Origin of the sequence: Devosia sp. YIM 151766, assembly GCF_030285925.1 — a bacterium.
Taxonomy (GTDB): domain Bacteria; phylum Pseudomonadota; class Alphaproteobacteria; order Rhizobiales; family Devosiaceae; genus Devosia.
Genome location: NZ_CP127251.1, coordinates 2,832,672 through 2,889,622, shown reverse-complemented (window position 1 = coordinate 2,889,622; position 56,951 = coordinate 2,832,672). Strand labels below are relative to the sequence as shown.

The window sequence follows — 56,951 nt, the reverse complement described above, 5'->3', positions numbered from 1 at the left end:
GGAAATCGTGCGCTTCGAGGACGAGGCCACCACGATCACCGCAGTGGCCTCGAACCAGCTCGACCTGGTGGCGCAGGCCCAGACCCTGCTCGACGTGATCAATGAGCGCAACCCGGCCAAGGAGCTGGAGCCCAAGATCGCGCTACGCGATTTCCGCGTCGGGGTGGGGCTGCGCAAGGAAGACCAGGACCTGCGCGACTATGTCGATGGCTGGGTGGTCGAGAACCTTCAGAACGGCAAGCTCGGGGAAATCTACGAGCGCTACCAGGGCACCGAATTGCCCGCCGACATTCTGGCCAACCTTCACTAACCGCCGAAAGGGCAGGAGGGGCAAATGAACTATTCATTCAATTTTGCAGCGGTGCTCGCGCACTGGCCCCTGCTGCTCGAAGGCATCTGGGTGACCCTGCGCCTGACGGCGATCACTACCGTGCTGGGCGTTCTCATCGGGGCCGTCTGCGGTGTGATCCGCACCGGCGGCCCCAAATGGGCGCAGATGCTGGTGACGGCCTATGTGGAATTCATCCGCAATACGCCGCTGTTGATCCAGGCCTATTTCCTGATCTTCGGCATTGCCAGCATCGGCATCCGCCTACCGATCTTCGTGGGCGCGGCCATCGCGCTCACCATCAATATCGGCGCCTATACAACCGAGATCGTGCGGGCCGGCATCGAGTCGATCAATAAGGGGCAGCTCGAAGCGGCCGAATGCCAGGGCCTGACCAAGTTGCAGACCTATCTGCATATCATCATCCGCCCGGCGCTGGAGCGGGTCTATCCGGCGCTGACCAGCCAATATGTACTGCTCATGCTGGCATCGAGCATCCTGTCGGCGGTGGGGGTGGAAGAGCTGTTCGGCATCTCCAACCGCATCCAGAGTGCGACCTTCCGCAATTTCGAGATTTTCGTGGTGTTGGGCGTCATTTACCTGGGGCTGTCGGTGCTGGTGCGCGGCGTCTTCTTCCTGTTCGGCCAGCTTATCTTTCCCCGGCGGCGCAAGCTGGGAACGCCTCTTTAGGGGATCGCGCATCATGAACATCATCTTCATTCAATCGCTGTTGTGGGGGCTGTGGAACACGGTGTTTCTCAGCTTACTGACCTTCCTTATCGGCGGAGCGATGGGGTTCGTGGTGGCGCTGTCGCGCATCTCCTCGGCCAGGGGCGTGCGCTGGGCCGCCTCGGGCTATATCCAGATCGTGCAGGGCATTCCCCTGCTGGTCTTGATGGGGCTGTGCTTTTACGGGCCCGACATTCTGGGCTGGCCCTCGGCCACGCCGCTCTGGGCCGCCACCGCGGGCATGTCGATCTATACCAGCGCATATCTGGGTGAAATCTGGCGCGGATGCTTTGAGGCCGTGCCAAGGCCGCAATGGGAAGCGGCGGAATGCGCGGGCTTGAGCAAATGGCAGCGCATGCGCGCCGTCATCCTGCCCCAGGCCATGCGCATCGCCATTCCGCCCACGGTCGGCTTCATGGTGCAGATCGTCAAGAACACCTCGATCGCCTCGCTGATCGTTGGTTATGCCGAACTCTCCTACAACGCCAAGATCATCAACAATTCCACCTTCCAGCCCTTCATCTATTTCGGGCTGGCCGCAATTCTCTATTTCGCCGTCTGCTACCCGCTTTCGGTTCAGAGCCGCATTCTGGAAAGGAAGTTCAATGTCGCCAATCGTTGATATGGTGGAGGTGCATAAAAGCTATGGCCGGGTAGAGGTGCTCAAGGGTGTGACCTTCTCGGTGGACAAGGGCGAAGTAGCCGCCATTATCGGCCAGAGCGGCTCGGGCAAGAGCACGGCGCTGCGCTGCATGGACCGGCTCGAAACCATTCAGGCCGGCACGCTGGAAGTGTGCGGGCACCGGCTCGATACGCCCAATCTCGATCTGCGGGCGCTGCGGCGCGATGTCGGCATCGTGTTCCAGAGCTACAATCTTTATCCGCATCTGACTGTGGAGCAGAACGTGACGCTGGCGCTGCGGCTGGTGCGCCGCATCGGCCGGGCAGAGGCGCGCGAGAGGGCCGCCAATGTGCTGCGCAAGGTCGGGATGCTGGACAAGCTCGCCGCCTATCCCGAGCAATTGTCCGGCGGCCAGCAGCAGCGCGTCGCCATCGCCCGGGGCCTCGCCATGGAGCCCAAGCTGATGCTGTTCGACGAGGTAACCTCGGCGCTCGACCCGCAACTGACGGGGGAAGTGCTGCGGGTGATGGAAGAGCTCGCCGCCGAGGGCATGACCATGGTTCTGGTGACCCACGAAATGTCCTTCGCCCGCCGGGTCGCCGACAAGGTGATCTATATGCGCGACGGGCGCGTCCACGAGATGGGCACCTCCGACATCCTGCGCACGCCCCAGACCAAGGAACTGGGCGAGTTCATTTCCGAAGCCACGGACGCCTAAGGACGAGACCGATGTATTTCGCCATCATTGCCCGCGATAACACCGCGCCGGGCACGCTGGACAAGCGTCTGGCCAACCGCGAGGCGCACCTGGAAAAGATCCATGCCATGAAAGCCGAGGGCACCATCGTCGACGGCGGCGCCATGCTCGATGAGGCGGACAATATGGTGGGCTCCATCGTGCTTTGCGAATTTCCCGACCGGTCGGGGCTTGACGCCTATCTGGCCGAAGAAGTCTATGCGAGCCAGCAGGTCTGGGGCGACATCGAGATTGTGCCCTTCCACCGTGTTGCCTGGAAGAGCTGAACCTGACCGGGCGGCATAAAAACCGTCACCGGCGGACTGGGTCGGCTCGGATGGCGTTGAGGACACCAACCCATCCAACATGTCCGAAGTTGTGAGGGCTATGCCCGCGCCACTGCCGATGAAACCAAGCAGGCCGTCGCCGCTGCCACGGCGGCGTTCCCCGCATGGTCGCGCTCGGCTGAGCCGCGAAGAGGGGAAGACCCTGTCTGAAGGTATCGGCGACCTGACCCGCGCCGCGCGGATCAATGCCGCGTTATGTTTTCAAGATTTTGGCTGGGGCGAGCTGACTGTCGTTATTTCGACGCCGGTAGCTTTGTGAAAATAAACCGTCACGTATTGGCCGTTTATCTGGACGTTCTCCAGGGTGAAGTGGTCGAGGCCGATATTGATCGGATTTGCGGTGACTTGGCCATCTTCTGCGATGTCGAGGCCGACGACCTGGCGGATGATGATGTCGATCAGGTAGGAATGGTTATAATCGGGTTCGTCGCTGATCGGCTCGCCGGTCATGCTATCATAATGCTCAACGAGATAGGGCGTCTGGCGATCACATTGAGGTCCATGCAGCATCGCATATTTCCAGAAGAAGTGGGCATATAGCTCGTCGTAGGCGTGGCCGTTTTGCTGCGAAATCTTGCCTAATCCATCGATGGCGATGCTGTTGGTATAGGGCCAGGTCGGGCCGTCCCACATGCAGCCGTTACGGCCCTTGAGGAAGCGGCCTTTCCAGCTGCCGCCGGGCTGGAAGACCGGGCATTCGGGGGAGACGGAGGGCAGGGGGGCGGGGGTATCGAAATGGCGGGGGCCCAAGGCGTCGAGCAGACCGGGCAGATGGGTCTCGTCGGTGATCTCGGCCCAATAGGGATAGAAGCCCACAACGTTGCGGACCATGGCCTTTTCGTCGGTCTGGTGATGCAGGTCGTAGAAGAAGCCCGTCTCCGCATCCCATTGTTTGGACAGCACATTCTCGGCAATGGCGTCAGCCAAAGCGTCGAAGCTTGTTGCTTCCGCATCGCCAGCGAGGCGGCAGAGGCCGGCGACGCCGCGGGCGTTGAGATATTGGTAGATGGCGCGATCGACGCGCTTGAGGGGGGTGTAGGTGGCGGGGTCGAGCGGGTCGTCCGGGTAGTCATGGAAATACCAGTAACTGGGCTGGTATTCCTTGCCGGTCAGTTGGTGACGCTGCTGGATGGGGAGGTTGTCGCCGCCGGTGGCCAGGAATTCGGATTCGCCCAAAACCTGCTTTTTTAACACGGTGATAGCATCGCGAAGTGCGTCGCTCAGACCTTGTGTCAGGGCATATTGGTAGCTGGCCCAGCCCATGAAATTGGCATAGGGGTGGATGGTTTTGGTGAGGGTGCGAGCGTCAAACTGGCCATCGGGGCGCTGGGTGGCAGCGAGCAGAGGGAAGACGCCGGTGCCGAGGCCCTGATCGTGGTGCCAACGCGCCTCGATCAGATGCATGGGCGTCGAGAGCGGTATGAGCTTGCTGAACTCCCAACCCTCTGGGTTCCATGGGGTTTTCGTCATTTTGTGGGAGCGCCCTTCATAGAAGAAGGTGCCGTCGAGTGGACCGCGACCGGGGCGGGCGAGGTTGTGGCGCAGCAGGAACCAGCGATAGGCATAGAGCCGGTCAAGGACCGGGCTGCTGCTGGTCAACCGGGGTATGGCGTCGAAAAAGGATTGGTAATCGTCCACCTGTTTTGCGACCAGCGTGCTTGCGGGCTGCTTGATCAAATCGGCAATATTGCCGATCATTTGCGCCAAAGTGTCCTGATCGGTAAGACCGACGGCGGCGGCGACGACGAAATCGACGGATTCTCCGGGCAAAAGAGTGAGGCCGGACCAGAGTTCGGGGTGGCTCGTGCCGATAACGGCCCGCAGGGTAAAGTCATGGGCATCGATGCGGCGCTCACCGATGGCGGTGTCGCCGTGGAGATCGACCCAATCAGGGTCGATGCATAGTTTCAGCATGGTCGGCGCGGTGCCGCCATTGTGCCAGCGCTGGGTCGAAACGGCCTGGTCTTCCCAGGTGACGTAGCGGCGCTCTTCGAGGCTCAGGGTGCCGAACTGGCTGCGCGTCGTGAGATGGCTGGGACGCCACTCGACCTCGGAGGGAAGGGGCGGCTGCGGGCGATCGTGGTTGATGCCGAAAAGCAGCGGGATATTGATTTTGTGGATGAAGTCGATCGCGCCGGAAAAGCCGGGACGATCGTTGAGCATTTCGGCCCAGAGGCGCGCGCCAGTCGGGCCCAGCAGCAAGCTGCCCGGCCGGGTGCGCAGGCCGCGGCGACCGGTGCGCAGCAGTTCGTCAATGCGCATCATGCCGGATGGTCCAGATCGATGCGGTCAAGCACGTTCTTGAGCTGGCTGGCCTGCTCGTCGGTGAGCGAGACGAGCGGCGGGCGCATGCGGCGCCAGCCGGGGGCATTGTAGCGCCGCGCCACCATGGCCTTGATGGTGGGGATTTGGGCAAAGCTGTTGCTGGCTTCGCGCAGGGCGACGATTCGGGCCTGCGCGGCTTGCACTTCGTCGGCCGCGCTGGCGTCGGAATGGTTCTCGAAGACCATGCGGAGCTGGCTGGCTGCGAGATTGGATGTCGCGGTGATACAGCCCGAACCGCCTTGCTGCATCAGCGGCAGCAGGAAAGGATCGGCGCCGGCGAGAATGGCAAGCTGCGGGAAGGTTTTGGCCAGGCTGACCATGTGGTCGAGCTGGCCGCCGGAATCTTTGACACCGGCAATCGTGTCCGGATAGCGCTCACAGAGCCGGACGATGAGATCGTGGCTAAGCGGAACCTGCGAGATGGGGGGAATGTGGTAGAGCACGATGCGAAGGCGATCGTCGGCGACGGCGTCGATTACCTGGCAATAGGCATCGAACAGGCCCTGATCACTGACGCCCTTGTAGTAGAAGGGGGGCAGCATGACGACCTTAGTGACGCCGAGCGAGAGGGCATGGCGCGTCAGGGCGATGGTTTCGGGCAGGGCGCAGAGGCCGGTGCCGGGCAGGAGCGCGTCGGGCGCAATGCCGGATTTGACAACGGCCTCGAGCATGGCGCGGCGTTCATCCTGAGAGAAGGAATTGGCTTCGCCGGTCGAACCGAGCATGGCAATGCCGTGGCAGCCATCGTCGAGGAGTTGACGACAATGGGCCGCGAGGGCGGCGTGGTCGGGCGTCAGATCGGTATTGAGCGGCGTGGCGGCGGCGCTGAAAACACCTTGAATGCTCATTTGGCAATGTCCTGATTGGCAGCAAGTTTGCGGGCATAAGCGATGGCGGCCAGCATGTTGACATGCTTGGCCTTGCCGGTACCGGCGAGATCGAAAGCCGTCCCGTGATCGACCGAGGTGCGGTCGATGGGCAGGCCGAGCGAAACGTTGACCGCGGTGTCAAAGGCCACGAGCTTGATCGGGATATGGCCCTGATCGTGATATTGGGCGACGACGAGATCGAAGTCGCCCGAATAGGCGCGATAGTAGAGCGTGTCGGCCGAGATCGGGCCGGCGACGTCGATGCCTTCGGCTTGGGCCATTTTGACGGCCGGCGCGACCTGCAGATCATCTTCGCGGCCGAAAAGGCCGTTCTCGCCGCAATGGGGATTGATGCCGGCCACGGCGATGCGCGGATTTGCATAGCCCATACGCTTGAGATGGGCATGGCCGGTGCGGATGGTCTCGAGAATGCGCTCTGGCGTAGCACGACCGATGGCGTCGCGCAGCGAGACATGGGTCGAGACGTGAATGACTTTGAGCTTTTCGGAGGCCAGCAGCATGAACGAGGCGCGTGAGCCGGTGAGATGGGCCAGCATGCCAGTATGGCCGTCATAGTGATGTCCGGCCAGATTCAGCGCTTCTTTGTTGATGGGCGCTGTCACGATTCCGGCGACCGCTCCAGACTGAGCGAGGTCGACGGCGCGAGCGATAAAGCGATAACTGGCTTCGCCACCGACAGAATCAAGCTTGCCGAAAGGCAGGGGCATGCCTGGCACGTCCACATGGTCGAGCCGCAGGATGTCGCCGCCAGTCGTTTCGCCGGAAAGACGAAGCTTGACGCCGGTGGTCGCGATGGCGCGTTCCAGCGTTTCGGCAGAGCCGACGACGACGAGTTGTTCGCGGTCGGCGGCCGACAATTCGGCCGCTGCCTTGACGATGACTTCAGCGCCCACGCCGGCCGGATCACCCATGGTGATGGCAATGGGTCTGGTGGCAGAAAGCGCCATTGGACAGTCTCCTCGTCGACGCCTCAGGCGCCCTTGACCCATTCGGGTCGGAACCGCACGAACTTGATGGCCTTGCGGAAATAGGTGAAGGCGACATTGATGCGCCCGTCGGCATCGCCTGTCACTGTGGGATAGGACAGTTCTCGCGCGCGGCGGTCGGGTTTGTCGAGGTTGAGGTCGGGCGGCGAGTTCGGCGCTAGTTCGATATCGCGAATATGCGGCCAGGTGCGCCCCTCATCGGAAGAAAGGGCAATGGAGAGCGGGGTGCGCGGCACACCCCAGATCGGCTTGCCCTGGGCTTCGGCTCGCACGGCGTCGGTGGCCGCAATATTGTTGAACACGAGGGCCAGGGTGCCATCGGCCAGCTTATGGCACTGGATGGACGAATTGTTGTTGGGCAGATCGGTCGGCGCCGGTGCGGTCCAGGTGCGGCCCTTATCGGCAGAGGTCGAGGCCAGGATATTGTCGGCGTAGCGGCTGCGATAGAGCGCCAGCAATGTGCCGTCCTGGCGCTCGATGATGTTCATATGCACGGCGCCCTTACTGTCGGGCACGGCATGCTCGGTCCAGGTGGCGCCGCCATCCGTCGTGATCTTTACGGCGCTTACGTCGTTCTGGCCGTGCCATTCTTCGCCGGGCGTCGGCAGGCAATGAAAAATGGGCAAAATCCACTCGCCGCTCGATAGCGCGACAATGCCCTGGCGAATGAAAGTGCCGGGTTCGTCGAACAGGACCTCGATCGGCTCCCAGGTCAGCCCGCCATCGCGGGAAATGCGGCGGCGCACGATTGCTGTGTCCTGCCCGCCATAGAGCTGGGCGGTGTAGAGCAGCCATAGATCGCCTGATGGGGTCTCGAAGAGGATCGGGTTTTGTTCGGACCGTCCGGGATCGTCCGAAATCTTGATTTCCGGTGTCCAGGTGTCCGAGCCGGCTGGCAGACGCGAGAAGTAGATGGAGACATCCGGCTTGCCCTCTTCGGTGCCGGCAAACCAGGTGCAGCCAAGATCGCCATTGCCGAGCGCCAGAAGGAAGGAGGCATGCGACTGGGCGACGTGAACGGGGAGAAAGGCCTCCTCCCGTGCCAGATCATTGGGCAGGGGACGGATTTGTCCGTCCAGCTTCAGTTCGTCAATCGCCATTTCTTCCTCCGCCATCAAACTTGTAAAGTCATTATCACGTTACCCCTGCACCTGGGAAGTCGAATTTTTCCAGCAAATCCAGCTATATATGATGGTAGTGGCGACATGTGTGGCGGATATAGAAATACATGTTGACATGCAAGAGTGCTGTGACATTATCGCGCTCCATTGCCGCTGAGAGCCGAAATGGATAGCGGCGCATAAGGGAGGGAATCCTATGCTCGATCAATCGACTGCCAGTCGTCGTCCGTCGCGCCGCGATGTGCTCAGGGGTGGTGCCGGCCTGGCGATCAGCGTGTCCTTGTTTGGCATGCTGGCCGGGAAGGCGGCGGCGCAGGAACAGGTTTTCAAGATTATCCATCCGTCGTTCGACATGAACTGGTCGCCCTATCGAGGCGGGGGTGCAGCGCTGCGCTGGCACTCGCTGTGGTGGGCTTCGCCGATGTATTTCGACGACAAGGGTGAAGTGCAGCCCTATGTATTCACCAGCTGGGAGCCCAATGAGGACTGGACGGTCTGGACCTTCAAACTCGATCCCAATGCGGTTTTCTCGGACGGCTCCAAGATCACCCCCGAGGATGTGAAGGGTTCGTGGGAAATGTGCTCGATGCCGCTGAGCGCCAGCCAGCGTGTGCCGCTGGTGCTGGCCGGTGTGCAGGGTTATGCCGAATTGTCGGCAGGCGAGGGCACTGAACTGCCGGGCGTCACGGTCATCGACGAAGGCACGATCGAGGTGACGCTGGTTGCGCCCGATCCGATCTTTTACATGCGCCTCGCCAATCATCTGGTGCCGATTTCCAAAGTGTCGCAGTCGCGCGACGAAGACGGCAACCAGGTGCCGGACTGGTATACGCCCGAGGGCGGGGTCATCAGTTCGGGTCCGTTCAAGCTGGTCGAAATGAACCTCGATGATGGCTTTGTCGCCTGGGAGCCCAACGAGAATTTCTTCGGCCCTGCCGTCAAGCTCAGCCGTATCGAGTTGCGCGTGATCGAGGATTCGGTGACGGCAACGACGCTGCTCAAGCAGGGCGAGTATCACGCCCATACGGCGCTGGTGACCCCCACTATCGTGGACGATCTGGGCGTCGAGTTCAGCCAGGGCACCGAAATCCCGAACGGGCAGCACTTCTATTTCAATTCCAAGACCGCGCCGTTTGACGACGTCAATGTGCGCAAGGCGCTGATCTTGTCGGTCGATCGCGCCGAGATGATGCGTGCCTCCTTCCCCAAAGGCCCGCACGAGCAGGCCGAGCAGATCCTGGTCGGGGTCAAGGGTGCCGATCCCGACTGGGAGCCCTATCCCTACGATCCCGAAGCGGCCAGGGCCGCGCTGGCTGCCTCGAAATACGGCTCGCCCGACCAATTGCCGCGCATCATCTTTGCCGGCATCATTGCCCCAGCCGAGCAGGCGGCGGCGCAATTCGCCATCGAGCAATGGCGTCAGAACCTGGGCATTACCGCGATCGAGCTCAAGCCGACACTGGACGGCTTTGCCCCATCGGACGTGCATATCGTACGTGACGATGCCGGCTCGCGCGTGCCCGACGCCACCGAGTTCCTGCGCACGGCCATCCACTCGACCGGCAGCGTCGCCATCAACAAGATGAACGGGTACAACAATCCCGAAGTCGACCGTCTGCTCGATGAAGCCCGGCCGCTGCCGATCGATGATCCGAAACGTGACGAGCTGGCACAGGAAGCCCAGCGCGTCTTTCGCGAGGATTATCAATTGCTGCCCTGGTATATCGAAGCCATGTCCCGCTGGGCGCTACCCAATGTCGCCGGCATGGAAAAGAACCTCGATTGGCAGGTCTTTGCTCCCTGGAACATCGAAATCCAGTAGTCGCGAACGACAGGCTGGGGTCGCGCCACGGTGCGGCCCCGCTTAGGCGAGGACAATCATGCTTTTCTATGCCATCAAGCGCTTGCTGCTGTGGATTCCATCCGTGCTGCTGGTGTTGCTCGCCGTTTATGCGCTGGCCTTTTATGGTGCCGGCGATCCGATCAAGCTGATTTTCCTGCGCGAGCCGGGCGGCGTTGCCTTCGATCCCAACCGGCTGGCGGCGATCCGCGAAGCGGCGGGGCTCGACCGGCCCTTCCTGCTGCAATTTGCCGATTATGTGTGGAATGTGCTGCAGGGCAATTTCGGCAATTCGCTGACCTCGGGGCGCTCGGTGGGCCGCACCATCGCGGCGGCGGCGCCGGTCTCGATCACGCTGGGGGCGCTGGCCATTGTGCTCACCGCCGTAGTCGCGATCCCGCTCGGCGTTATTGCCGGGCTGCGCCAGAATACGGCGCTCGACTATACTATTCTGGGCTCGGCGCTGTTTCTTTATGCCATCCCGTCCTATGTCGCCGGCCCCATCCTCATGGTGCTGCTGATCCTCATCTTGCCGAGTGGGTCCGTACCCTATGGCTGGGGCGGATTGTTCGACGTGCGGGTGATCCTGCCATTGCTGGTGCTGTCCTTCCACCCAATCGCGTTGATCGTGCGCCAGACACGCTCGGCGGTTATTGAGGTGCTGAGCGAGGATTTCGTGCGCACCGCACGGGCCAAGGGCCTGCGGCCGGGGCGGATCGTGCGGCGCCATATCCTGCGCCCGATCCTGACGCCGGTGCTGACCCAATTGGGGCTGATCATGATTACGCTGGTCAATGGCGCCGTGTTCGTCGAGCTGGTGTTTGGATTGCCCGGACTCGGGCGTCTCGCGATCCAGTCACTGATGAATTCCGACTATCCGGTCATCCTTGCCGTGACGTTGATCGCTTCGGCGCTGGTGATGGTGTCTAACCTAATAGTCGACCTGGCCTATCCGCTGCTCGATCCGCGTGCTGCCGAGAAGAGGTGAGCCATGTCCACGAAAACTGAACCCTCCGGCCTGATCAAACCCACTGAACCGCCTGTCGGTCTGTGGACCGATGCCTGGGCGCGGCTGCGCGCCAACCGCATCGCCATGGTGGGGCTGGGCGCCATCGTGCTGCTGATCCTGATTGCCGTGTTCGGGCCGCTGGTGTCGCCCTATGACTTCCTGACGCAGAATCTTGACGGACGTAACCTGCCGCCCTCGCCGGCCCATTGGCTGGGCACCGACGAGCTGGGCCGCGATGTGGCGAGCCGCGTGATGTATGGCACGCGCACCGCGTTTTTCGTGGCCATTGTCGTCACCGTCATTTCGGTGCTGATCGGCGCCGCCCTGGGTGCGGTCGCCGGCTATGCCGGGGGCAAGGTGGACGCCACGATCATGTGGTTTACCGATGTCTTCATGTCGGTGCCCAACCTGCTGCTGGTGATCGTCATCAACACATCGATGAAGCCGCAGCTGGGACGCTGGATGGACAGCATGTATATGGCCACCGGCAATGTGATATTCCGCAATACGGTGATTGCCGACTTCATCATGGTGTTCGGCACCATCGCGCTGGTTATGTGGCCGCCCTATGCCCGCACGGTGCGTGCGCAAATCCTTAGCGTGCGCAGCCAGCCATATGTGCTTGCCGCGCGTTCGCTGGGCCTGCCGACGCACCAGATCATCCTGCGCTACTTAATTCCCAATTCCATCGGGCCGCTGATCGTGGCGGTCAGCGCCGGGCTGGGTGGAGCCATGGTGCTCGAAAGCGCCTTCAGTTTCCTTGGCGTCGGGGTGCAGCCGCCGACCCCGAGCTGGGGTCTGATGATCTCCGATGGCCTGCGCACCTGGCAGCAATATCCGCATTTGCTGGCCGCACCGGCCATCGCCCTCGCCATTGCCTCGGTTGCCTTCAGCTTCATTGGCGATGGCCTCAACGACGCGCTCAATCCGAAAGGCGCCAAATAATGTCCTCGGCCCTGCAAGCCTCCGCCCCCGCATCGGCTAGCCCGCTGCTGCGGCCCCTGACATTCGTGCAGCCCGGGCGGATCGAATATGGCGCGGGCAAAGCGCGCCGCCTTGCCGACTTGGTGCCCGGTTGGGCGGAGCGCCGCGTATTGGTGGTGGCCGATGCCTTCAATGCCGGCCGTGCCGATCTGCTTGGGCTGCCGCCTCAGCACCAGATCTTTTCGCAGGTGCGGCCCGAACCCGATCTGCCGAATCTGGACCTGCTGATCGATCAGGCACGGGGCTTTGCGCCCGACGTCATCTTGGGCTTTGGCGGCGGTAGCGCGATGGACTTGGCCAAGCTGGCGGCGGTGCTGTGCCGGAGCGCCCAGGATTTTCGCGATATTGTGGGTGTTGACAAAGCGGAGCCACGAACATGCCTGCTCGTGTCCATCCCGACCACGGCGGGCACCGGCAGCGAAGTTGGCGCGCGGGCGCTGGTAATGGATCCGGCAAGCAAGGCCAAGCTGGCGGCCGATAGTCATCACATGGTGGCGGATATCGCCATTGTCGATCCAGAAATGACCACATCGCTTCCTCCGGCCGTGACGGCGGCGACGGGGATCGATGCTCTGGCCCATTGCGTCGAGGCCTTTACCAGCCGCCGGGCGCATCCGCTGGTCGATATCTATGCCCGGGAGGGCATCGGCCTCGTCGGGCGCTATCTGGCGCGGGCGGTGGCCGATGGCAGCGATGTCGAGGCGCGGGCCGGGTTGGCCATGGCAGCCCTTTATGGCGGTTTTTGCCTCGGGCCGGTCAATACCACGGCTGGTCATGCCCTATCCTATCCGCTCGGTACGCGGTTTCAGGTGCCACACGGCCTCGCCAATGCAGTGATTTTTCCTCATACCCTGGCCTTCAATGCGCCTGTGCGGGCAGAGAAAAGCCAAGTGGTTTCAGAATTGCTTGGGTTCAAGGGGCAGGATTTGCGCGCCGAAAGTTATGATTATTGTACGGCGCTTGGGCTTGAAATGCAGATGAGCAAGATGGGCGTTGCCGCGCACGACCTGCAGTCAATGGCCGAGGAAGCCCACGCCATCCGACGCCTGCTCGACCACAATCCGCGCGACATGAGCGTGACCGATATTGTCGAAATTTATCGGGCGGCGCTCTAGGCAAAGGTTAGAGTGAGAGGTCGAGGACCCGATCCTCGAACAGGCGGTTGCGCGAGCCTTCGAGATGCTGGCGCATATGCTGGCGGGCGGTTTCGGCGTCGCCGTCGCGGATGCATTCATAGATGTGCCGGTGCTCTTCGAGCACTTTTTCGAGGCCGCGGCCGGGGCCCATCAGGGCCAGGCCATGCAGCTTCATGCCAACGGCGATATGGCTGCGCAGCGCCTGCATGGCGGAGCTGTAATAATGGTTGTTGGAGGCGCCGGCGACCGCCATGTGAAAGGCGAAGTCGGCGTCCTCGCGGTGGCGCTGCTGGTCGGTGGCGGAACTGAGCAGATCCACTACCTTGCCGATGCTCTCGATAGCTGCCTCGTTGCGGCGCTTGGCGGCGTAGAAGGCGGCTTCAGGCTCGATGGTAAGACGAAACTCATAGCAGCGCTGGATATCGGCGATAGTCTCGACCGGCGGAAAACCCAGCGAGCGCGGCTCGCTGCGCAGGCGCACAAAACTGCCGGCGCCCTGGCGCGAATAGATCATGCCTTCCTGGCGCAGACGCTCGAGCGCTTCGCGGATGATCGGGCGTGATACGTCGAATTGGTCCGACAGCTCTTTCTCGCTCGGCAGCTTCTGGTCAGACGCGTATTCGCCGTTCGAAATCCGGGTCTGCAGCAATTGATAGACGCGATCAGCAAAAAGCGTGCGGTGGCGCGGTTCATCGTCAAAAGTGCTGCTGGTTTGTGTCATGCCGGTATTCCCACCCTGTTGGGATCGATGCCAGGACTGGCTCGTCGAGCGCTTTGTGCAATGTGGCACAGATCATCGGATGTGCCGAAGCCGCCTGATTTCGTCAATATCGTCAATGTTTGTCCTGCCAGCTCGATGCGGGACAATGCAATGCCGGGCAGGGTCTCGCCGACCAGTTCGAGCTCGAGAACGCCCAGAGCGTTGAGCACGGTTTGCGCCGTTTCGCCGCCACAGAGCAGAGCGCTGGCGAAGCGGCCCGATTGCAAGAGATTAGCTATCGACAGACCGAATTGCGCCAGCACGGCGCCGTGTTGCGGGTCGTCAGGATCGCTGGAAGCGCGAATGAGTGTGCGTTCGGCCGTACCGACGGTGGAGACAAGGCCGTCCAAGCTGACGATCTGGTGGGCGATGTCGCCGAGGCGGTCGATCTGTGCGCGCGTGACCGGATCGTGCGAGCCGATGGCAAAGAGCAATGGCAGGGTGGCAGTCAGCAATTGAGCTGGTGGAACTGGTGACAATGCGGCGGCCAGGCCTTCGCCAAGGCCGCTGGCTCCAACCAATAAGGCCTGGTCCATATGCCGGCCTGCGAGATGTTCCATATCGAGGTTTGTGGTGCCATTGCCTATTGTCGCATCGAGACCGGCGTCGAGCTTGTCGGCGACGTCTATCGGCGCGGCCACCCCCTTGCCGACGATCATTCCAGCCTGCACGAAGCGTCCCTGTGCCGGTATGGCCGGGGCAACCAGCACCCGGGGGCGCCGAAAAACCTCCTGGCAGGCGCCGGTTTCGGCCGAGACATGGCCCTTGAGGCGCGAGTCGATCTTTTTGAAGACGATGCCGGGTCGGGAGCCAGCGAGTTCACTGGCAACATGGCGCACGATGCGGCTTGCCGCTTCGGCATCAAGTTCACGGCTTGCGGTGTTGACGCAGATGACGTCGCCGCCGCGGTCGAGGGCGTCGGCGAGACCGCTTGGGCTGACGGCAACGCGACAGCGGAGGCCGCGACGCGCGAAGGGCGCACAGACATCGAGCGCGCCGGTCAGGTCGTCAGCGATGATGGCCACGCGCGGGGACTTCACTATGGCACCTTTCTGTCTCAACATACTTGCTTGTAAGCGCGTCTGTGAACATGTCAATTTCTTTCGCACATGGCGCAGAATGAAACGAGTAGAATTGGCAATTAACATATTGATAATTTAGGGATATGTCAGAAAAATCCACCAAATCTGACTTGTAAATGCCAACTTGACAATTGGCTCCAGCGTGGCTCTATATGCGTCGCTGGCCTGGGTGCAGCCCGGCCAAAGCTTGCTGGCCGGCAATCGGCATCCGCGGGAGGAGCAACAGCATGAACGCACCGGTTCTCGCCATTTCCGGCCTGAAAACTGCATTCCGTACCCGCGGGGAATGGGTCGAAGTCGTGCATGGCATCGATTTTTCAGTCGGCGCGCGCGAAACGGTTGCTCTGGTTGGCGAGTCGGGGTCCGGCAAGAGCGTTACCGCCATGTCCATCATGCAATTGCATAATCCGGCGCTGACGCGAATCGAAGGCAGTATCAAACTGGCTGGCCGCGAATTGCTGGGCCTTTCAGACGGGCAGATGAACGCCGTGCGTGGCAAGCAGATCGGCATGATCTTCCAGGAGCCCATGACGAGCCTCAATCCGGTAATGCCCGTGGGTGAGCAGATCGTTGAGGCCCTTTTGGCTCATCGCGAGATCACGCGCGCTGCGGCCAAGGCAGAAGCGATCAGGCAACTCGACCGGGTGCGGATTCCCGACGCGGCGCGGCGCTTTGGCGAACATGCGCATCAGTTTTCCGGCGGCATGCGACAGCGCGTGATGATTGCCATGGCGCTGGCCTGTGGCCCAGAATTGCTGATCGCCGATGAGCCGACCACGGCGCTTGACGTGACGATCCAAGCTCAGATCCTCGAATTGATCAAGCAGTTGCAGGCCGAGGAAGACATGTCGGTGCTGTTCATTACCCATGACATGGGTGTGGTGGCCGAGATTGCCGATCGGACCGTGGTGATGCGACACGGCGCAATCATCGAGGATCGGCTGACGGCGGACGTCTTTGCGGCGCCCGAACAGCCCTATACCAAGGCCCTGCTCTCCGCCGTGCCCAAGCTCGGATCCATGCAGAACGAACCGCGCCCGCGCCGCTTTGCCATTGCCGACGCCAAGACGGGCAAGCTGGGCGAGGCGGCCGCCAGCGTCGATACGGTCGATCACGACGGCGCGCCGGTTCTCGAAGTCAGTAAGCTCTCGACGCATTTTTCCATCCGCTCGGGCATCTGGAGCCGCGTGTCCGGTCGGGTCCATGCGGTGGAGAACATTTCATTCTCGCTGCAGCGCGGGGAAACCCTTTCGCTGGTGGGGGAATCGGGATGTGGCAAATCCACCACCGGCCTTTCCATCCTGCGGCTCGTGTCGCCTGTCGCCGGTTCGGTCAAGCTCGAGGGCGAAGAAATTGCCGGGCTGGACGAAGCCGATATGCGGTCGCGCCGCCAGCGCATGCAGATGATTTTTCAGGATCCCTTTGCCAGCCTCAATCCGCGCATGACAGTGGGCGCCGCCATTGCCGAGCCGATGCTGCTGCACAAGCTGACCTCTGCGGTCGAGGCACCGGCGCGCGTTTCAGCGCTGCTGGAGAGAGTTGGTTTGTCGCCGGCCATGGCCAGCCGCTATCCGCACCAGCTTTCGGGTGGCCAGCGCCAGCGCATCTGTATCGCCCGGGCCCTTGCGGTGGAGCCCAGTGTGATCGTGGCCGACGAAAGCGTTTCTGCGCTCGACGTTTCGGTCAAGGCGCAGGTGGTGAACCTGTTGCTCGAACTGCAGGAAAGCCTGCGCCTCTCCTATCTATTCATTTCGCATGACATGGCTGTGGTTGAGCGCGTCAGCCACCGGGTCGCGGTGATGTATCTAGGCGAGATCGTCGAGATCGGCACGCGCGCCGATATCTTTGCCAATCCGCAGCACCCCTATACGCGCAAGCTGCTTTCCGCCGTGCCGGTGGCCGATCCTGCCCAGCGCCACCGCATGCGCAGCCTCAGCAATGAAGATATCCGCAGCCCCATCCGCCCCGCCGATTATGTGCCGCCAGTGCGCAATTACACCGAAGTCGGTGCTGGCCATTTCGTGATGGCGGATTGAGATTATCATCAGGGATGAATGAGCGGCTTCCTGTCCGCAATCCAGACGCTCGCGCTCCCTATCGGCGTCGATGCGTCCTTCGGAAATCGACTCTATGCTCCGAGGATGCCGTCACCGGCTAGCTGCTCATTTTGCACGTAAAGTGCTCTCTCGGATGATGACCTCCGGTTCAATCTGAGTAACACGTGGCGCTGGCAATAAGCCGGAAACGCCAATCAGTTCCATGAGGCGCTCAACCGCCAGATCGGTCAAGATGTCGACGGGATAGTTGACGGTCGACAGTGGCACGCCTGCATGCTCGGCATATTCGATATTGTCGAAGCCGATAATGGCGATTTCATTAGGTACCAGCACGTTGTTCTTGATGCACCAGCGCAAGGCGCCCAGCGCCAGCGAATCGTTGGCCGCGAACAGAGCGGTCGGCCTTTCCTTGCGCGACATCAGCTCGCCCATGGCGAGAAATCCTCGCACCACGGAATGTCCACGCGGATCCACCGCCAATTCCGGCTCGAATATGATACCGGCCTCGCTTAGGGCCTGTTGATAACCTTCGCGTTTTTCCAGATTGCCGGCCGGGTTCGCCGTATCGATAAGGCCAATGCGGCGATGCCCGCTATCGATGAGATGTCGCGTCGCTTTGTAGGCGCCGATACGCTCGTCAACGCCAACGGCATCCACGCCTGCATCAGGATCGCCCACTAGCAACACGACGGGCTGGTTTGCCTGACGCAATTGGCGGAGATGATCGAGCCGGCGATGTCCCGTGGGGTAGATCAAAATACCGTCCACCTGCCGGGAGCGAACAAGTTCGAGGACCTTGTGCTCCTCGTCGAAATTGTTGTTGGAGGTTGCGAACAGGGTGGCATAGCCGCGTTCAGCAAGGGCCAGTTCTATCGCCTGGGCAGTCCGAGTGAGCGTGGGATTGGTGATGTCGGTAAGTACGAGGCCGATGGTCTTGGTTTCGCGGCTGACCAGCGACTTGGCGATGAAATTCGGCAAATAATTGAGGGTTTCCGCCGCCTCGCGAATGAGACGGCGGGTTTCGAGCGGAATGCGCGGGCTGTCGCGGAGCGCCAGGGAGACGGTATTGGTCGAGAAGCCGGTGCGGTCGGCGATGTCCTTTAGACGAACGGTGACTTTGCTCATTTTCAACCCCTGCAGCCGCATCGCTGATTTGGTCAGCATTGGTGACTTAGTATGAACGATAATACGGATTTAACGGCCTAGGCTAGTCCCAGGCCGGGCCCCAGTCGGGATTGATGCGCCTGCCATTGCGGTCCAGCATCTCGATGCGCGCCATCTCCTCTTTGGACAGCTCGACCTTTTGGCTGGCAAAATTTTCACGGATACGATCGGGCTTGCTTGAGGTAGGGATCGATGCGTAGCCCTTGCTCCGTTCGAAAGCCAAGGCGACCTGCGCGACGGTGGCGCCATGGCTTGCGGCGATCTGCTCAAGCACCAGGTCGCCAGCCAGCGTCCCATGAGCGATGGGCAGGTAGCAAGTGACCAGGATGTCCTCTCGCTGGCAATAGTCAGCTAGTTTCCGGTTCTGCAAATAGGGATGCAGTTCGAACTGGTTGGTGGCCAATCGCCCTTTTCCGACCAGGCGTTGGGCCTCCTCGATCAGGCCGATGGTGAAGTTCGAGACGCCAATAAGCCTTGTCAGCCCTGCTTCCTTCGCTTCGACCAATTGTCCGAGATATTGAGCAAGGGGAACGGATCCGTTTGGTGCCGGCCAATGCAACAAAGTCAGGTCGACCTGGTCGAGCTGCAATTGATCAAGGCTCTGGCGCAGCGAAGGCAGGAGGGCGCCTTCTCCGTAATTTTCGGTAGAGATCTTGGTAGTGACGAAGACCTCCTGCCGGTCGAGGCCGGAACGGGATACCGCCTGCCCCACTTCCCTTTCGGTGTCATAGGTCTGGGCCGTATCGAGATGACGGTAGCCGGTTTCGAGTGCTGCAAGAATCGCCTCGACGCCTTCCGGGCCGTTGCGGCCATAGGTGCCGAAGCCGAGCCGTGGAATGTTTTTGTCGATCACCCTGTCCTCCCGAGATTGCTGTGCCTGTGTGCCGGCATTTGCAGAAAGTGTGTTGACGTTCCGATTATTATCAACTTAGATTAACGATAATACAGACGCAAGGCACAGGAACTTGTGCGCCGAGCACGCCATCGGAGCGGCAGAGCTGCCCGAATGGGAGGAGAAGATGAAGTCGTTGCGCTGGAGCCGCCTGTCGCCGCAGGCTGCCCTCATCCCCGCCGTTGCCGTCACGCTAGTGGCTTTCGTTGGGTCCATCATCTGGACCATCTATCTCAGCTTCACGCGCAGTCGCCGCCTGCCCGAATACGATGTCAATTGGAGCGAGTGGGGCCGGCAATATAGCCGCCTAATGGAAGACGGCGCCTGGAAGATTGCGCTCAACAACCTGATCGTGCTTGGACTGGGCAGCGCACTGGCCATCGTCTTCGGCTTCGTGCTGGCGGCAATGATCGATCGGGAGAAGCGCGGCGAAAGCTTTTTTCGCACCGTTTTCCTTTATCCGCTCGCCATTTCGCTGATCGTCACGGGCGCCGCCTGGCGCTGGCTGTTCAACCCTGAGATGGGTATCGAGAATTTTCTCCACGGCATCGGCCTCACGGGCGTGAGCTTCAGCTGGCTCGCCAGCGCCGAAACCGCGATGTACGGCATCATTCTCGCCTCGGTCTGGCAGAGCTCGGGCTTCTACATGGCGCTGATGCTGGCGGGGCTCAAAGGCATCAATTCCGAGATCTGGAGCGCTGCCAAGCTGGACGGCGTGCCGCTCTGGCGGCTGTATGGCGAAATCATCATTCCGATGATGAAGTTCACCTTCATCACCTGCGCCATCCTGCTCTCGCTTGGCGTGATCAAATCCTATGATCTCGTCGTGGCGATGACCAATGGTGGCCCGGGCCAATCGACCTTCGTGCCAGCCTATTTCACCATCAATGCACTGACCGCCAAGGGCAATCTCGGCTTCGCTTCGGCCGCTGCCGTCATGATGCTGGTGATCACCGCCCTTGTCTTTCTGCCGCTCGTCCTGATCACCGCCTGGCAGCAACGGCGCCGTTCGGAGGCCACGAAATGACCGACCTGACCCTTGTCCAAAAAGCCGTTGGCGGCGAGGTGGCCGTGCGCAGCGCGCCCCACTTTCCCCGCCGAAAGAAGCGCGTCACCGGGCGTTCCGTCGCGGTACTGGTTTTCCTCACCATCTGCGCGCTGTTCTTTGCGGTGCCGCTCTATGTGGTCGTGGTCACCTCGTTCAAGACCATGGACCAGATCCGGGACGGACAGATCTTCTCGCTGCCGACAAGCTTTACGCTGGAAGCCTGGGACTATGCCTGGAACAAGGCGTGCTCGGGCATTAATTGCAACGGGCTCAAGGTCGGGTTCTGGAACTCGGTGGCCATCCTCATTCCTTCGCTGATCCTGTCCATAGGGCTCAGCATGGTCACCGGTTATGCCTTGGCCTTATGGAATGTGCGCTGGGCGGGACCGTTTCTGTTTCTCCTTTTCATCTGCGCCTTCGTGCCCTTCCAGATCATCATGTTTCCGCTGATCTCGATGACGTCGAGCATGAAAGTCTATGGCACGCTCTGGGGCGTGGCGCTGATCCATGCCGTGTTGGCGATGCCGGTTCTGACGCTGATCTTCCGCAATTTCTACAAGGACATTCCGCAGGAGATCATGAGTGCCGCGGTGATGGATTCCGGCTCCTTCTGGCGCATCTTCGGCGAAATCATCCTGCCGATGTCGGGCAATATCCTGATCGTCGTCCTGATCCTGCAGATCACCTCGATCTGGAACGACTACCTGATCGGGGTGACCTTTGGCGGCTTCAACGGTCAGCCGATGACGGTGAACCTCGCCAATCTCGTCACCATCTCGACCGGCACCGTCGCCTACAACCAGAACATGGCGGCAGCGCTGCTCACCGCCATTCCTCCGCTCGTCATCTACTTCCTGGTCGGCAAGCTCTTCGTACAGGGCATCACCGCCGGCGCCATCAAGGGCTGATCGACCCATGCCACGCGTCAGTTTCGAACACATCACCAAGACTTACGGAAACCTGTCGGTGCTCAACGACCTCAATCTCGCGGTCGATGACGGCGACTTCCTGGTCCTGCTCGGCCCCTCCGGCTGCGGTAAAACCACGCTGCTGAATCTTTTGGCAGGGCTGCTCGACGTCACCGACGGACGCATCATGATCGGCGATCGCGATGTGACCGACCTTGATCCGAAAGATCGTGGCCTGGCCATGGTGTTCCAGTCCTATGCGCTTTACCCAACCAAGACGGTGCGCGGAAATCTGCGCTTCGGCCTGGTGTCATCGAAATTGCCGGGCGAGGAAATCGATCGCCGCGTGGCCTGGGCCGCGAAATTGCTGCAGATCGAGCCGCTGCTGGATCGCAAGCCGGCCCAATTGTCGGGCGGCCAGCGGCAACGCGTCGCCATAGGTCGGGCATTGGTCAAGAATGTCAGCGTGTTCCTGTTCGACGAACCGCTCAGCAATCTCGATGCCAAGCTGCGCACGGAGATGCGGCTCGAGATCAAGAAGCTTCATGACGAGCTCAACCCGACCATCGTCTATGTGACCCATGACCAGATCGAAGCCATGACCATGGCGACCAAGATCGCAGTCATGAACGGCGGGGTGATCCAGCAATTCGGGACGCCGGATGAAATCTACGAGCGGCCGGCCAATCTCTTCGTGGCTGGTTTTATCGGCTCGCCGGCGATGAATTTGCGCAAGTCGCGGCTCGCGGTTTCCGGCGACAAGATAGAGGTGGTCTTTGTCTCGGGCGGCCGGATGGATGTATCCGATTATCCGTTCATGGCTCCGCCACAGGATGGAGCCGAGGTGATCGCCGGCCTCCGCCCGGAACATTTCCTGCCGCCGGGCGCCCCCGCCGGGCCGGTGGCCGCGACCTTCGACGTGCCGGTCCAGTATGCGGAGCGCACCGGACCGGACGCCAGCGCCTATCTCGATTTCGAGAACGACCTGCTCGCCATCCGCGTGGAACCGGCAATTGCCGCCGGCATGCGGCCGGGTCAGGTCGTTTTCGTGAGCTTTGCGAGGGGCAAAGCCAACCTGTTCGATGCCCGGACCGGGCATCGAATGTAGCCAACGTCAAGGGAGAGAGACATGCTTAGAAAGACACTTGCCATCACCATTGCCGGCATGATGCTCGGCACCGCTGCCGGATCGACCAATGCCGCCGATCTCGTGATCTATCACAACTGGTCTTCGGCGGCGGAAGTGGCAGCGCTCAACGTGTTGCGGGCGGGCCTTGAAGAAAAGGGCCATACCTGGACCGACATCGCGATCCCGCACAATACCGGTTCCAACGTCAACCTCATGAGCCTGATCACCGGCGGGCAGCCGCCCAATGTCTTCCTTGAAGCTAATCCAGGCGTTTACCGCGACATTGCCGGCCTCGGCATGGGTTTCCCGATGACCCAGTGGTACGAGGAAAACGGCATCCTGGAAAACCTGCCGGCCTCGGTGCAGGCTTCGATCCGCGTTGACGGCGAGATCGTCAAGGTGCCGACCGCGCTCCATATCGACGGCATGGTCTATTACAACATGGAAGTGGCGGAAGCCGCAGGGGTCGACCCGGCATCGTGGACTTCGCTCGAGGAGATGTTCGCTGACTTCGAGAAGGTGCGCGAAGCAGGCTATGTGCCGCTTGCTGTGGGTAGCCAGCCATTCCAGGTCGGTTACCTGCTTCATGCGCTGACCGCCGCCATTGCCGGACCTGAAATCTATAGCCGCATCTATGGCGAGAACCCCGATCCGGAAGCGCTGGATGACCCGGCATTCCGTCAGACGCTAGAAACCCTGCGCCTCTTCGCCAACGAGGCGGGTCCCGAGGCCCAGAACCGTCCCTGGAACGAAACCACCGCGCAGGTGATCACCGGGCGCGCCCTGATGCAGATTCATGGCGATTGGATGAAGGGCGAATGGTTTGCCGCCGATAAGGTCGCGGGCACCGATTTCGGCTGTATCGAAATCCCCAACGCCAAGGCCGTGGTCGCAACTGTGGATGCCTGGGGCCTGCTTGGCGGCGTCTCGGACGACATCGCGGCAGCCGAACTCGACTATGCGTCGGTGGTGCTGGATCCGCAGATTCAGGGCGAATTCTCCGCTGCCAAGGGCTCGACGCCAGTCCGGCTCGACGCGCCTGCCGGCTCGCTCGATGCGTGCTCGACCGAGGTGCTCAATATCCTCTCCGATCCGGCACGCCAGGTGCAGAACCCGCACAACACCGCCGATGCCGATTGGCAGAACTCAATCTGGGAGGTGGTGTTCAATTACTGGTCCGATCCGTCGATGACCATCGATGATGCCATCGCCCAGATGAAGGACAATTACGACACCATCCTCGGCTAACCCGTCCCCCCTGCCCAGCAGCCTCTCCTTTTCCTTCGGAGGCTGCTGGGTTCCTCCCCAAATTGGATTGACGAAAATGGACAAGCGCCTGCTTGATGAAGACGAAGTGATGCAGATCTGCTTCGTTACCGACGATGTGGACAAATCGGCGCAGTGGTTTGCCGATCTGACCGGCAAGCCCATGCCCTCGCTGGGCAAGGCCGCCTCGCCCGAAGAGGCCAAGGCCATCTATAACGGAATGCCAGCATCGGTCGGCTGCAAGATCCGTATGTTCAAGTTCGGCAATATCGACGTCGAATTTCTCGAGCCCGGCCCGGAAAAGAGCGCCTGGCGGGATTTGCTCGAACAAAAAGGGCCCGGCTGCCATCACATCGCGTTCCGCACGCGAAACCTCACCAATCGCAATGCCTATCTCGAGGGCAAAGGCCACAAGCTGTTGCAGCGCGGCGAGTTCGACGGCTCGCATGGCCGCTACGCCTATTACGACACAGTCGAAAAGTTGGGCGTCATGGTGGAACTTCTCGAGTTCGACAAGGACAAGGAGGCGCAGCCGAGCGCCGGCTAATCCTCATTGCCAAGCTCCGGCTACTGGCCGGAGCATCCCCTATACCTTTGCCGAGGTTCCATGGCCTATCCGATTGCTTATCAACTCTACTCCTCCCGCAATTTTCCTCCGCTGTTCGACCAGTTTCCAAAGCTCAAGGCCATGGGGTATGACGGGATCGAGCCGTGGCTGCCGGCCTACGAGAAAAACCCGTCAGAGTTTCGCCGTGCTCTCGACGATGCAGGGCTAAAATGCTTCGGCTTTCATATGCCATTGGCGGGCCTCGTCAACGAGCCGCAGCGCTATATCGAAATCGCGCAAACACTTGGCGCTACTTATCTAATCCCGCCCTATGTGGCGGCCGAAGAACGTCGGCCGACGGCCCAGTATTGGCGTGAGCTGGGCGAAAAGCTTGCGACGGGCGCCGAGGCCGCCGCGAAGCATGGGCTGGCGGTGGCCTGGCACAATCATGATTTTGAGTTCGTGCCCCTCGATGACGGCACGCGTCCGATCGATCATATCTTCGAAGCCGGGGGCGAGGGCGTCAAATTCGAGATCGATTGCGGCTGGATCGTGCGAGCCGGAGCCGATCCCGCGGCAGAACTGAAGCGCTTTGCCGACCGTATCGTTGCCATCCAGACCAAGGACACTGCCCCGCTGGGAACGAAGGACGATGACGGCTGGAGAGCGACAGGCGACGGCATCATCGATTGGGCGGCGCTGGTTCCCCTGTTCCGCCAGACCAAGGCCGACCATATCGTCACCGAACACGACAATCCAAGTGACTGGAGCCAATTCGCCAGCCGCTCGATCGCCCATATTAAAGCCTTGGGACTTTAGCGGTGCGCCTGCGCTTGGGAGCCTCAGCGATGAGCAGCGCGGAAACAAGGCGGGCAATGTTGGCTGGATACCTGATTTTCCCGCGAAAAAGCATTCGGAACGAACAAGGAGCAACATCGTGAACACCGAGATTTTCTGGTCGAAGCCTGTCGGTTTCGTTCCAAATAGCCGCTTCCCGCTTCTGGTTCATCGCAATGCGGTGCCGGGCGGCGAGGATGCCTTGATCAAGCGGTTCCGCAGCAATGGCTGGCTCAATAACTGGCGTTATCCCGGCGTCTATACCTATGCCCATTTTCATTCGACCACGCATGAATGCCTTGGCTGCGCAAAGGGCTGGATGGAGGTCGATCTGTTTGGTCAAGGCGGCGTCAGAGTGCGCGTCGAGGCCGGCGACGTGATTGTTCTACCCGCCGGCGTGTCGCATGAAATGGTCGGCAATTCCGACGACGTGATGATGGTGGGGGGGTATCCTGACGGGCGGGACTGGGACAATGTCCAGGATGCCGGCCTGACCGAGACGATGTTCCGTGCGGCCGCCAAGCGCATCATGATGTTGCCCATTCCGGCCCGCGATCCCGCCACCGGCGAGCCGATGTACGAATGGATCGAGGCGCCGTCATCGGTGGATGCCGGGCTCAACGATTTCCGCGACAATCTTGACGACGACGCCAACTAGGTCGCCGCACCGCCATTCCGAGGTCCCCATGAGCTTTTCGTTTCCGCGCCGTGGACGTTCACTTTCGACCGGGCAGCAATCGCAGCTCGAAATCATCAACCTGGCCGGGGAAAGGCGTATCGTCTTTTTGACCGACGAGGTCATCGAGGCGCCGAACTGGAGTGGAGACGGAAAGTGGCTGGTGTTCAACGCTGGTGGCCAGATCTTCAAGATCAGCCCGAATGGCGGCACACCGGAGCATATCGATACCGGTCATCTGGACGATCTCAACAACGACCACGTGCTCTCTCCCGACGGCAAGACGATCTATGTGAGCTCCGATGACGGCCACCTCTACGCGGTGCCTTTTCAAGGGGGTGGGGCATGGCGGGTGTCGAACGAGCACCAGACCCCGCACCATTACTACCTCCACGGCATTTCGCCCGATGGATTGACGCTCTCCTATGTCGCCGTGGAGCAGCCGGACGAAGAGCGGATGGTCAACATCTTCACACTTCCTGCTGCCGGCGGCCCCGACACGCGGCTGACTGGTTTTTCGGTGCCCAATGACGGGCCGGAATATTCAGCGGACGGACGATGGATCTACTTCAACTCGGAACTGGCTGCTTCGCAGCCTGGCCATGCGCAGATATTTCGCATGAGGATCGACGGAACCGGTGTCGAACAGCTGACCTTCGACGCCAGGGTCAACTGGTTTCCGCATTGCTCTCCAGATGGCAAGCTGATCGCCTATCTGAGCTATCCGGAAGGCACGATAGGCCATCCGCCGGACCGGGATGTGATCTTGCGCCTGATGTCGCCGAACGGAGAGGACCAGCGCGACCTTACCGCCCTTTTCGGCGGACAAGGCACGATCAACGTCAACTCGTGGTCGCCCGACAGCAGCGAACTCGCCTTTGTTTCTTACCCTAAGGCATGAGCAGCAAGCGGCGCGCATCCAGGTAGCGGCAATAGTCGAAAAGCGGCCATCTCCGTATTTGGGCTCCTGGCCCTAGCCGCTTATTATCATTTCGATGGCGCTTTCGAGTTCCTGCGACGCTCCGACAATGGCGTGCTCTGCTGCTTCCATCTCGGTCTGCTGCGCAGTCGCGGTATTCCGGAGCGAGGCGATATTGCTCATCACGGCGGAGGGGGCGGGTCCTCCTTCATTTGTCCGGCGCTCCACAAAGGCCTGCACGTCGACGGCTGCGGCAATGTCGAAGCTGCCGAGGTCCGAGGCGGCAATCTCCGCTTCCGCGAGCGCCGTTTCCAACAAGGCGAGGTCCACCTGGCGGGGCGACAGGCGCCGCTCGGTCGCAAGCCGGACCAGGATCGAAACCACGCGATGGGCTTCGCGCCAGTTCAAGCCCAGATGTCGCACCAATGCACTGGCGATATCGGTGGCCTGGCTCCAGCTATTTTCCGTAAGCTGCCTGGCGCGTTGTGCATCGATTTTGGTATGGGCGATGAGATCGGCCATCTGGGGCAGGCGGGTAGCGACCTTGCCGATCAGCGCCCATACCGCATTTTCGGCGGTTTTTCTGGCATGCACCGACTGACCCGTGGTCCCCGCCTCGATATTGCCGACCAGCAGCAAGGTGGCGCTGGCCTCGGCGCCCAAGGCGCGCAATTCATGCAGAAAGCTCGGATTTTTCTTCTGCGACATGATTGAACTGGTGTCGCAGAAGCGGTCGGGAATCAGGGCCAGGCCGGCCTCCTGGGTGGTCCAGAACAGCAAATCCTCGGCCAGTCGGCCCATATTCGCGCAGAGCAAGGAAATGATCGACACATATTCGGCAAACACGTCATTGCTCAAGGTGGCGTCCATTGTGTTGACGAGGATGCCGTCAAAGCCGAGCAAGGCCGCGACGCGGGCCCGGTCGATGGGGAAATCGGTGCCGGTGGCCACAGCGGCGCCGGCGGGCGACAAGTTCAGCCGGTCAAATCCGTCCAGCAGCCGCTGCGTGTCGCGTTGAAACACATTGGCCCACATCATCAGCCAATGGGCATAGGTGGTGGGCTGGGCGTGTTGGCCATGGGTATAGGCGGGGATTATGCAATCGAGATAATCGGGCGCCGCCCTCAAGACGGCCAATTGCACCGCGATCAATTGCCTGGTCATGGACAATATGGCCGCCCGAAGGACAATTCTTCTGCTCACGCCAGCCAGATCGGCCGAGCTTCTGCCCAGATGGATAAAGCCGCCAAGCTTGGCGCCGAGCCGCTCGGTCAGGTAATATTCGCCCGAATGCAGCGCGCCGCCAATGCGCAGCCTCGCCGCGACGGCGCCTTCCTCCGTCTCCATATCGCGGAGCGCCCCAAGCATGAGCGCGCCATCGCGCCGCCCCAGCAACCCGGTTTCCACCAGCATGACGAGATGGGCTTTGTCGAAGGCGTGGACGGCTGCCAGCTTGGTCTCGACGGTCCGGGAATCGTAGCGGTCCAGTCCGCCGACCATCGGCTCCGTCAGGCGACCTTTGGCGGCACGTATGATGGCGGCGGTCTTTTCGGTCATGGTTCTACTTCCGGGGCGAGTTGGGATGGGCGGGGCAGGCCAGGGATCACAGGCCCCGCAGGTGTTTGATCAGCGAGGTGCGGACCTGCTCGGGCAATGCGTTCTTGCGCCAGGCCAGGAGCAGGGCCTGGGTATATTCGTCCGGTATCGGCATTTGCCAGAAATCATAGGGCAGATGACCGACGACCGACCTTTGCAGCACGGTGACATAGCCATAGTCGGAAACCAGGCGGACGATCACCGGTATGGAATCGGATTCGAGGATGTCGAGATTATAGAAGTCGTCCTGGCCCACGACATCGGCCATGAACCGGTCGCATACCTGCCTCAGGCCGCTCTTTTTGCTGAGCAGGGCTATTTTGCGGCTGCGGAACAAGGCGCCGAAATCGGCCAGAGGCTGTTCAAGATTGCTGCCGACCACGCAAAGCTTGGATTCGGAGAGAACCTCCTTCTCATATTCCAGCGGAATATTGAGGTGATCGAGCAGGACGGCGTCGAAGCGGCGCGACTTGAGGCCGAGCATCAGTTCATCGGCGGTCAGGCCGATGATGGACAAGGGCTGGCGCGGCCGTTCGTCCGCCCATCGCGCCGACAGCCGCGCAAGCATTTCGGCCACGAAACTCTCATGGCCAAGCGGCATGATCGTGCCGAGACTCCAGGTGGATACCGCCCGCCGAAAATGCTCCGCCGCCGCAAATGAAAGCTTGTCCCAAGCGTCGAGAATGCGGCCGGCTATGGCCAGGACGATGGCGCCATTCTCGGTGCTGACCACGCCGTGCCGGCTTCGCTTGAAGATTTCCAGCCCCAGATTGCGCTCGACATCGCCGATTTGCCGCGTCAATTGGGGCTGGCCGATGGCAATGACCTTGGCCGCCTTGCGGATGCTGCCGCGATGGGCCACGACGATGATCCGGCGCAGGGCTTCGACGCCGATAGGCAGGACCGCTCCGCCCGGCGTGGCCAGGCTGCATAATCGGCGCGCCTCGGCATCGATCAGCGCCAGCGCCGGCGCCCGGCGCTCCGCTTCCAGGGTAAGAGAAAGGGCGCGGCCCTCACGCCGCACCATGGGTATGCCGACGGCATTCTCGAACCGCACCAGGGCGGCACTGACCGTCGATGGCGATTTGTCGATGAGCCGGCCGGCATGGCGAATGGACCCTGTCTCGAAAAAGGCGTGCACCATGATGAGCGTGAGCAGGTCCATGCGCGATAACCGTTATTCCCTGGCCGCCGGCCAGTATTCGCCCCGTTCCGACCAGGAATAGGGCACGCTGCGGTCGGGCGCGAGCGGGATGTCGACCTTTGATCCGCTCGGATAGCTGTCACGATGACGGTCCCGGTCCCGCAATCTGAACGCCATGTCGCCGGGCAGGACCGCATAGGGATCGTGCTTGCCCAATTCGGCCGCGGCATGGGCCGGCCAGTTCGGATCCCATATGGCGCCCCGGGCAATGGCGATCAGATCGGCTTCGCCGGCCTGTAGAATGACCTCGGCCCGCTGGGGGCTGGTGATCAGCCCCACGGCAAGGGTCGGCATGCCGGCCTGCTCCCGCAGGGTCTTCGCATAGGCGACCTGGAATTCGGGGACGCGGGGCACCGGCGGGAAGGGGCCATCGCCATTCATGCCGCCGGACGAGCAATCGATGAGGTCGACGCCGAGATCGCGTAGCGCGGCGGCGAGGGCGATACTGTCCTCGATAAACCATTGGCCGCCCCGGCCATCGACTACCGACATGCGGAAGAACAACGGCTTGTCCGCCGGCCAGACAGAGCGGACGGCTTCGGCGACCTCCAGAACGAACCGCATGCGCCCGGCGCGGTCGCCGCCATAGGCGTCGGTTCTCTTATTGGCGAGCGGGGAGAGAAACTGGTGCAGCAGATAGCCGTGGCCACCGTGGATTTCACAAATGTCGAAGCCGGAATCGACGGCCCTGAGCGTGGCCTGCTTCCAGGTGGCCAGCATCTCTCCGATCTCGGCGCGCGAGAGCTCATGGGGAACGGCAGCATCGGAGGACCAGGCGATAGGGCTCGGAGCCACGCCCTGCCAGGGAGGCAGGCCCGCCTTGGCGTCCTCCTCGGTCAGGGGTTTCCATCCCAATTCCGCGCCGTGACACGATGCCTGGCGGCCGGCATGGCCCAATTGGATAGCCGGAACCGCGCCCTGAGCTTTGATGAAGTCGGTGATTCGGCGATAGGCCGTCACGTGCTCGTCATTGTAGAGGCCGGCGCAGGCATGGGTTTTCCGGCCCCGCTCCTCTATCGCCGTTTCTTCGGTGAACACCACGCCGGCCCCGCCGACCGCGAACTTTCCCAGATGGACGAGGTGCCAGTCCGTGGGTCCGCCATCTATCGAGCGGTATTGGCACATCGGGGCGACGACGATACGGTTCTTGAGGCGAACCGAACGCATGTTCAGCGGGGTAAACAGCAGAGGCACTGCGGGATCGGCGCCCGTCTGGCTAGGGTTATGCATTGTCCAGCTTTCCGGCTTTGAGGGCGTCATAGATGCGGTCGATGGCGGTGCCAGGCCGCAAATCGGGCGCTGCCGACAGCAGGTCCCGGAGCGCCTGGTGGAGCTTTTCCGATCCGCGTCCCAGAGGCAGTTCCGGCTGGTCGTCCCGCCTGGCCCTGATCAGGCTGTCGGCGACGACCAGCTCGACCGCCAGCATGCGCAGGATATTGTCCATGGCCTCGATGGCACGGCGTATACCGGTGGGCGCGTGATTGCCGACATCCTCGATATCGCCCGCCGAGGGTTGAACCTGGGTGGAGAGCGGCTGGAGAGCGGCCGCAATCTGCGCCTGCAGGACATTGGCGATCTTGGAGAAGCCGAAGGCGCTCGCCGTCGGCTGCCGCGCCAGCATGTCGATCTTGGTGAAATGCGGGTTGATCAGCCGATTGGCGCGCTGCATGGAGGCATTGGACAGATGCGCGAAGGCGACGAGCATGGACTGCGCATCGAGCACCCAGGGCAGGGGGTCGAAATAGGCGGTGGGGATCGCGCCGCCCGCGAGCTGTTCGTCGCCGCTGCCGAAATAAGGCCGCAACTGCTCCGAGACGTCCTCCGGGGAGCAGGCCATAATGCTGGGATTGTCTTCGATGCTGTTGATTTGCACCGACAGGGTCTGTTCCAGCCGGTCGATGCTCTCGGTGCAGACGGCATGCATCAGGGGCGCCGTGCGGAAACTCAGAGGGTCCTGCAGATAGCGCTCCTCGGATGGCCGCCACAAATAGCTGCCCTCGAGCATGTCGCGGAACTGCGCCAGAATCCCGGCATAATGCCTGAACGGCCGGTCGGCAGCCGCCACGTCGAGCAATGGGGCGACATTGCCATTCAAGGCCTCAAGGCTGAGCGCATAGGTGAGGTTGGCTGCCGCCAGCACCTTTTTCGCCGCTGCAACCAGCAGGCAGGCCTGGCCGGCCGAAAGCGCATTGGACGACATGATCGCCATCGCGTCGCGGCCGATAGGATGCAGAAGGGGCAGGCCCGCCCTGCTCAAGGCCTCGGCGGCGGGAAGGATCGTGCCGTCCTCGGTCTCGATCTGTCCCACACCCATCATCGCCGCGCCGACATAGGAGAGACTGGACAGATCGCCCACGCCCACCGACCCGGTGCCGGGCACGATCGGCGACAGCCCTCTATTCACCATTTCCAGCAGCAGGTCGAGCGCTTCGGCGCCGATGCCCGAGCCGCCGGCCAGCAGCGTATTGAGCCTGACGATCATGGCCGCGCGGACATCCATGCGGGCAACGGGCTCGCCGATCGCCCGGCAATGGGACAGCAGCAGATTGCGATTGAATTGCAGGCTCCGCTCCCCGTCGTCGAGGGCGGTGAATTCGCGATAATCGTTTACCCTGATCTGGCGGGCCATGCCCACGCCGCGGTTCACGCCATAGATCGGCACATCGGCGCGCACCGCCCATGCCAGCGCCCGCCGCGAGCGATCCGCCCTGTCCATGCCCTCCTGGCTGGCCAATATCTTGCAGGAGGCGGTCGCCGCCATGGCGACATCGCCGGGGCTCAGCGCCCCCGTGCCCAGCACGATGTGTCTATCAGGGTTCAACATGACGATCCGATTGTTTCGCGGAGCTCTTCAGCCATGAAGAGCCCCGCGCATTTGAGCGGCAATGCCGGTTAGGCCTGGGTGAAATAGGCGTATTGGCAATCCACGCCGTTTGGCAGAATCATCGGCTTGAGCCAAGTCTGGTGCGCATAGGCGACGACGTCGCTGGTCAGCCAGATAAAGGCCGCCGATTCGTCCATCAGCTGCTGCATCTCGACCAGTTTCGCCGAGCGGGAGTCGAGATCGAAATCCTGGCTGATGCTGTTGTAGAGCTCCTCGAATTCGGGGCTGTTCCAACGGCTCCAGTTCCAGTCGCCGACCTGGTTGGGCAGGAACCAGCGGGTATTGGCCACTGGCGCGACGGAGGTGTTGAAGCTGGTGATGTAGAGCTCCATGTTCTCGCCGGATTCTTCCTTGCCAGCCGACCAGAAGCTGCCGCCCTCCCGCTGGTCGATCTCAACGTCGATACCGACGTTCGCAAGCTGCGCCTGGACGATGAGGGCCATGGTCTGGAAGACCGGCTCGTTCAGAATGGTCAGCTTGAGCGACAGGCGATCCGACACGCCGGCTTCGGCGAGCAGGTCCTGGGCTTGCTGGGCATCCTGGTTATAGACGGGCGCTTCGTCCCAATGGCCGGCGAGGCCGGCGGGAAGCAAGGTGTTGAGGCGCGGCGCCTGGCCCTGATAGGCCCCCTGCAGCACCTCGTCGACATCCACCGCCGCGCGGATGGCTTGTCGGACCTTGAGGTCGGCGAGCTTGGGCGCTTCCACATTGAGACCGAGCCAGATGAATTTCTGTGTCGGAATGGTGCTGACCGCGACACGGCCCGAGCGCTCGAGTTCCGGAACGGTGGTCAGCGGGACCTGGGTGAAGTCGATTTCACCGGCCTCGACCGCGAGCTGGGCGGTCTTGACGTTCGATATGAACCTGACGGTAAAGGATTCAAATTCCCCCGGGCTGTCCAGGAAAAGCGGATTGCGCTTGAGCACGACGCCATCCTGGCCGCTGAAGGAAACGACTTCATAGCGGCCCGAGCCGACCGGATTGCGTCCGAACTGGGCGCCGAATTCCTCCACTGCCTTGCGCGGCACGATGGCACCGGAGGCATGCGGCAATGCCGATTGCCAGATATTGGGCGCCGGCTGCTTGAACATGATGCTGCCCGAATATTTGTCGTGCACCACCACCTCGTCGAGATCGGCCCAGTCCTGCCGATAGCTCGAGACCCGCCCCTCGGCGTCCGGAAAGGCGAAGCGCTCCAGCGAGAACTTCACGTCGTCGGCGGTCATTTCACCATAGCCGCCGGTGAACATGATGCCCTGCTTGAGGGTGAAGGTGATTTCGAGATCCGACTTTTGCTCGATGGCCTCGGCGGCGTCCAATTGCCAGCCATAGGCGCCGACATTGTAGTCGATGAGGCGCTGATAGACCGCCCTGATGACATTGGAATCGGTCAGGCTGGTCCGGAATGCCGGATCGAGATTTTCCACGTCGCGGTCGACCCGCGCGATGTAGGACTGATGCTCCTGAGAAAAGGTCGGCACGATGCCCAGGGGAGCGAGCGCCGAAAAGGCGGCCGCCCCTCCGACAAACTGCCTGCGTGAAAGCTTCGGATTCATTGGTTTCTCCTGTCCTTGCTCTGGCTGTCCGCTGGCCTTTCCCGAACCTATCGGGGGGTGGTCAGCGAAAAAGGGAAATGGCACCGGACCGAATGCTCCGGATCGAGCGGCTCCAATTGAGGCGGGCGCTCGGAACAGACGGGCTGGGCGACCGGGCAGCGCGACGCGAAGCGGCACCCTTTCGGTAGGTTGACATTGCTCGGTATTTCGCCGCGCAAGAGGATCGGCGGCGCCGTCGCGTCCGGGCTCAGCATCGGATTGGCGGAGAACAGCGCCGCGGTATAGGGATGGGCGGGCCGCGAGAACAGCCGGCGCGTGGGCGCGTCCTCCACCACCTGACCCAGATACATGATGACGGTGCGGTTGGTCACGCGCCGGACCACGTGCAGGTTGTGACTGACCATCATGAAGGTCAGGTCCAGCGAGGCGCGCAATTCCTGGAGCAGATTGAGCATTTCGCCCTGCACCGAGACGTCGAGACCGGCGGTCGGCTCGTCCGCAACCAGCAATTCGGGTTCCAGCAGCAAGGCCCGGGCCACGCCGACGCGCCTTGCCTGCCCGCCCGAGAGCTGGTGTGGATATCGATCCAGAAGTGTGGGGGTGAGCTTCAGCCGCTCGAGCAGCAGTCCCAACCTGGTGTCGAACGCCGCCCGATCCATGCTGAATATCTTGGCGGATTCGGTCAAAAGCGCCCTGACGGTCATGCGCGGCGACAGCGCGGCGACTGCATCCTGCATCAAGAACTGCGCGCGCTTGCGGAAGTCGCGGGGAATCCGGCTCGAAGCCAGGTCCTGGCCCAGGACCCGCACCCGGCCAGCGGTTGGCCTGGTCAAGCCGACGACCAGCCGGCTGAGCGTGGTTTTGCCCGATCCAGACTCGCCGACGACGCCCACATTGTCGCCCTGCCTGAGCCGCAAGGAAACGTCGTCGAGCGCGTGGACCCGCCGGTTGAACAGCACGGATGCGCCTTCGATGCTCACGACATCATCGGCCATCGCGAAGCTCCTCGGCGCGAATGCAGCGCGTGAAATGGCCCGGGCCGACTTCCACCAATGGCGGCAGGGCGGTGCGGCAAGCATCGATGCAGAAACCGCATCGCGGCGCGAAGCGGCAACCGTGCTTGGCGTCGTCGATGCGCGGCGCGGCGCCCGGAATGAATTTCAGCGGCGTGCCTTCAGGCGCCTCGTCAACCTCGCAGGCGATGAGCGCCTGGGTATAGGGATGGGCGGACGCGAACAGCACGTCGCGCTTGGCGCCGTATTCCACGATGCTGCCGGCATACATGACGCAGACATCGTCACACAGCTGGGACACAACCCCCAGGTGATGGGAGATGAAGATGATCGATCCAGTGAATTCGGAGCGCAAATCCGCCAGCAGCCTGACGACCTGGGCTTCGATAGTGGCGTCCAGCGCCGTGGTCGGCTCGTCGGCGATCAGCAGGCTGGGCTTGACGAGCAAGGCCATCGCGATGACGACGCGCTGGCGCATGCCCCCCGAAAACTGGCCGGGATAGGCCTTTAACTTCTGGACTGGATCGGGCAGGCCGACTTTGGCCAAGGCCTCGACGATTATGCTGGTAATCGCCTTTTCCGCCAGGTCGGGATAGCGCCGCCGGGCCACGTCGCGCAGCTGTACGCCAATGGTCAGAACCGGATTGAGGCTGGTCAGCGGGTCCTGAAAAATCATGGCGATCTGGTCGCCGAGGATCGAGCGCATATGGGCTTCGTCTATCGGCAGCAATTCGACGCCGTCGATCTTGATGCTGCCCTCGAGCGCCAGCGAGTCCGGAACCAGGCCGGTGATGCAATTGGCCAGGCTGGATTTGCCGGACCCGGATTCCCCGACCAGGCCCAGGATCTTGCCCTTGGGAAGGTCCAGATCCACGCCGCAGAGTATTTCATGGTCCCGGCTCTCCCGGACGCTGAGGCGGACATTCCTTATGGACAAGGTCGGATCATGCATATCAGGCGCCACCTTTCACCGAGCGCGGATCGCCCAATTCACGCAAGGCCTCGCCCATCAGGGTGAATGCCAGTGTCGCGGCGGCGAGAACGCCGCAGGAGATCAGGACCGGAGACATGGATTCCGACAGGTTCTGGTAGCCGTCCTGCAACAAGACGCCCCAACTCGCGCTGGGCGGCCGGATGCCCAGACCCAGAAAGGACATGCCGGCCTCGATGGCGATGATGATCGGAATGTCGAGCGAGGCGAGTACGATCAGCGGTCCGGCAATATTGGGCAGGATGTGATGCAGCAGAATCCGCGCCTCGGAGGCGCCGAGCACGATTTCCGCCTCCACAAAGGGCGCCCGTCTGATGGCCAATGTCTGAGCGCGCGCGACGCGCCCGAAATGGGGGATGAGCGCGAAGCCGATCACGATCGAGATCGTGACCATCGAGGACCCCAGAACGGCGACCGCGGCAAGGGCGAGGATGACGCTGGGATAGGAGGCAATGGCGTCGAAGACGATCAAGATCACCCGCTCGACATAGCCGGACATATAGGCGGCCATAAGTCCGAGAATTGTTCCTCCGACCAAGGCGATGAAGGCCGCGCCCAGCGCCACCGCCATCGCCACGGATGTGCCGACCATGTGGCGGCTGAGCAGGTCGCGCCCGAGGTGATCGGTGCCGAACCAATGGTCCCAGTTCGGGGGAGCCATGCGGTTGAGAACGTCGATCGCGTTCGGATCATAAGGCGTGAATATTGGCGATATCACTGCCGTCAGCAGCAGGATCGCCACGATGGCGAAGCCGAAAGTGCCCGCAGGCCCGATGCTGCCGCCAAATTTGATCAGGCGCTTCATCAGGCCGTATCCTTGCTGAATCGGGGATCGGCGATCCGGAACACATATTCGGTGACGAAATTGATGAAGACGAACAGGACCACGACGACGAAAATGCTGCCTTGAAGCACCGAAAAATTCCGCGATATCAAGGCGTCGTAGATAACCGTGCCGAGGCCCTGGCGGGCGAACAGCACTTCAACCAGAACCGCGCCGCCGATCAGGCGGGCAAAGCCCATGCCGACAACGGTGATTGTCGGGATGATCGCGTTCCGAAGCGCATATTTGTAAAATACCAGCGTCTTGTTCAGGCCATAGGCGCGGGCCGTCCGGATATAATTCTGCGACAGGGCCTCCAGCATGGAGCTGCGCACCAGCCGCCCGATAATACCGACCCAGCCTATGGCCAGGGCGGTCGTCGGCAGGATCATGGCCCTGAACTTGTCCACCAGACTGGCATTTGCGGGCGCCCCGAGAACGGGCAGCCAGTTCAGCCAGCTGGAGAAGATGACCAGCAGGGCGATGCCGACGATGAAGCTGGGCATGGAAACGAAAACGATCGACAGGGAGGTGAGGACGGCATCGATGGCGCGGGATTTGGTCATCACGCCAAAAACGCCCAGGGGAATGCCGATAATGCAGGCCGCGGTCATGGAAAACAGCGCCAGCATCACCGTATTTGGCATCGCTTCGGCGATAATATCCCAGACCGGCCTGCCGGACACGACATCGGTTCCCAGATTGCCGGTGAGAAGATTTCCGAAGAAGCGGCCGAGACGGATATGAACGGGCTGATCGAGGCCCATCTGCTGGATATATTGTCGAACGAACTCAGGAGATGCCTGAGGACCAAGCAATGTCGAGGCCGGATCGCCCGGAACAACACTCATCAACACAAAAATGAGCAACATTGCTGCGAGGACGGAGGCAAAGGCCGTGACTAATCTGTCGAGAAAATCTCTCATCATTGCCTCCCTCGTTTTGTGTTAGCGGACATTGCCGTTCTTACTTTCGGCTCTCTGGCCTAGACCTTGAGCAGCCGGGCTCTCGAAAACCATGCTATTCCGTCGCAAAATAGCTTCCCATATCCCAAGTTCCGCACAGGATATATCGGCTGGCGCGCAATGCGGGCGTTTTGACACAATGTTTCATCCCGCCGCCGGCACCGGTTTCCGATGCCTTTGCAGACCGCCGCATTGAGTAAAATTATCCCGCCGGCGTTTGGCGGCGATAGATCGTCGGTCAGGTCGCCGCCAGGACGATATGGTGGATTCCCTTGGCGGCAATTTCCTCGTGGCTTTCCTCATATCCCGCGTCGGCATATCGCATCACACCCAGGGCGGTGTCGTTGGTCAGCGCATGTTCGAGCCGCTCTTCAGCCTGCGCCGTGCCATCGGCCACGACCGTCACGCCGGCTGAGGTCATATATCCGGCATAGCCGCCGCCGCCCGAATGAACGACCACCAGATCGGCCATGGAGGAGCAAAGCAGCATGGCATTCAGCAGCGGCCAATCGGCGATGGCGTCGGAGCCGTCCTTCATGCGCTCGGTCATGATATTGGGATGGGCCATGGCGCCTGCATCGAGGTGGTCGCGGCTGAAGGCTACCGGCCCGGCAAGCCTGCCATCGGCGACCATGGCATTGACGGCGCGGGCCAGCGCGGTGCGCTCGCCATGACCGAGCCAGGCGATGCGCGCCGGCAGGCCCTCGAAGGGGACGTGCTGGCGGGCCAGGCCGATCCAGTTGGTCACGATCCGGTTCTCCGCGAACATTTCGAGCAATTCATCGTCGATCTTGCGGATATCGTCAGGATCGCCCGACAAGGCCACCCAGCGGAACGGGCCGATGGCCCGCGCGAATAGCGGCCGCAGATATGCTTCGGTGAATATCTTGATGTCGAAGGCATTTTCCAGGCCGCCATCCCGGGCATGGGTGCGGATGAGATTGCCATTGTCGAAGACTTCGGCGCCGGCACTCTGGAAGTCCAGCATAGCCTGCACGTGATCCACGATGGATGCGCGGCTTGCGGCCATCAACTGGGCCTGTCCGTTGGCCCGCAAGCGCTGCACCTCTCCCGACGACATGCCCTTGGGCACATAGCCATAGACCAGGTCGTGAGCGGAGGTCTGGTCGGTGACGATGTCCGGCACGATGGCGCGGCGCGCGATTTCCGGATAAATTTCAGCGGCGTTGCCGACCAGGCCGATAGAGGTGGCCCGCCGCTCTTTGACGGCCTTGTCGATCATGGACAGGGCGGTGTCCAGGTCCGGCGCTATCTCTTCGAGATAACCGATTTGCTGCCGCTTCCGGCATTGCTCGGCATCCACATCGACACAGAGAATGGCGGCGCCGGCCATGCGCCCGGCCAGGGGCTGGGCGCCGCCCATGCCGCCAAGGCCGGCGGTCAGGATGAAGCGGCCGGCCAGCGAGCCGCCGAAACGGCTTTCGGCGATCCGCATGAAGATTTCGTAGGTGCCCTGGATGACGCCCTGGGAGCCGATATATTGCCAAGCGCCCGCCGTCAGGCCGCCCCAGCAGATCAGCCCCTTGCGCTCCAGTTCATAAAACACCTCCGAATTGGCCCATTGGCCGACGAGGTTGCAATTGGCCATGATCACCAATGGCGCCCTGGCGTGGGTTTTCATAAGGCCGATCGGTTTGCCGGACTGGATGATGAGGGTCTGGTCCTCGTCCATGGCGAGCAGGGATTCTACGATCGCCTTATGGGCGGCCCAATTGCGGGCGGCTTTGCCCAAGGCGGCATAGACGACCAGTTCGTCCGGGTTCTCGCCAACGCTCAGCACGTTTTCGAGGAGCCGCAGCAAGGCTTCCTGGCGCCATCCCTTGGCCCGGAGTTCCGGTCCGCCGGGAATGGGGAAATTCGGATGACGCGGGTTTGGAATCGGCATGATGGATCTCGATGGACCTCGTTTTCATGATGCGCAGAGATGAGGTCACCTCCCGGCGCAGAACAATTTGGTCAGCCGGGGGCTCAGCCCCGAAACTGTTTCGGGGCGCTAGCGCCCGTCCAGGGCATATTTGGCGATCTCGATGCCCATCTGCGCCTCGACATAGGGATAGACCGTGGGGTCCAGCACCGAGGCGCTGAGCGGAATGACCGACTTGGCCACCTGCAGCACGAAGATCTGCATGCCTTCGTGCAATTGTCCAACGCTGAGCGGCTCCGCATCTTCCGACAAGGTGGTTATGACGTCGGGGAAGGTGGCGATGCGCCGGCCGTCACGACTGTCGACGGCCATATATTCGTTCATGACATGCAGGACTTCGCCCGAGGCCAGGGTGATAGTGCCGATGTCGAAGGCCTCCTTGGTATAGACGACGTCCTTCCTGACGATCCGGTCGGCGCATAAAATCGTGCCCTTGGTGGTCTTGGCGATGGTCTCGATGATAGCGGTGCCGCCCTTGCCTTCGGCGGCGATGATCGCTTCCCCCAATTCCAGCGCCAGCGAGATGCCCCCCAAAGCTGCATGCCGCCTGACATAGGAGGCGCGCAGCGGATTGCGGCAGGATGCGATAAAGCCCCCCGATTGGTCGGCAGCCGTGCGCAGGATGGGCGAGACTTTGGCGGTGGCGCCACGAGTCACGAGCTCGATATAGCTGTTTTCGGCGCGATTGCCGCCCACGGCCGTCTGGATCATCGGCTCGGGTGAACCGGCCATGCCGATCGATCCCATGTCGCCGGTGGGATGGGCGCGGATATCGCCGACGGCGTCGACGACCTTTGTGCCGAGCACTGCGGATGGCAGCCAGCCATTGAGCGTCGAAGACTTGCCGTTCTGGCCCACCATGAGGCCGCTGAGCTTCCCGCCCAGGGCATCCTGCAGCAATTGCACGGCCTTGATATAGTCGACGCCACGCATTTCCCAGGGCGTGGTGGAGGCCGGGGCGCCGATAGCGGCGGCGGTGGCGATCCACTCGTCATCCCCGAGTTCTTCCACGCTGACCAGTTCCGGCTTGCCGACACTGACAGCGGCATAGCCGAGCTGGCGCCCGTGATCGGCCCAGCCGCCGCCGCCGGCGGCATAGACGGAACCGCCCTTGACGGCCGCCTCGACGTCTCGTTCTATCAGGATGCGTCCCATTTTTCTTCCTCTTGCAAGGCCTGGTCGAGCACCAGGACGGCGTCCAGGAGGACCGCTGCGCCCAGTGCGATTTCTTCGGCGGTCGTGGCTTCGTCCGGTGCGTGGCTGCGGCCGCCACGGCACGGCACGAAGATCATCGCGGCTTTGGTGATGCGGGCCATCCAGGCCGTGTCGTGGCCGGCGCCCGACGCCATGCGCCGATGCGTCGCGCCGAGGCGTTCACAGGCGGTTTCGAGCACCTCCAGCAATCGGGCATCGCCAGGAGTGGGCCAGTTGTCGGACACGATGGTCAAAGGCTCGACCAGAACGCCGGTATCCCCGGAAATCAGCGCGACGCCCAGGCGCAATTCGCTGAGGAAGCGCTCCATGTCCTCGCGCCGTTCGGCGCGGGCATCGACCAGCATGCGCACCCGGGACGGCACCACGTTTGCCGCATTGGGCACCATGTCGAACTCGCCGATTGTCGCGGCAAAATGCGCCGCGCCGCCGGCCAGGGCATTGGCGAGCGCTTCCACTTTGAGGGCGATGCGAGCCGCAATGGTCAGCGCGTCTTTCCGCAAATGCATCGGCGTCGTGCCGGCGTGATCGGCTCTGCCTTCGACGACAATCTCGATCCGGGTAATGCCGGCTATGGCGGTCACCAGACCGATGTCCAGTTTCTCGGCTTCGAGCACCGGACCCTGTTCGATATGAAGTTCGAGGAAGGCCTTGATATCGTTCCGCCGCGCCTCTTGGGCGGTGTCGCCGCCCATCTGGGCGATAGCATGCTTGAGTGAGAGGCCCTGGCTTTGACGCTCCAGCCATTCAAGGGGCCTGGTGCCGCTCATGCCACGGCTGCCGATGCAGGACACGCCGAAAATGGAGACTTCCTCGGCGAGAAAATCGACCACCTGCAATGTATGGTCGAGTTCGATGCCCTGATCGGACAGGGCGCGCGCCACTTCCATCGCCGCGACCACGCCGGCAATACCGTCATAGCGGCCGCCTTCGGGTACGGTATCGGAATGGCTGCCCAGCATGATCGTGCCCAGTTCCGGGCGACGGCCGGGAATGGTTCCGACCAGATTGCCGGCGGCGTCGACGGCGGTGATTGCGCCGGCCGCCTGCATGGCCTGGTCGAGCCAGGCCCGTCCCTCCAGGAATATCGGGGTGAAGGCGCGTCTGGTCCAGGGCCGGCCGGTCTCGGTGATGGCTGCCAGCGCCGCGATATCGTCGCCGATCCGGTCGGGGCGGATGGGGGAATTCCTGGTCATGTCAGCAGGTCCGCGGCATCAGCGGCGTCCCTCGGGGCGCACGAACCGCCCGCCGCCGGGAGCGCCTACTTCGGTGCCGTCGAAGACCTGCCGGCCGCGCAGATAGGTGAGGCCGACGGTCCAGGGCAGTTCGATGCCGTTATAGGGGGACCAGCCGACGACGTTGTGACCGCTTTCGGCGGCGTCGTAAATCCTGGGCCTGGGGAAGAGCACAGTGATGTCCGCATCGCGCCCGACGGTCAGCGCGCCCTTCGCATGATCGATGCGGAAGTGCCTCGCCGGGTTCTCGGCCATGAGTTTTGCGGCCCAGGTGAGGGGGATGTCGCGGGCCAGGGCGCCCTTGACAAAAAGCGGGACCATGACCTCCAGCCCCGGCACGCCCGAGGCATTGGCCAGCATTTCCGGATTGTCCTTGCGGCTTTGCGACCAGCTCACATGATCGGTGGACACCAGCGTGACATTGCCCCGCCGCACCTGTTCCCATAATTTCTCGACCTCGGCGCGCGGGCGTATCGGCGGGTTGATCTTGGCCTTGCCGCCCAGCCGCCTGACGTCGTTTTCTTCGTCCAGCGTCAGATAATGGATACAGGCCTCGATACTGGCCTGGAACCCCTGATCGCGGTAGCTGCGGGCGATGTCGTAGCCGCGCGACAGCGAGCAATGGACCACATGGGCCGGGCAATCGGTCTGCGCGCCGATCTCGTATATCTGCAGCGACGCCAGAAGCTCGCTCAAGGGCGGCCGGCTCAGCGCATGCGCCCGATAATCGGTAATTCCCGCCGCTTTCACTCTGGACATGGCGTCGCGCACCATGTCGTCGTCTTCGTTATGAACCCCGGCGGTCAGGCCGGTTTTCGCTATGGCGGCAAAGCATTCTTGCAGCAGGCCCGGAGAGATGCGCGGAAAGCGCACCGGATCGGTGCCGAAGGTGGAGAACTTGAAGGCGGCCACGCCGGCTTCGGCCTGTTCGGCGATGCGGGCGGGCCCTTCCGCCGGATCGATGGTTCCATAGAGGGCGAAATCCACCCGCGCCTGCGGGCGTGCATGCTCGACCTTCTTGCGGATTGCGGCGGCGGAGCAGACCAGATTGCCCTCGTCATAGGGCATGTCGACAATGGTGGTGACACCGCCGGCGGCAGCGGAGCGGGTGGACCAGATGAAATCTTCCTGATCCTTCTGGCTCAGGGAATGGACCTGGGCATCGATGGCGCCGGGCAGGATCAGGGCGTTGCCAAGACAATGGCGCTCGCGAGCCGAGGGTGCGGCGCCTTCACCGACGCGTGCCACCTTGCCGTCGCGCACCGCCACATAGCCGTCTTCGACGAGCCGGTGGGGCAATACCACCCTGCCGGAGAGCACGAGATCGAAATCGGACATTGATGGCTCTCGTTTCCAGTTGGTCGAGCATGGTCGGACAGGTGATGCACCGCTCATCCTAGGCCGAAATGTCGATGGTCAGGGAAATCCCAAATGCCGAACACGTGCTGCCGGCCGGCCACCGCTTACATTGCCCGGGCTGAAGCCACGAAATGATCCAGCGGGCCATTCCTCACCCCGAAACCAGACTGAGCCTGCCGGGCAGGGGGCGATATTATGGCGCTGAGGGGCCCGCATGGTGGGACTTTCGGGAACTTTGTGCCGGGCGCTCAAAGCGGTTGACACGGCGGCAACAGCCGAGCCAAATTGCGTATGTAAAATCCAAATTCGATGTGCAAAATTTGCCTCGGATATGGCAGTGCCCGGACGCGAGCTCGACCATGATCGTTGACGTACATTCCCACCTGCCCCAATTCCGCGACGAGGTCCCCGAAGGCCTGCGGCAGAACAATCCCGCCTGGCGGCCGGATCGTGCGGTCGAGTCGGTCTATACCTGGTCCGAATTCATGGAAGCGGCGGCGCCGGCGGACCGGTCGATCGTCTTTCCCATCAAGTGGCATCCGGGCGAGCGGACGGGGAGCGTCAATGGTGCCGACAAGCCGGGCGACTGGGACGATGTGAACCTGGCCACCGCCCAGTTCGTCCGGGCCTTTCCCGAGAAGCTCATCGGCTTCATGTCCTTGCATCCGAACGATATCTACGCGCTGGAGGAGCTCGAGCGCTGCCGGACCGATTTCGGTCTCCGTGGCATCAAGCTGGGGGCGAATTACCAGATTTTCGATCCGCTCGAAGCGCGGGCCCTGGCCATCTATGCCGAGGCGGAGCGCCATGGGCTGCCGATCCTGTTCCATATCGGCACTTCGCCGGTCCGCATGGCCCCGATCCGCTACGCGCATCCGCTGGTGGTCGATGAAATCGCCCAGCGCTACCCGAACCTCAAGATCATCATGGCCCATATGGGCCATCCGTGGACGGCGGATACCATTGTCGTGGTGCGCAAGCACCCCAATGTCTTCACCGACATTTCCGGGCTTTTCTATCGTCCCTTCACGCAATGGGAAGCCCTGGTCCGCGCCACCGAATGGAACATCCTCGACAAGGTGCTCCTCGCCTCGGATTTTCCGATCACCACGATAGGGGAAACCATCGACGGGCTGCGCCGGGTCAATGACATCGTCGCCGGCACCGGGCTGCCCCGCATACCCGAAGACCGCATCGAAGACATCATCAACAGAAACTCCCTGCCCCTTTTGGGGCTGGAATGACCAATGCCGAGACCAAGATGAAGTTTGACAATTCCAGGCGCCTGCATGAACGCGCCAATACGGTAATTCCCGGCGGCGTTAATTCCGCGACCCGCCGCCTGCCCGGGCCCTCGAGCTGGGAATGGGCGGAAGGCGCCTATATGCGCGACGTCGACGGCAATACCTTCCTCGACTATCACGCCGCCTTCGGTCCCATCGTGCTGGGGCACAACGATCCGGCGGTCAATCGCGCCGCCGCCGAAGCCATGCAGGGCCCCGATCTGATGGGTATCGGCATCAGCGAGGCCGAAATCCGCCTGGCGGAAAAAGTCGTGGAACACGTGCCCTGCGCCGAGCAGGTTCTCTGCTTCAACACGGGATCGGAAGCCACCTATATGGCGGTGCGCCTGGCCCGCGGCGTGACCGGCCGTACCAAGCTGATCAAGTTTCAGGGCACGTTCCATGGCTGGCACGATTACCTGCTCATGAACATTGCCAGCCCCGCCGACAGGATCGGCAGGCAGGATCCCGGCTCGGCGGGTCAGTTGCAGGATGCGATCGACAATACGCTGATCGCCCGCCTCAACGATCTGGAGAGCGTCGAAGCCCTGATCCGCGAAAACCCGGATCAGGTCGCCGCGATCTTCCTCGAGGCGATCCCGCACAATATCGGCTGCGTGATGCCCCGGAAGGACTTCGTCGAAGGGCTTCGCCGCCTCTGTGACGAAAACGGCATCATCCTGGTCTTTGACGAGGTCATCACCGGCTTCCGCCACGGCCTGGGGGGCTTCCAGAGCCATATCGGGGTCACCCCCGACGTCTCCACCATGGCCAAGGCCATCGCCAATGGCTATCCCTGCGCGGTGATTGCCGGCAAGCGCGACGTCATGCGCCATTTCAGCACCGAGCCCGGCGGCAAGGTTTTTGTCGGCGGCACCTATAATGGCCATCCCGTCGGGGTCAATGCGGCCCTGGCGACCATTGCGGCGCTGGAAGACGGCACCATCCACGAGCGCACTTTCCGCCTCGGTGACAAGATGCGCGCCGGCCTGGCCGAGATCGCCGAACGCCTTGGCATTCCGATGATTTCCGCCGGCTTCGGCTCGGTGTTCACGCCTTATTTCATGGAAGGCGAGATCAAGCATTACGAAGACCTCTTGCGCAACGACACCGCCAAGGACATCGGGTTCCGCCAAGGCATGTGCGATAACGGCATTTACATGCTGCCCCTCGCCATCAAGCGCAATCACGTCAGCGCCGCCCATAGCGAGGCCGATATCGACCGCACCCTCGACGTCGCCGAAACAGTGCTCAAGACGCTGGTTTAAGGGAGGGGCGATACCTGCCCCCTCTCGCGCTCATCGCCTGTTTCTCGGATCGTCACCCTCGCGCTTGACGCGAGGGCTCTTGCGGCAGCCTCCCACAGACAAAGAACCCTCGCGTCAAGCGCGAGGGTGACGAGCGGTGGTTTGGGCAGCGCGAGCGGTGGTTTTTGGGCAGGGCCGTGGCGAGCCGGCCTCTTTTGAAGTGCTCCCAGCTTTCACGGGAGCGGTGATGACCCCTCCCTCCCCCTTGAGGCGAAATGTTTACGACCTCGAGCCAAGTTGCCTCGGGACGTGAGACGTTTAGCCCCCTCCCCCTTGAGGGGAGGGTCGGGGAGGGGGTGCTGCGGTTCCTACATAGTCGGGAGCCTCGTCCTCGCTCCGCCACCCCCACCCTCAATCCCTCCCCTCAAGGGGGAGGGAGGCGCAGGAGCCGCCGATTCCGTCAAAGCCGGTAAAACTCTAAAGCTGCCGGAGCAAGCGCTCCGCTTCCCCCGGCGTCTTGGCGCCGAAGCGCATCCGGGCTGTGTAAACCTGGCCGGGTTCTAGATACAGTAAATGCCCCGCTTTTCTGGCGGCGGCCCGGCCTTCCGGGCCCGCCGTCGCCGGCAGGATCAGGCCCAGCGCCTGGCGTTCGGGAGCGCGGGTCATCCAGCGCACGCCGAAGGGCAGTTCGGGGGGACAATAGCTGACATAATCGGCGCCGCCATCCGGCAGCACCTGCATGGCATGGGCCCAGCCATCCTCTCCGGCGGGGAGTGCGAGGGTTTGCACGAATTCGGGCTCGACACGGTCATCGGCCTCGATGTCGCGGTGGCGCGCCCAGTCCGCGGCCACCGCGTCGTGCCAGGCATGAATGGCCGGCGGGGTTCCGGGCGGTAGCGCCGGCTTGTGCCAGCAAGGATTGCCGGCGCGGGGCAGGGCGTCGGCGATGCGGCCACCGGCGACCGGCCGGAAATTGATATGGCCGAGATACATGAACGGCATGGCGCTGCCGCCGATATTTTCAACCTCTATCTCGGCCTCGACATCGGCCCGGCCCGCCGCGAAGCGCAGGCGGGGCCGGAAGGCATAGGCGTGTGAAAACGCCTCCCGATCATGGGCCAGGCCCGTCAATTCCACAAATTCGCGCCCGCCGGCCTGCCCCAGAATCAGGCTGGCCCGATCGAATGGGATATTGGGCAATTCCCCATGCGGGAGATGGGTCTCGCCCGCTTGTGGCGCGCCCATCGCCGTCGCCCCGCAATGCACGAAGAACGCGCCATAGGTCTTGCGGAATTCCCGCGTCGGGATGGGTTCGGGGAATACCGATTGCATCGTCAGCCGCCGGGTTCCGGCCCAGGCATCCCATATCTGCTGGCCCTGGAACGGCAGCAGCACAAACCGCGCCGTGCCGGTTTGTAGGTCCAGCGCTTCCACCCCGGTGGCAAAGCGAAAGGTCTCGACCTGCAAGCCGCCATGATGCAGCAGCGGCCGGCATTCGGCCGCAAACATATCCCGGTGCAGGGTGATCTCGGTCGTCAGGGGCCTTCGCTCCTATTGGGCGGCGACCACGAGCCGCGGCCCCGGTTCGGGAATGGGCGACACGAGCGGGGCGAGCTTGCCGCCCATGGCCATGGAAATGCTGTCCGCCGCTTCATGAAGCATGGCCGTCACGATCGGCAGCGGCTTGGGAGCTCCATAGGTGCCCAGATAGGGCACGGTCACCGCCGCCAGGGCATTGCCGCTGCTGTCGAGGACCGGAAAGCTGATATCGATGACGCCGGGTAGCAGCCGTCCCTCGACGATTTCGCAGCCATTGGCAATGATCCTGCCGACGCTGTCGCGGGCATAGGAGACTTCGGCGGCGCTGAGATGGGTGGCGGCCTGGTCGAGATACCAGTCGCGGACCGCGTCAGGCTGGAAGGCCACCAAGGTCCGGCCCGACGAGCCGAGCACGGCCGGGCTATGCGCGCCGACGCGCAGGCGCACGCCGATGGGCTGCGGACTGTCCACCTGAGCGATGATGCACATGCGCAGACCATCGAGCACGGCAAGGTGCACGGCTTCGCCGCTGGTGATCGCCAGGCTGTTGATGATCGGCTGGGCGACGTCGACGACTCGCCTGAAAGGCGGGAAACGGGTGGCAAGGCCATAGAGCTGCGTGGACAGGACAAGGGCCTCGGTGCCGGGCGGCCGGACGATGTAACCGCGCGCCTCCAGCACGAGAACGATGCGATAGACTTCCTGGAGCGACCGGCCCAGATGCTGGGCGATCTGGCTCGGCGTGACCGGCTGGGACAATTCCGACATGAGTTCGAGGACGTCCAGCGCCTTGTCCAGCGCCGGCACCGAATAAGAGGTTCCGGCCCCGCCGCTGCGGGTCACGGCGGCGGCGCTGGCCTTCTTCTCGGTAACGGCCTTACTCTTGGCACTCGTCTTCTTGTCCATCGCCCCTCAACGCCCGTCGCCACCGCTCTCGGGCTGTCCATAAACCAGTTTACCGGCCCCCGCGAGGGGCAGCCCTACCCTATTGTGTGCGCGTGCAGCCAGCCGGCGCCGTAGCAATCGAAGAGCGGCTGGGCCTCTTGCGGAATTCCGTCGCTGAGCGGCATGGAGACGACGCTGGCCGAGTCCCAGCCCGCGATCAGCAGATGGCCGTCCCGCACCAGGATGTGCTGCGGCCAACGCACCTTCGTATCGCGTTCGGAGACCAGTTCGGGCACGGCGCCGCTCACCTCGAACGTGGCGAGCGTGTCATGCGAGCGGTTGGCGAAATAGACATGCCGGCCATCGGGCGAGCGGCGGATATCGCCGGGATAATTCCGGGTCCAGCGCGTCTTGGCCGGCCCGCTGAGCCGGGTGCTGCGCACATTGGCCCAATCGTCGGCGCCGCCGCCGAGCCGCCCCACGATCAGGTTCTCGCCCAGTTCTCCGCTGATCGCCAGGCGCCCGTCAGGGAGCGCCACGCCATGGCGCGGCCCGGTACCGGCGGGGACGGGGGTGGTGCGGATTTCGGTGAGGATATCGCCGCCCTGGCCGTCGAGCCGCAGTGCAAATTCGCGCACCAGATCGGCGCCCAAATCGATGACGATCAGGATATCGCCGACGAAGAACGCCTGATGGGGATGGGCATCGTCCTGCCGATCGGTTTCCGGTCCATTGCCGGAGAGCCGCAGCAGGGAAACGGGACCTTCGAAAGCGCCGGCCGCATCCAGCCGCTGCAGCGCCAGGGTGCTGCTGGTATAATTGGTGGCGATCAGCAGGCGGCCGGAAGGATCGACTTCGAGATCGCAGGGCTCGGCGCCTTCGCTCGATGTCTCCGACAGCTTGACCGCGCCATCGGCGTCGATCCGCCAGGCATGCAGACTGCCATCCTGCCCGGTGCCGGCCGTGCCATAGACCACAGGCAGGTGCGGATGGCCGGTCAGCGAGGACAGCTGGCGCACGGCGCCGATCTGACGCCCCGCCCAGCTCCCGTCCTGATCGCTCCAGAGCCAGAGGCCATGATGCTGCTCGATGCCCCTCGAGGCCACCAGCAGAACTTCGTCCTTTGCGAACCTGATCTTGCTCATATCTTCACTCCGATGCACCAGGACCGAAACCTTGCCAGGTATCTATAACCTGTCCAGCCGAAAGCACCGCCGCCTTTCGCAGCAGGGCGAAGGGCATGCATACATGGTTGGGGACGATTTCGATGCGGCTGCCCACCGGCAATTCGCTCGGCTCGCCTTTGCCCTTCCAGCGCAGCCAGCCATGTTCTTCCGACATGCGGTCGAGCACCCAGCCCGGCGCGTTCACGAGCAGGCCGTGGCCGGGATAGTCCTCGCGATGCGCTCCGGCCGGCACCAGGTCCGTCGACAGGGCCTTGGAGCCGGCGTCGATGCAGGCCCGGCCGGGATCAGGATGGCTGGTAACGGTGGCGATGACCCTTATGGCGGTGGTGTCGAGCGAGGCATTGCCCAGGGCGATCTGGCCCACATCGTTGAAGGCGAAGATGCCGGGGCGGATCTGGGTCACGCCCGGCACCTGCGCCACGGCCCGGGCCGAAGCCGAGGCGCCGAGCGACACGATGGGCAGAGCTATGCCCCGCGCCCGGATCGCCTGGGCGATGCCGACCATGAGCTCGCCGGCGGCCACGGCGCGCGCTTCGAGATCGGCGCGGTCCTTGGCGCCATAGGTGGTGCCTTCATGGGTATAGATGCCGACCAGCTCCACCCCGGGAACCGCGGCGATGGCTGCGGCGACATCCACCGCCTTTTGCGGGCTCACCCCTTCGCGGCCCAGCCCGGTATCGATCGCCAGCATCAGCTTTATGGTCTGGCCGGCGGCGGCGAAATGGCTGCCGGCCGCCCGCGCGGCGTCGACGCCGTCGGCGGCAAGGGTCAGCTCCGCGCGCTGCGACAGCGCCAGGGCCCGATCGAGCTTGTCGATGCCCATGACGGGATTGGCGACGAACAGATAATTGACGCCGACATCGGCAAAAGCCTCGGCCTCGCCGATCTTGGCCACGCAAAGACCATGGGCGCCCCGCTCGATCTGGCGCAGGCCGATAGCGGCCATGCGATGGGTCTTGGCATGGGGCACCAATTGCACTCCGGCGGCGCTGGCGAGGGCCGCCATCTCGTCCATATTGGCGTCGAAAACGTCACGGTCGAGCACCAGGCCCGGCGTTGCCACCGGCAGGGCGGTCCAGTCGCGTCCCTGGATTGCAGCGGATTGATCAGTCATCGCAAAGACCTCAATTCAGGTTGCCGAGGCGGATAACCCGCCCGGAGCGCTCGCCGGAGACCTTGCCCTCCCACAGCGCGAATATGCCGTTGACCATAACATGCTCGATACCCGTGGCGCTTTGCCGGGGATCGGCATAGGTCGATTTCTCGGAGACGGTTTCGGGGTTGAACACCACGAGATCGGCCAGCATGCCCTCCTCGATAGCGCCGCGATCCGTCAGCCGCAGGCGCCGGGCGGCCGAGCTGGTCATGTGCCGGATGCATTCGGACAGCGTCAGCACTTTCTCGTTGCGCACATAGGTTTCGAGCATGCGGGGGAACGTGCCCCAGCTGCGCGGATGCGGGCGATCCCCGACCAGGATGCCATCGCTGCCCACCGTATGGACCGGGTGCTGCATCAATTCGCGGATATGGGCTTCGATGCCGATGAAGAACACGCAGGGCGCGGCGCGATCGGTCGCCAAAAGGATGTCGAGTGCCAGTTCGGCGGGCTGCTTGCCGACCTTGGCGGCGCAGGCCGCCAGATTGTCCTCCATCAGCCATTCGAGTTCGGGCGCACCCGGTACGCCTGCAATGTGCACGCCATGCCAATTGACCGTCAGGCCCTGGTGGCCGTCCGACCCCGAGACATCGAGGGCATCGATGATGCGCGCGCGCGTCGCCGGATCGCGCAGCCGGGCCAATTGCTCGTCGCCGCTGCCTTCCAGCGCCCAGCTCGGCAATTGCGACAGCAAGGTGGTCATGCCGGCCAGGTAGGGATAGCTGTCGAAACTGACATCGACACCTTCGGCGATGGCCGTATCGATCATGGAAATGAGCGCCGGCAGCTTTCCCCGATTGCAGTCGAAGCTCAGATGGCAATGGGCCAGATGCAGCGCCACGCCGGCGCGGCGGGCGATCTCGAAGCACTCGCGATAACCGCCCATGGCGTCGGCGCCGTAATTGCGGTGATGCGGACAGTAAAATCCGCCATATTCCGCCACGACCTCGCACAGGGCCACCAATTCGTCCGTGTCCGAATACATGGCCGGCACGTAAGTGAGGCCGGTGGAAAGTCCCACGCCGCCCTCTTCCATCGCCTGGCGCAGCAGCGCCTTCATTTCCTCCAGCTCATCGGGCGTCGCCAGCCGGTCGGCATTGCCCATCACCATCATGCGCAGATTGCCATGGGGCACGAGATAGGCGCAATTGGTGGCGGTGCGGCCGTCCAGGCGCGCGAGATATTCGCCCACGCTGCGCCAGTTCCAGTCGAAGCCCGGCGGATCGTCGTTCCAGCCTTTGAGCTGCGACCGCAATTCGGCCAGGGTCGCATCGTTGACCGGCGCATAGGACAGGCCGTCCTGGCCCAGAACCTCGGTCGTCACCCCCTGGGAGAGCTTGGCGGTGTGGTCGGGATTGCACAGGATCTGCAGGTCGGAATGGGTATGCATGTCGATGAAGCCGGGCGCGATGGTCAGGCCCGAAATATCGATCACCCGGTCGGCCGAAATGGCTTCGGCCCCGTCGGTTACGCGCGTGATCTTGTCGCCTTGGACCAGCACGTCGCCACGGCGGGGTGGCGTGCCGCGACCATCGACGATGGTGCCGCCCGAGAACAGGATGCTGGTAGTCATGGAATGTCTATCCGGAGTTTGCCGCCGCTGCGGGCGCTTTCGTAGATTGCATCGGTGACGGCCACCACTCGGGTCGCGAGGTGAGCGTTGAGCCCGGCGGGTGCGTCCGCCCCCCGGGCACAGGCGATCAGCGCCTTGGTCGGGGCACCGGCGTCATAGACACCGGAGGCTGCCGGCGCTTCGAAGGTGACGATCTCGCCATTGGCGCGGACCAGCCGGAGATGATCGGCGATCGAATCCAGCCAGAGCTGTCCCTGATTGCCATACAGCGCCAGATGCCATTGCGGCCGCGCCAGATAGGGATGGGTCGAGGCGCTGGAGATCGCGGCGGAGCCGCCGCCCCTGAGCTCGGCATTGACGCTGGCATGCAGGTCGATCGGGGCTCCGACCGGGAACGTGCTGGCCTGAACCGCGACGATTTCATCGCCGGTCAGCCATTCGAGCAGGCCGAGCTGATGCGACATGGAAACGGCCACGGAACCGCCGGCGGAAATGCGCGGATCGGTATAGGTTGCGACATTCGACGCCTCCTCTCCGCCCCAGCCGCCATCGGTGCCGCCGGAGAGCAGCGCCCGGGTATTCACCGCCAGATGGAAGGTGAGGTGTTCGACCGTGCCGATTTCGCCTGCCTCGACCAGGGCGCGCGCCTTGGCGAAGATCGGCGCGGCGGGCCAGCCGAAGCCGATCAGCAAGTGCCGCCCGGCGGCCAGCGCCGCATTGCGCATGCGTATCGCCGAGGCCGCATCGAGCGCGAACGGCTTTTCGACCAGCACATGGGCGCCGGCCTGGAGCGCGCCGATCACCATCTCCTCATGCGCCACGGGCGGCGAGGACACGACGACGATATCCGGCGCGCGGGCCAGCGCCTCGCGCCAATCCGTCGACCAGTGCGCCGCCCCGAAGGTGGCGGCCGATTTTTCGGCACTCGCACCATCCGGGCTGGTCACCGAGATGATGTCCACGTCCGTATCGGCGGCCAGGGCGGGCAGATGGCTCGATTGGGACCATGCGCCGGCGCTGAGGACAGCAGCCTTGATCGGGCTCATTTGCCGACCCCGGCGGTGAGCGAGCCCACGACATTGCGCTGGAAGATCATGACCAGGAGGACGGGCGGCAGCATCGACATCACGGTCGCGGCGGCCAGGGCATTCCAGTTGAATTGCTGCACCGACTGGAAACCGGCCAGCAGCGGCGGAACGGTGAGCTGGTTGGTGAGGACCAGCGAATAGAAGAATTCGCTCCAGGCTTCGAGGAAGATCAGCACGCCAGCGGCCACCAGGCCCGGCTTGGCGATGGGCAGGATGATGATCCAGAGCGTCAGCAGCCGTCCGGCGCCATCGATCTTGGCGGCCTCCTCGATCTCGCGGGGCATCTGATCGAAGTAGTTTTTGAGGATCATGATCGCCAGCGGCAAGGTGAAGACGTTGTAGCTGATGATCAGCGCCCAGGGGGAGTTGAGCACCCCGATCACCCGGAACGCCACGAAGAACGGACCGATAATGGCGATGGCGGGGACGACGCGGGTGGCGATCACCGCCAGCTCGAACTGGCGCGAGCCGGGGAAGGGATAGCGCGACAAGGCGTAGGCGGCGCTGCCGGCAACGAGCAGGTTGAGCACCACCAGAACGGCAGACACGAAGAAGCTCTGCCCGATTGCCGGCAAGAGGCGGGCGCCCACATCCGTGCTGCCGAAACCCGCCCCGCCGGTGCTGCCGGTCAGCACGGACAGATAATTGTCGAAGGTGATCGAGCTCGGGAAGAAGCTGAACGAGCGCGAACCGAGCTGCTGCGGCGTGATCAGGCTGGAGACGACGAGATACCAGACCGGCAGCAGGATCCACAGCGCGAAGACGATCAGCGCGCCATAGAGCGCGATCGACTGGGCCAGACTGCGCGAGCCGCGCCCGCCCGGCTTGCCGAAGAACAAGGAGCGAATGGTCATGTCGCCGATTCCCCACGATAGAGCAGCTTGACGGTCACGAGGCCGCCGATGAGCGCCGCGACGCCGAGCACCACGGCCAGGGCGGAACCGAGGCCGATCTGGGTCACCACGAAGAGCTGGCGATAGATCAGGACGGAGAGCACCTGCGTGGCATCGCCCGGACCGCCCTGGGTCATGGCAAAGATCACGTCGAATTGCAGGAAGGCATAGATGATGTTGAGCACGGTTACCGTGATCAGCACCGGCCGAAGCCAGGGAATGGTGACGTTTTGCAGACGTTGCAGCCAATTGGCGCCATCGAGCTCGGCGGCTTCATAGAGCTCGCTGGGCAGCGTCTGCAATCCCGCGAGCAGCAGGATGCCGGCAAAGCTGGCCTGACGCCACACCGCCGCGATGATGGCGATGAACAGGGCCGTGTTCGGGTCGGCGAGGAAATTCTTGTATTCGCTGGTGAGCCCCAAGCCGACCAGCAGGGCATTCAGGCCGCCAACGCTGCCGTCGGCATACCATTTCCAGAGGATGCCGATCACCAGCCAGGGCGTGGCCCATGGAATGATCAACAGGGCGCGGGCCACACCGCGGCCGAAGAAATTCTGGTTGAGCAGCAGCGCCATGGCGAAGCCGATCACGGTCGAGAGGACCACGAACCCGACCGAGAAGACCAGCGTCACCCAGACCGAGCGCCAGAAGACGCTGCTGGTGAAGATGATCTCGTAATTCCTGAACCCGACGAATTCGCCGAAGCTCGAACCATTGGCCGGCACATTGTGCAGGCTGTAGATCACCGTAAGCGCCGAGGGGATTACCAGCAGGGCGGCCATCATGAAGGCCGCCACTGAACTCATTTTGAAGCCGAACCAGGCGTCATCCCGAACCAGCGACCCGTTAGAGTATGAAGTTGTCATGTCCGATATCCATAACGGGCCGCTGGCCCATGAGGCCCTGATCTAGAGGCTTGGACCGCTCTGGGCCGCATTGGCGGCGGCGGTCAGGGCATCAACGGTTTCCTGCGGCGTGGCCTGGCCCAGCAGCATGGCGTGGATCACATCGCCCACGCGGGCCTGGAAGTCGGGATACCAGGGCATGGTGCGGGCCGGCACCACCTTGGACCCGCTGTCGAAGATTTCCGACAGGCCATCGAGGTCGTAATAATCCGCGAAGGCGGCGATCACGTCCGGGTCGGTGAAGAAGCCCGGATAGGGCGCGGCCAGGCCGGCGGCCTCGGCCCAGGAGCGGAACACCGTGAACTTGCCCTCGCTATCCTTCCAGCCGTAATATTTGGCCAGATCCCAGGCGGCCAGGCGGCGCTCCTCGTCGTCGATCTGGCCCAGTTGCAGCACTTCGCCGATCTGCAGGGTGTAATTGTCGCCACCGATCGGCGCGAGCTTCACATTGGCCGATTGCGGGCCTTCGAGCGCCCGGATCGAGGTCAGGAAATAATGGTGCAGCACGTAGAAGGCGGCGCTGCCCTGGGCCATTTCGTTGGAGAGCTTGCCCGGATCGTCGGTCAGCACCGAGGACGGCGCCAGCCCTTCGCGATACATCTTCTGCCACCATTCGAAGACGCCGACGGTGCGCGGATCGTCGCCGAAGATCGGCTTGCCGGCGGCGTCGAAGGCCTCGATGCCTTCGTTGAGCAGATAGGTGTGCAGGTATTCCTCGCAGAATTCCTTGACCCAATAGGCCAGGTAAGGCGCCTCGGCGACGCCGGCCTCGCGCAGCTTGACTGAGGCGTCGTAGATCTCGGCCAGGGTGGCCGGCACGTTCTCGATTCCCGCCTCGGCGAGATAGCTCTCATTGTAGTGCAGCGTATGCACGGCGGAGAAATAGGGAATGGAGATGATGTCGCCGGCGGCGTTCACGTGACGGGCGCGGGCGCTTTCGAACATGTCGGCCAGCAGATCGTCGACGCCCGGCAGGCCGTTCAGCGTCGTGGCCCAGCCCTCATCGATGAATTTCTGCGAATTGTAGGCGAAGTTGTAGAACAGATCGATCCTGTCGCCGCCGCGCAGGCGGGTCTGGATCGCGGGGGAATAGCCCACATTGGGGATGACGGCGAGGTCGACGCCGGCATTGCCCTGAGCGGTCCAATCCTCCACCAGCACCTTGATCATGTCGGGCTGGAAGTCCCAGGCCAGCATGTCGAGCGTGCCGTCGAAGGCGGCATGGGCCGTGCTGGACATCAGGCCGGGCACGATTGCGAGCCCGAGCGCCGCAGCGGTCGAGCCGCGCAGGAAGGAGCGGCGATCCATGCCGGTCCTGGTCTTGTTGTGGTCGATAGTCATTAATCCCTCCATTCGTGACTTATGCAGGCAATATGTCGGTGTTACCGACGGGAAGATCCGGGACTTACCCCTCGCCCGGATCGGGGATGAAGACGGCGGGACGCCGTCAGGGCAACAGCGCCACGGCGGCGATTTCCACGCGCAGGCTTTCAATGGCCAGGCGGGCTTCGACCGTCGCGCGGGCAGGCTTGTTCTGCGGGTCGATCCATTGGTCCCACACGCGGTTCATCGCTTCGTAGTCGCGGATATGCGGCAGGTAGATGGTGACGGACAGCAATCGGGACTTGTCGGTGCCGCCCTGGGCCAGCAATTCGTCCAGACGGTCCAGCACTTCTTGCGTCTGCACTTCGATCGAGGCGTCATGGGTCCGGGCAATGGTGCCGGAAATGTAGAGATGCCCGCCGCCGGCGACGGCAGCGGCGAAGTGCTGGCCCGGTTCGATACGCTGGATCGTCATGCTTGATATCCTCGATAGATTTCAGGAAAGGCGCTGGCCGCTGGTCTCGTCGAACAGATGGACCTTGTCGGCCAGCGGCTGCAAATGCAGGCGATCGCCCGCCGCGACGTCGATGCGGTCGCGGAACGAGACGAGAATGTCGTGGCCCGCCACCCGGGCGAGAATCTGGGTTTCGGCGCCGGTCGGCTCGACCGTCATGACCTCGGCCGCCAAGCCATTATCGGCGATGACGAAATGCTCCGGGCGGATGCCGGCGATGAGCGATGCGCCGGTGCC

Annotated in this window: 52 protein-coding genes and 1 pseudogene (2 of these 53 cut by a window edge); 21 read left to right on the top strand and 32 right to left on the bottom strand. The window is 62.7% G+C overall.

Features of this window, described 5'->3' with window-relative positions; genetic code table 11:
- From O9Z70_RS14165 to O9Z70_RS14140, 6 genes and pseudogenes are all read left to right on the top strand, one after another.
- Positions 1-310, top strand: partial view of a transporter substrate-binding domain-containing protein gene (locus O9Z70_RS14165; RefSeq protein ID WP_286020083.1) — the final stretch only. Its footprint begins 491 nt before the window's first position; 310 of the gene's 801 nt are visible here — the last part of the coding sequence; its start codon lies beyond the left edge, outside the window; its stop codon occupies positions 308-310.
- A 24-nt stretch (positions 311-334) separates the two neighbouring features.
- A complete protein-coding gene (locus O9Z70_RS14160; RefSeq protein ID WP_286020082.1) occupies positions 335-1,018 on the top strand; it encodes an amino acid ABC transporter permease in 684 nt (227 codons plus the stop codon).
- 13 nt (positions 1,019-1,031) lie between these two features.
- A complete protein-coding gene (locus tag O9Z70_RS14155; protein ID WP_286020081.1) occupies positions 1,032-1,679 on the top strand; it encodes an amino acid ABC transporter permease in 648 nt (215 codons plus the stop codon).
- Positions 1,663-2,397: an amino acid ABC transporter ATP-binding protein gene (locus O9Z70_RS14150; protein ID WP_286020080.1), complete on the top strand. Its 735-nt coding sequence runs from the start codon at positions 1,663-1,665 to the stop codon at positions 2,395-2,397. Before O9Z70_RS14155 ends, O9Z70_RS14150 begins: the two co-directional genes overlap by 17 nt.
- 11 nt (positions 2,398-2,408) lie before the next feature.
- On the top strand, positions 2,409-2,702 hold the full coding sequence (locus O9Z70_RS14145; protein WP_286020079.1) for a YciI family protein: 294 nt from the start codon (positions 2,409-2,411) through the stop codon (positions 2,700-2,702).
- Between the two features lie 34 nt (positions 2,703-2,736).
- Positions 2,737-2,946 (top strand): annotated as a pseudogene (locus tag O9Z70_RS14140) (aldehyde dehydrogenase family protein); the annotation flags it as partial.
- A 17-nt stretch (positions 2,947-2,963) separates the two neighbouring features.
- Here the strand turns inward: O9Z70_RS14140 and O9Z70_RS14135 are convergent.
- From O9Z70_RS14135 to O9Z70_RS14120, 4 genes are read right to left on the bottom strand one after another with little or no spacing between them, the layout of a single operon-like run.
- Positions 2,964-5,027: an MGH1-like glycoside hydrolase domain-containing protein gene (locus tag O9Z70_RS14135; RefSeq protein ID WP_286020078.1), complete on the bottom strand. Its 2,064-nt coding sequence runs from the start codon at positions 5,025-5,027 to the stop codon at positions 2,964-2,966.
- A complete protein-coding gene (locus O9Z70_RS14130) occupies positions 5,024-5,935 on the bottom strand; it encodes a dihydrodipicolinate synthase family protein (protein WP_286020077.1) in 912 nt (303 codons plus the stop codon). Before O9Z70_RS14130 ends, O9Z70_RS14135 begins: the two co-directional genes overlap by 4 nt.
- Positions 5,932-6,924 (bottom strand): 4-hydroxythreonine-4-phosphate dehydrogenase PdxA, encoded by a 993-nt coding sequence (pdxA, locus tag O9Z70_RS14125; protein ID WP_286020076.1) that lies wholly within the window; start codon positions 6,922-6,924, stop codon positions 5,932-5,934. The genes O9Z70_RS14130 and pdxA overlap by 4 nt, the downstream gene beginning before the upstream one ends.
- 23 nt (positions 6,925-6,947) lie before the next feature.
- Positions 6,948-8,063, bottom strand: coding sequence for a sialidase family protein (locus O9Z70_RS14120; RefSeq protein WP_286020075.1), 1,116 nt, complete (start codon positions 8,061-8,063; stop codon positions 6,948-6,950).
- 217 nt (positions 8,064-8,280) lie between these two features.
- Here O9Z70_RS14120 and O9Z70_RS14115 point away from each other — a divergent pair, with 217 nt between their 5' ends.
- From O9Z70_RS14115 to O9Z70_RS14100, 4 genes are read left to right on the top strand one after another with little or no spacing between them, the layout of a single operon-like run.
- The gene (locus tag O9Z70_RS14115) at positions 8,281-9,906 is read left to right on the top strand and encodes an ABC transporter substrate-binding protein (RefSeq protein ID WP_286020074.1); all 1,626 of its coding nucleotides are present in this window, start codon (positions 8,281-8,283) and stop codon (positions 9,904-9,906) included.
- A gap of 58 nt (positions 9,907-9,964) precedes the next feature.
- Positions 9,965-10,912, top strand: coding sequence for an ABC transporter permease (locus tag O9Z70_RS14110; protein WP_286020073.1), 948 nt, complete (start codon positions 9,965-9,967; stop codon positions 10,910-10,912).
- A gap of 3 nt (positions 10,913-10,915) precedes the next feature.
- Complete coding sequence (locus O9Z70_RS14105; protein ID WP_286020072.1) at positions 10,916-11,878, top strand: ABC transporter permease; 963 nt, start codon at positions 10,916-10,918, stop codon at positions 11,876-11,878.
- Positions 11,878-13,032, top strand: coding sequence for an iron-containing alcohol dehydrogenase (locus tag O9Z70_RS14100; protein WP_286020071.1), 1,155 nt, complete (start codon positions 11,878-11,880; stop codon positions 13,030-13,032). The genes O9Z70_RS14105 and O9Z70_RS14100 overlap by 1 nt, the downstream gene beginning before the upstream one ends.
- Positions 13,033-13,039: 7 nt before the next feature.
- Here the strand turns inward: O9Z70_RS14100 and O9Z70_RS14095 are convergent, their stop codons facing one another.
- Positions 13,040-13,774, bottom strand: coding sequence for a FadR/GntR family transcriptional regulator (locus O9Z70_RS14095; protein ID WP_286020070.1), 735 nt, complete (start codon positions 13,772-13,774; stop codon positions 13,040-13,042).
- A complete protein-coding gene (locus O9Z70_RS14090) occupies positions 13,771-14,961 on the bottom strand; it encodes a four-carbon acid sugar kinase family protein (protein ID WP_286020069.1) in 1,191 nt (396 codons plus the stop codon). Before O9Z70_RS14090 ends, O9Z70_RS14095 begins: the two co-directional genes overlap by 4 nt.
- Positions 14,962-15,122: 161 nt before the next feature.
- On the opposite strand from O9Z70_RS14090, the gene O9Z70_RS14085 reads away from it, so the two are divergent.
- Entirely contained in the window at positions 15,123-16,931 is a 1,809-nt protein-coding gene (locus O9Z70_RS14085; RefSeq protein ID WP_286020068.1) for an ABC transporter ATP-binding protein, read from the top strand.
- Between the two features lie 126 nt (positions 16,932-17,057).
- Here O9Z70_RS14085 and O9Z70_RS14080 read toward each other — a convergent pair whose 3' ends face one another.
- The gene (locus O9Z70_RS14080) at positions 17,058-18,116 is read right to left on the bottom strand and encodes a LacI family DNA-binding transcriptional regulator (protein ID WP_286020067.1); all 1,059 of its coding nucleotides are present in this window, start codon (positions 18,114-18,116) and stop codon (positions 17,058-17,060) included.
- 43 nt (positions 18,117-18,159) lie between these two features.
- Positions 18,160-18,969, bottom strand: coding sequence for an aldo/keto reductase (locus O9Z70_RS14075; protein WP_353057800.1), 810 nt, complete (start codon positions 18,967-18,969; stop codon positions 18,160-18,162).
- A gap of 166 nt (positions 18,970-19,135) precedes the next feature.
- Between O9Z70_RS14075 and O9Z70_RS14070 the strand changes: the two genes are divergently transcribed.
- From O9Z70_RS14070 to O9Z70_RS14035, 8 genes are all read left to right on the top strand, one after another.
- Entirely contained in the window at positions 19,136-20,035 is a 900-nt protein-coding gene (locus O9Z70_RS14070; RefSeq protein WP_286020066.1) for a carbohydrate ABC transporter permease, read from the top strand.
- A complete protein-coding gene (locus O9Z70_RS14065) occupies positions 20,032-20,964 on the top strand; it encodes a carbohydrate ABC transporter permease (RefSeq protein WP_286020065.1) in 933 nt (310 codons plus the stop codon). Before O9Z70_RS14070 ends, O9Z70_RS14065 begins: the two co-directional genes overlap by 4 nt.
- A gap of 7 nt (positions 20,965-20,971) precedes the next feature.
- Positions 20,972-22,072, top strand: a complete 1,101-nt coding sequence (locus O9Z70_RS14060) for an ABC transporter ATP-binding protein (protein ID WP_286020064.1) — start codon at positions 20,972-20,974, stop codon at positions 22,070-22,072.
- Positions 22,073-22,093: 21 nt separating this feature from the next.
- Entirely contained in the window at positions 22,094-23,341 is a 1,248-nt protein-coding gene (locus O9Z70_RS14055) for an ABC transporter substrate-binding protein (protein WP_286020063.1), read from the top strand.
- Between the two features lie 76 nt (positions 23,342-23,417).
- Positions 23,418-23,906 carry a VOC family protein gene (locus O9Z70_RS14050; RefSeq protein WP_286020062.1) on the top strand — a complete coding sequence of 163 codons (489 nt, stop codon included), beginning with the start codon at positions 23,418-23,420 and terminating at the stop codon, positions 23,904-23,906.
- Between the two features lie 60 nt (positions 23,907-23,966).
- A complete protein-coding gene (locus O9Z70_RS14045; RefSeq protein WP_286020061.1) occupies positions 23,967-24,725 on the top strand; it encodes a sugar phosphate isomerase/epimerase family protein in 759 nt (252 codons plus the stop codon).
- The gene (locus O9Z70_RS14040; RefSeq protein ID WP_286020060.1) at positions 24,667-25,401 is read left to right on the top strand and encodes a cupin domain-containing protein; all 735 of its coding nucleotides are present in this window, start codon (positions 24,667-24,669) and stop codon (positions 25,399-25,401) included. Before O9Z70_RS14045 ends, O9Z70_RS14040 begins: the two co-directional genes overlap by 59 nt.
- A gap of 28 nt (positions 25,402-25,429) precedes the next feature.
- On the top strand, positions 25,430-26,320 hold the full coding sequence (locus O9Z70_RS14035) for a TolB family protein (protein WP_286020059.1): 891 nt from the start codon (positions 25,430-25,432) through the stop codon (positions 26,318-26,320).
- A gap of 72 nt (positions 26,321-26,392) precedes the next feature.
- Here the strand turns inward: O9Z70_RS14035 and O9Z70_RS14030 are convergent, their stop codons facing one another.
- From O9Z70_RS14030 to ertD, 13 genes are all read right to left on the bottom strand, one after another.
- The gene (locus O9Z70_RS14030; RefSeq protein ID WP_286020058.1) at positions 26,393-27,895 is read right to left on the bottom strand and encodes an argininosuccinate lyase; all 1,503 of its coding nucleotides are present in this window, start codon (positions 27,893-27,895) and stop codon (positions 26,393-26,395) included.
- A gap of 46 nt (positions 27,896-27,941) precedes the next feature.
- Positions 27,942-29,099: a LysR family transcriptional regulator gene (locus O9Z70_RS14025; RefSeq protein WP_286020057.1), complete on the bottom strand. Its 1,158-nt coding sequence runs from the start codon at positions 29,097-29,099 to the stop codon at positions 27,942-27,944.
- 12 nt (positions 29,100-29,111) lie between these two features.
- A complete protein-coding gene (locus O9Z70_RS14020) occupies positions 29,112-30,368 on the bottom strand; it encodes an NADH:flavin oxidoreductase/NADH oxidase (protein ID WP_286020056.1) in 1,257 nt (418 codons plus the stop codon).
- On the bottom strand, positions 30,361-31,962 hold the full coding sequence (locus O9Z70_RS14015; RefSeq protein WP_286020055.1) for an aromatic amino acid ammonia-lyase: 1,602 nt from the start codon (positions 31,960-31,962) through the stop codon (positions 30,361-30,363). The genes O9Z70_RS14020 and O9Z70_RS14015 overlap by 8 nt, the downstream gene beginning before the upstream one ends.
- Positions 31,963-32,030: 68 nt before the next feature.
- Positions 32,031-33,578, bottom strand: coding sequence for an ABC transporter substrate-binding protein (locus tag O9Z70_RS14010; RefSeq protein WP_286020054.1), 1,548 nt, complete (start codon positions 33,576-33,578; stop codon positions 32,031-32,033).
- Between the two features lie 47 nt (positions 33,579-33,625).
- Positions 33,626-34,573: an oligopeptide/dipeptide ABC transporter ATP-binding protein gene (locus O9Z70_RS14005; RefSeq protein WP_286020053.1), complete on the bottom strand. Its 948-nt coding sequence runs from the start codon at positions 34,571-34,573 to the stop codon at positions 33,626-33,628.
- Positions 34,563-35,543 carry an ABC transporter ATP-binding protein gene (locus O9Z70_RS14000; RefSeq protein ID WP_286020052.1) on the bottom strand — a complete coding sequence of 327 codons (981 nt, stop codon included), beginning with the start codon at positions 35,541-35,543 and terminating at the stop codon, positions 34,563-34,565. The genes O9Z70_RS14005 and O9Z70_RS14000 overlap by 11 nt, the downstream gene beginning before the upstream one ends.
- A gap of 1 nt (position 35,544) precedes the next feature.
- Complete coding sequence (locus tag O9Z70_RS13995; RefSeq protein ID WP_286020051.1) at positions 35,545-36,387, bottom strand: ABC transporter permease; 843 nt, start codon at positions 36,385-36,387, stop codon at positions 35,545-35,547.
- Positions 36,387-37,277 (bottom strand): ABC transporter permease, encoded by an 891-nt coding sequence (locus tag O9Z70_RS13990; protein ID WP_502870202.1) that lies wholly within the window; start codon positions 37,275-37,277, stop codon positions 36,387-36,389. The genes O9Z70_RS13995 and O9Z70_RS13990 overlap by 1 nt, the downstream gene beginning before the upstream one ends.
- A gap of 331 nt (positions 37,278-37,608) precedes the next feature.
- Positions 37,609-39,276 (bottom strand): thiourocanate hydratase, encoded by a 1,668-nt coding sequence (gene ertB / locus O9Z70_RS13985; protein WP_286020050.1) that lies wholly within the window; start codon positions 39,274-39,276, stop codon positions 37,609-37,611.
- 108 nt (positions 39,277-39,384) lie between these two features.
- Positions 39,385-40,470: a thiohydantoin desulfurase gene (gene ertC / locus O9Z70_RS13980; RefSeq protein ID WP_286020049.1), complete on the bottom strand. Its 1,086-nt coding sequence runs from the start codon at positions 40,468-40,470 to the stop codon at positions 39,385-39,387.
- Positions 40,455-41,723: a Zn-dependent hydrolase gene (locus O9Z70_RS13975; protein WP_286020048.1), complete on the bottom strand. Its 1,269-nt coding sequence runs from the start codon at positions 41,721-41,723 to the stop codon at positions 40,455-40,457. Before O9Z70_RS13975 ends, ertC begins: the two co-directional genes overlap by 16 nt.
- Before the next feature lie 18 nt (positions 41,724-41,741).
- Entirely contained in the window at positions 41,742-43,100 is a 1,359-nt protein-coding gene (gene ertD / locus O9Z70_RS13970) for a hydantoin-5-propionate amidohydrolase (protein WP_286020047.1), read from the bottom strand.
- Positions 43,101-43,480: 380 nt separating this feature from the next.
- On the opposite strand from ertD, the gene O9Z70_RS13965 reads away from it, so the two are divergent.
- On the top strand, positions 43,481-44,365 hold the full coding sequence (locus O9Z70_RS13965) for an amidohydrolase family protein (protein WP_286020046.1): 885 nt from the start codon (positions 43,481-43,483) through the stop codon (positions 44,363-44,365).
- Complete coding sequence (locus O9Z70_RS13960) at positions 44,362-45,672, top strand: aspartate aminotransferase family protein (protein WP_286020045.1); 1,311 nt, start codon at positions 44,362-44,364, stop codon at positions 45,670-45,672. Before O9Z70_RS13965 ends, O9Z70_RS13960 begins: the two co-directional genes overlap by 4 nt.
- Before the next feature lie 456 nt (positions 45,673-46,128).
- Here O9Z70_RS13960 and O9Z70_RS13955 read toward each other — a convergent pair whose 3' ends face one another.
- The 11 genes from O9Z70_RS13955 to O9Z70_RS13905 form a co-directional block, all read right to left on the bottom strand.
- The gene (locus tag O9Z70_RS13955) at positions 46,129-47,160 is read right to left on the bottom strand and encodes a DUF4432 family protein (protein ID WP_286020044.1); all 1,032 of its coding nucleotides are present in this window, start codon (positions 47,158-47,160) and stop codon (positions 46,129-46,131) included.
- A gap of 42 nt (positions 47,161-47,202) precedes the next feature.
- Positions 47,203-48,096, bottom strand: coding sequence for an IclR family transcriptional regulator (locus O9Z70_RS13950; RefSeq protein ID WP_286020043.1), 894 nt, complete (start codon positions 48,094-48,096; stop codon positions 47,203-47,205).
- A 74-nt stretch (positions 48,097-48,170) separates the two neighbouring features.
- Positions 48,171-49,220 carry a lactonase family protein gene (locus tag O9Z70_RS13945; RefSeq protein ID WP_286020042.1) on the bottom strand — a complete coding sequence of 350 codons (1,050 nt, stop codon included), beginning with the start codon at positions 49,218-49,220 and terminating at the stop codon, positions 48,171-48,173.
- Between the two features lie 4 nt (positions 49,221-49,224).
- Complete coding sequence (locus O9Z70_RS13940) at positions 49,225-50,376, bottom strand: alanine racemase (RefSeq protein WP_286020041.1); 1,152 nt, start codon at positions 50,374-50,376, stop codon at positions 49,225-49,227.
- A 10-nt stretch (positions 50,377-50,386) separates the two neighbouring features.
- Positions 50,387-51,991, bottom strand: a complete 1,605-nt coding sequence (locus O9Z70_RS13935) for an N-acyl-D-amino-acid deacylase family protein (protein WP_286020040.1) — start codon at positions 51,989-51,991, stop codon at positions 50,387-50,389.
- Positions 51,988-53,037: a Gfo/Idh/MocA family protein gene (locus O9Z70_RS13930; protein ID WP_286020039.1), complete on the bottom strand. Its 1,050-nt coding sequence runs from the start codon at positions 53,035-53,037 to the stop codon at positions 51,988-51,990. Before O9Z70_RS13930 ends, O9Z70_RS13935 begins: the two co-directional genes overlap by 4 nt.
- Positions 53,034-53,933, bottom strand: a complete 900-nt coding sequence (locus tag O9Z70_RS13925; RefSeq protein WP_286020038.1) for a carbohydrate ABC transporter permease — start codon at positions 53,931-53,933, stop codon at positions 53,034-53,036. Before O9Z70_RS13925 ends, O9Z70_RS13930 begins: the two co-directional genes overlap by 4 nt.
- Positions 53,930-54,838: a carbohydrate ABC transporter permease gene (locus O9Z70_RS13920; RefSeq protein WP_286020037.1), complete on the bottom strand. Its 909-nt coding sequence runs from the start codon at positions 54,836-54,838 to the stop codon at positions 53,930-53,932. Before O9Z70_RS13920 ends, O9Z70_RS13925 begins: the two co-directional genes overlap by 4 nt.
- A 42-nt stretch (positions 54,839-54,880) precedes the next feature.
- Complete coding sequence (locus O9Z70_RS13915) at positions 54,881-56,218, bottom strand: ABC transporter substrate-binding protein (RefSeq protein WP_286020036.1); 1,338 nt, start codon at positions 56,216-56,218, stop codon at positions 54,881-54,883.
- 106 nt (positions 56,219-56,324) lie between these two features.
- On the bottom strand, positions 56,325-56,675 hold the full coding sequence (locus O9Z70_RS13910) for a RidA family protein (protein WP_286020035.1): 351 nt from the start codon (positions 56,673-56,675) through the stop codon (positions 56,325-56,327).
- A gap of 21 nt (positions 56,676-56,696) precedes the next feature.
- On the bottom strand, positions 56,697-56,951 hold the 3' end of the coding sequence (locus tag O9Z70_RS13905) for an ABC transporter ATP-binding protein (protein WP_286020034.1). Its footprint extends 798 nt past the window's final position; 255 of the gene's 1,053 nt are visible here — the last part of the coding sequence; the start codon falls outside the window, past its right edge; it ends in the stop codon at positions 56,697-56,699.

Bases quoted from the DNA above. Each gene is read 5' to 3' on its own strand.
- O9Z70_RS14160 (WP_286020082.1), top strand. From the start codon at position 335: ATGAACTATTCATTCAATTTTGCAGCGGTGCTCGCGCACTGGCCCCTG.
- O9Z70_RS14155 (WP_286020081.1), top strand. From the start codon at position 1,032: ATGAACATCATCTTCATTCAATCGCTGTTGTGGGGGCTGTGGAACACG.
- O9Z70_RS14150 (WP_286020080.1), top strand. From the start codon at position 1,663: ATGTCGCCAATCGTTGATATGGTGGAGGTGCATAAAAGCTATGGCCGG.
- O9Z70_RS14145 (WP_286020079.1), top strand. From the start codon at position 2,409: ATGTATTTCGCCATCATTGCCCGCGATAACACCGCGCCGGGCACGCTG.
- O9Z70_RS14135 (WP_286020078.1), bottom strand. From the start codon at position 5,027: ATGATGCGCATTGACGAACTGCTGCGCACCGGTCGCCGCGGCCTGCGC.
- O9Z70_RS14130 (WP_286020077.1), bottom strand. From the start codon at position 5,935: ATGAGCATTCAAGGTGTTTTCAGCGCCGCCGCCACGCCGCTCAATACC.
- pdxA (WP_286020076.1), bottom strand. From the start codon at position 6,924: ATGGCGCTTTCTGCCACCAGACCCATTGCCATCACCATGGGTGATCCG.
- O9Z70_RS14120 (WP_286020075.1), bottom strand. From the start codon at position 8,063: ATGGCGATTGACGAACTGAAGCTGGACGGACAAATCCGTCCCCTGCCC.
- O9Z70_RS14115 (WP_286020074.1), top strand. From the start codon at position 8,281: ATGCTCGATCAATCGACTGCCAGTCGTCGTCCGTCGCGCCGCGATGTG.
- O9Z70_RS14110 (WP_286020073.1), top strand. From the start codon at position 9,965: ATGCTTTTCTATGCCATCAAGCGCTTGCTGCTGTGGATTCCATCCGTG.
- O9Z70_RS14105 (WP_286020072.1), top strand. From the start codon at position 10,916: ATGTCCACGAAAACTGAACCCTCCGGCCTGATCAAACCCACTGAACCG.
- O9Z70_RS14100 (WP_286020071.1), top strand. From the start codon at position 11,878: ATGTCCTCGGCCCTGCAAGCCTCCGCCCCCGCATCGGCTAGCCCGCTG.
- O9Z70_RS14095 (WP_286020070.1), bottom strand. From the start codon at position 13,774: ATGACACAAACCAGCAGCACTTTTGACGATGAACCGCGCCACCGCACG.
- O9Z70_RS14090 (WP_286020069.1), bottom strand. From the start codon at position 14,961: ATGTTAATTGCCAATTCTACTCGTTTCATTCTGCGCCATGTGCGAAAG.
- O9Z70_RS14085 (WP_286020068.1), top strand. From the start codon at position 15,123: ATGAACGCACCGGTTCTCGCCATTTCCGGCCTGAAAACTGCATTCCGT.
- O9Z70_RS14080 (WP_286020067.1), bottom strand. From the start codon at position 18,116: ATGCTGACCAAATCAGCGATGCGGCTGCAGGGGTTGAAAATGAGCAAA.
- O9Z70_RS14070 (WP_286020066.1), top strand. From the start codon at position 19,136: ATGAAGTCGTTGCGCTGGAGCCGCCTGTCGCCGCAGGCTGCCCTCATC.
- O9Z70_RS14065 (WP_286020065.1), top strand. From the start codon at position 20,032: ATGACCGACCTGACCCTTGTCCAAAAAGCCGTTGGCGGCGAGGTGGCC.
- O9Z70_RS14060 (WP_286020064.1), top strand. From the start codon at position 20,972: ATGCCACGCGTCAGTTTCGAACACATCACCAAGACTTACGGAAACCTG.
- O9Z70_RS14055 (WP_286020063.1), top strand. From the start codon at position 22,094: ATGCTTAGAAAGACACTTGCCATCACCATTGCCGGCATGATGCTCGGC.
- O9Z70_RS14050 (WP_286020062.1), top strand. From the start codon at position 23,418: ATGGACAAGCGCCTGCTTGATGAAGACGAAGTGATGCAGATCTGCTTC.
- O9Z70_RS14045 (WP_286020061.1), top strand. From the start codon at position 23,967: ATGGCCTATCCGATTGCTTATCAACTCTACTCCTCCCGCAATTTTCCT.
- O9Z70_RS14035 (WP_286020059.1), top strand. From the start codon at position 25,430: ATGAGCTTTTCGTTTCCGCGCCGTGGACGTTCACTTTCGACCGGGCAG.
- O9Z70_RS14030 (WP_286020058.1), bottom strand. From the start codon at position 27,895: ATGACCGAAAAGACCGCCGCCATCATACGTGCCGCCAAAGGTCGCCTG.
- O9Z70_RS14025 (WP_286020057.1), bottom strand. From the start codon at position 29,099: ATGGACCTGCTCACGCTCATCATGGTGCACGCCTTTTTCGAGACAGGG.
- O9Z70_RS14020 (WP_286020056.1), bottom strand. From the start codon at position 30,368: ATGCATAACCCTAGCCAGACGGGCGCCGATCCCGCAGTGCCTCTGCTG.
- O9Z70_RS14015 (WP_286020055.1), bottom strand. From the start codon at position 31,962: ATGTTGAACCCTGATAGACACATCGTGCTGGGCACGGGGGCGCTGAGC.
- O9Z70_RS14010 (WP_286020054.1), bottom strand. From the start codon at position 33,578: ATGAATCCGAAGCTTTCACGCAGGCAGTTTGTCGGAGGGGCGGCCGCC.
- O9Z70_RS14005 (WP_286020053.1), bottom strand. From the start codon at position 34,573: ATGGCCGATGATGTCGTGAGCATCGAAGGCGCATCCGTGCTGTTCAAC.
- O9Z70_RS14000 (WP_286020052.1), bottom strand. From the start codon at position 35,543: ATGCATGATCCGACCTTGTCCATAAGGAATGTCCGCCTCAGCGTCCGG.
- O9Z70_RS13995 (WP_286020051.1), bottom strand. From the start codon at position 36,387: ATGAAGCGCCTGATCAAATTTGGCGGCAGCATCGGGCCTGCGGGCACT.
- O9Z70_RS13990 (WP_502870202.1), bottom strand. From the start codon at position 37,277: ATGTTGCTCATTTTTGTGTTGATGAGTGTTGTTCCGGGCGATCCGGCC.
- ertB (WP_286020050.1), bottom strand. From the start codon at position 39,276: ATGCCGATTCCAAACCCGCGTCATCCGAATTTCCCCATTCCCGGCGGA.
- ertC (WP_286020049.1), bottom strand. From the start codon at position 40,470: ATGGGACGCATCCTGATAGAACGAGACGTCGAGGCGGCCGTCAAGGGC.
- O9Z70_RS13975 (WP_286020048.1), bottom strand. From the start codon at position 41,723: ATGACCAGGAATTCCCCCATCCGCCCCGACCGGATCGGCGACGATATC.
- ertD (WP_286020047.1), bottom strand. From the start codon at position 43,100: ATGTCCGATTTCGATCTCGTGCTCTCCGGCAGGGTGGTATTGCCCCAC.
- O9Z70_RS13965 (WP_286020046.1), top strand. From the start codon at position 43,481: ATGATCGTTGACGTACATTCCCACCTGCCCCAATTCCGCGACGAGGTC.
- O9Z70_RS13960 (WP_286020045.1), top strand. From the start codon at position 44,362: ATGACCAATGCCGAGACCAAGATGAAGTTTGACAATTCCAGGCGCCTG.
- O9Z70_RS13955 (WP_286020044.1), bottom strand. From the start codon at position 47,160: ATGTTTGCGGCCGAATGCCGGCCGCTGCTGCATCATGGCGGCTTGCAG.
- O9Z70_RS13950 (WP_286020043.1), bottom strand. From the start codon at position 48,096: ATGGACAAGAAGACGAGTGCCAAGAGTAAGGCCGTTACCGAGAAGAAG.
- O9Z70_RS13945 (WP_286020042.1), bottom strand. From the start codon at position 49,220: ATGAGCAAGATCAGGTTCGCAAAGGACGAAGTTCTGCTGGTGGCCTCG.
- O9Z70_RS13940 (WP_286020041.1), bottom strand. From the start codon at position 50,376: ATGACTGATCAATCCGCTGCAATCCAGGGACGCGACTGGACCGCCCTG.
- O9Z70_RS13935 (WP_286020040.1), bottom strand. From the start codon at position 51,991: ATGACTACCAGCATCCTGTTCTCGGGCGGCACCATCGTCGATGGTCGC.
- O9Z70_RS13930 (WP_286020039.1), bottom strand. From the start codon at position 53,037: ATGAGCCCGATCAAGGCTGCTGTCCTCAGCGCCGGCGCATGGTCCCAA.
- O9Z70_RS13925 (WP_286020038.1), bottom strand. From the start codon at position 53,933: ATGACCATTCGCTCCTTGTTCTTCGGCAAGCCGGGCGGGCGCGGCTCG.
- O9Z70_RS13920 (WP_286020037.1), bottom strand. From the start codon at position 54,838: ATGACAACTTCATACTCTAACGGGTCGCTGGTTCGGGATGACGCCTGG.
- O9Z70_RS13915 (WP_286020036.1), bottom strand. From the start codon at position 56,218: ATGACTATCGACCACAACAAGACCAGGACCGGCATGGATCGCCGCTCC.
- O9Z70_RS13910 (WP_286020035.1), bottom strand. From the start codon at position 56,675: ATGACGATCCAGCGTATCGAACCGGGCCAGCACTTCGCCGCTGCCGTC.